Genomic DNA, 56601 nt, shown 5'->3' on the forward strand with positions numbered 1-56601 from the left:
CTGCTCGCCGTGATCGGAGACGTCGCCCACCCCGCCTGGCGCGCCCGCGCCGTCGGCGTCTACCGCCTGTGGCGCGACGGCGGCTTCGCCGTCGGCGCCCTCCTCGCCGGAATCCTCGCCGACGCATACGGCCTCACCACCGCGATCTGGGCCGTCGCCGCCCTCACGGCGGCCTCCGGGCTGATCGTCGCCGTCCGCATGTACGAAACCCGCCCGCGTCCCGCTCCGCCGGGCAACTGATCCCGGTGGTCCGGTTCCCGTTCATGCGCAGGGGAACATGCGGGCGGCGGCGTCCGCCTGTTGCCGGTATGCGCGGAACCTGGTCCGTACGAGGTCGACGGCGGCATCGAGGGGGAAGATGTCGCGGGTGACGAGTTGCTCGTCGTTGTCCGCGCCGACCGGATGCCAGTAGACGCCGTCAGCGGTGATGGTGACTTCCGGAACCAGGGTTTCCACGGTGAGTTCCAGGCCGTCGTCCGCGGCCCCCTCGTGGGCGAGGGGCCGGACGACCTGATGCCGGCGGGGGATGCCGAGCGAGTCCAGGAAGGACCGCAGCTCCCTCTCTTCTCGCCGGTCGTCGGTGGTCAGCGTGGCGGCCACCCGCACGGTGAAGCCCTCACCGATGGCGGTACGGATGCCGTCGACGGCCTTGGCCCAGGTCCCCTTGCCCCGATGGGAGTCGTGCAGGGCGGGGGTGGCGGAGTCGAGACTGATCTGCAGCGTGAGCCGGTCGTGGGGCATGGCCCGGAGCATCTGGAGCCGGTGTCCGCGGAAGAGCATGCCGTTGGTGAGGAGGGTGGTGGGCAGGGCTGCGGTGCACGACGCGACGATCCGGTCGAGGTCGGGAAGGATGAACGGTTCGCCGCCGGTGAGCAGTATCTCGGTGACTCCCGCCTCTGGAGCGGCTTCCGCGATCGCCTGGACCCGGTCCACCCCCAGGGCCCGTCGCGCCGTCCGCGGTGAGGACCGGGCGCAGCAGTAGTCGCAGGCGAGGTTGCAGTCGAAGTTGGTGTACAGCCACAGCCGTGCCCCGGGGCGGCGGTCCGGGGGCAGTGCCGCGATCGGGTCCGCAGGCCTGCCCCTTCGGACCGTGACGGTGCCGGTGTCGGAAGCGACCAGGGTGTTGCCCGTGCGTTCGCACCAGGAGGCGGCGAGCGCGGCCTCGTCCGGTGCGGAGAGAGGAAGCGTGACGGTGTCGCCCTCCGCCGTGGCGGAGAGCGTCTCGACGAGGTCGAGAATCACCATCGGTCTGCGACCCCCTGCTCCTCGACCGCCTGGAAGAGGTCGGCGTAGCCGTCGAGTCGGGGGCGTACCCAGCGGTGCAGACCTTCCAGTTCGAGGATCCGGCGGTGCTCGGGGTTGTTCCAGTCCATGGCCAGGAGGTGCGTGGTCCACGCGTCGGCACGTCCCGCGTCAAGGGTGTCGAGCGCGGTGAAGTTGCAGTGGCAGTACTCCGGGCTGGTCCAGAAGGACTCCAGGGCGTCGGGCATCAACTCGTCCCGCCCGAGGGATTCCCAGGTGGTGATGCCGATCGCGGCGGCGTCGGCATCACCGTCGAGCACGGCCCGGACGGCGTCCAGCTCACTGCGGCCGGTGTCGCCATGCTTGCCCAGGTCGCTGTCGATACGCAGGAGTTCCACGTCCCCGTCGGTGATGCCCTCGCGGCGCAGGTAGTGCAGCGGCAGGATGGCGGCTTGTGCGGAGTCGCGGCTGCCGAGCGCCAGCCGTCGTCCCCTGAGGTCGTCGGGGCCGCGCAGTCCCGCCCCGGCCCGGCAGACCAGGTGGCTGCGGAAGGTCAGGTCGGTGTCGCGCATGGCGAGCGCCCGGGCGCGCTCGCCGGACTGGAGAACGGTACGTACCCAGGCCAGGTTGGTGTTCCAGGCGATGTCGATGCTTCCGGCGAGCAGCGCGTCGACCTGGCGGCCGTAGTGGGAGAACAGGACGAAGTCCATCTCGACCGGAGCCGCGCGGAAGTAGTCGCGGATGCCTTCCCAGATGGGCACGACGTTGGGGGTGTAGGCCACCGCGCCCACCACGAGCGGTTCCATAGCGGTCTCCTCTCCTGCCGGATGCGGCCGCGTACAGCCGGAATCGGCCGGACTCGGCCTGGCTCAGCCGAACACCGGTTGGCCGGTGATGGCCTTGCCGTAGAAGTCGTACAGAGCGTCGGCGGTGGGGGCCATGACATGGCCGGCCCGGGCGTCGCGGAAGTACCGTTCGATGCCGAGGTGCCGGGAGAACGCCGCGCCGCCGCATACCCGCATGGCGTCGTCGGTGACGGTCAGGGCGGTGTCGTTGGCCAGCGCCTTGACCCCGAGGACGTACAGCGGGGTCTGCTCGTCGGGTGTGGTGATGCTCGCGGCGGCGGCACGCACATAGGCGCTCGCGGCCTCCAGCTGGAGCGACATGCGGGCCAGACGGCCGCGGATGGTGGGCAGTTCGGCCAGGGTCTGGCCGGTGTGCTGGAGCGTGGCGCCGGTGGTGTGCCGCACGGCGGCCTCAAGCGCCGCCCGCGCCAGGCCCAGGGAGACGGCAGCGTTGCCCAGGTTGAACCAGGGCAGGACCGTCTCCGTCATCAGGGCGAGCCCCCCGCCGGCCGGGCCGAGGCGGGTGTGGTCCGGGACCGCCACCTCGAACCGCATCGGCGCGGACGCGTTGCCACGCAGCCCGAGGCCGCGGAACTCACCGGTGACGGACACACCGGGCTGGTTCGCCACTACGGCGTACAGGTCGACGGTGCCCGGCTCGTCGGCCGACAGCACGGAGGTCACGTACAAGGTGGCGTGACCCGCGGAGGTGACCCAGCTCTTGTCCGCGGTGAACCGCGCCTCCTGGCCGCCGTCGCGGCCGGCCTGGGACATCGGTGCCCAGAAGTGCGAGCGGGAGCCGGGCTCACTGAACGCCAGGGTGGCCAGCGCCCTGCCGTCGGCCAGGGACGGCACCAGTGACTCCAGGCCGGGGGGAGGAGCGGCCAGTACGGTCATGGCGCCGCTGACGTGCATCAGATAGACCATGGCCGTCGATCCGCAGACGGCCGCCAGCTGGGCCGTGACCTGGGCGAACTCTTCCGGACCGGCTCCCAGGCCGCCTTCCGGTTCGGGGAGGGTCAGGCCCAGCAGGCCGGACGACCCCAGAGCCGATACCGCCTCGGCGGGGAACCGGCCGTCCGCGTCGACCGCCGGGGCCTGCTTCGTGGCGGTGGCCAGGACCGGCTGCAGCAGACTGTCCACGTTCATCCGGGATCAGGGCCTTCCCGTGAGCGGGTGGGGCGGGTGGGGGCGGGCGCTCCGGTGTCCGGCGCCCGGGCGGCACCGAGGGCGAGCAGGCCCACGGCGAAGCCGAGAAGCAGGGCCACGGTCGAACCGTCACCCCCGAGCAGATTCGCACCCGTCCACCCGATCTGCACCAGCTGGAGGACTGAGGCGGCGAGGAAACCCGCTCCGGCCAGGAGGATCAGCGCCCGGAGCGCCAGGAGCCCGGCCGCGACGGTCACCACGGCCAGGAGCAGCAGGATCAGCGTGCCGGTCCCGCCCAGCGTGACGATTCCCCACGGCAGCGCGTCGGCGATACCCAGGACACCGCTCGCCGCGGCACCCAGCCCCAGACCGGCGGCCGTTCGGGCGATCGCTTCTCGCTCGGTCCGCATGGATCCTCCTCGGCTTACGGCGGGCTACGACGCGGTCAGCAGTACCCGCGACAGGCGGCCGCGCCGCTGCCGCCAGACGGGGCGCAGCGCACCGTCCACGCCGTAGGCGCGACCCGCCGCGGTGGCCAGCAGCGCCAGGTGCACGGCGTACATCAGGACGTACGACCAGAACCACTCGTGGGGGGTGTTCAGCACGGAGAACGTGATCGCGGTGGTCTGGGCCAGCCCGACCAGCGCCCAGAACCGGGTGGCCAGGCCCACGAGCAGGAAGGCTCCGAGGCACGCCTCGACCGCGAAGGCGCCCCAGGCGAACACCGCGAAGTTCGGCAGGATCACGCGCTCGACCAGCCAGGCCCAGGGGGCGAACACCTCGTGTTCCACCCCGTTGAGCGTCCAGTCGTAGAGGTCCCGCGGGGGGTCACTCTTGTTCCCGAAGGCCGGTGGATGCTTCCAGGAAAGGTTCTGGATCCACAGCAGAGCGACCACGACACGGCAGACGGCCAGGAGTACGCGGGAGAACCGGGAAGAGCCCAGGGGCTCCACACCGGGGGTCGTCGGCTCGTTCGTCGCATCCATGAGGAGCGCTCTCTTATCGTGCTCCGCGGCACGGGACGGTCCGCTGCCGTGTACTTCGATCCACTCATGCGAGCCCGGGCGCCGCAAGCGATCCGGACCTTACGGAACAAGAACGCCTCGGCGCGCGCCGCTGGGGCCGCGCGACCGCTGCGTGGCGACCGCTGCGTAGCGACCGATTCGTACAAGACCGGCGGTGCGCGGCCCGCCTACGTTGGCGGGCATGACTCCACGACTCGATGTGGTCGGCCTGGTCGTCTCCGACATGGCCGCCTCCCTCGCCTTCTACCGCCGGCTCGGGCTCGACCTCCCGGCCGGTGCCGACGCGGAACCGCATGTCGAGGCGACGCTGCCCGGCGGGCTGCGGATCGCCTGGGACACCGAGGAGGTCATCCGCTCCTTCGACCCCGGATGGAGCAGGCCGCAGGGCGGCGACCGGATCGGGCTCGCCTTCGTGTGCGGCAGTCCCGCCGAGGTCGACGCCACGTACGACTCCCTCGTCGCAGCCGGCTACCGGGGCCACCTGAAGCCCTGGGACGCGTTCTGGGGGCAGCGCTACGCCGTGGTGATCGACCCGGACGGCTGCGGGGTCTCGCTGTTCGCCGCCAGGTAGGCACCCAGCGTGGTGCCGGCCAGCTCCCGCAGCTCACGGGCGAGGTGGGGCTGGTCGGCGCAGCCGGCGGCGAGGGCGACCTCGGCGTACGGCATACCGGTCCGGGCCAGCGCCAGGGCGCGCTGCAGCCGCAGGACGCGGGCCAGTGTCTTGGGTCCGTAGCCGAAGGCGGCGAGCGAGCGGCGGTGCAGCCGGCGCACCCCGAGGCCCGAGGCGCGCGCGGTGGCGGCGACGCTGTGCCCGGCGTCCAGTGCGGCGACGACGGCGCGCAGCACCGGGTCGGGCGGCTCCGCGGCCGCGGCCCGGCGCAGGGCGATGCCCTCCAGGACGGCGGCCGGGTCCGCGGCCTCGTCCGTCAGCTCGGTGAGCCGGCGCGCTTCGGCTCCGGGCCACAGATCGGCCAGGGCCACGCGCTGGTCGCGCAGTTCGTGTGCCGGTACGCCGAGCACGGCGGGGCCGGTGCCGGGCGCGAAGCGGACGCCGGCCCAGCGGGCTCCCGGGGCTTCGTCCGCGGGGTGGGCGTGGGTGTCGGGTCCGGCTACGAGCAGCCGCCCCTCGGTCCACAGCAGGTCCATACAGCCGTCGGGCAGTACCGGGTACGGCCCACCGCCCCGCGCGGTGCGCGTCCAGACGACCGCCCCGGGAACCCGCGACGCCCACTCGTCGTACACACGAGCCACGCTAGTCCCCGGGCGGCGCGTGGCGCTCCTTGCGCAGGCGGGAGGTGACGTCGTCGGGCGGCAGGAACTTCGACCAGCGCTCCGGGAACTCGGACGGCATGTCCCCGCCCGGGCCGTCCTCGTCGTCGTCCTCCCCGGCCGCCGCGCGGGCCGCCTCCGCGCGGGCCAGGAGTTCGGCGGCCTGGGCGGCCCGGACCCGCTCGTTCGCGGCGCGGGCGGCGGCCGTGGCCACCGAGGGCCAGACCCGGTCGATCGCGGCGTTGACCGCGGCGCCGACCAGGACGGCGAAGGCGGAGATGCCGATCCACAGGAGCACGGCGACGGGGGCGGCGAGCGAGCCGTAGATCGTCGGGCCCTCCACCGTGTTGGTCAGGTAGAGACGCAGCAGGAAGCTGCCCAGCACCCACATCGCGAGGGCGACCAGGGCGCCCGGCACGTCCTCGATCCACGGCGAACGCACCGGTACGGACACGTGGTACAGGGTGGTCAGGAAGGCGATGGACAGCAGGGTCACCGTCGGCCAGTACAGGACGCTGACCAGCTCGGTGCCCCAGGGCACGAGGCTCACCACCGCGTCCGGGCCGGCCACCATCAGCGGCAGCACCACCGCGCCGATCACCAGCGCGACGAGGTACAGCAGGAAGGCGAGCAGCCGGGTCTTGACGATGCCGCGGTGCCCGTCGAGCCCGTACATCACCGTGATGGTGTCGATGAAGACGTTCACCGCCCGGGAGCCGGACCAGAGCGCGAAGGCGAAGCCGAGGGAGATGAGGTCGGGGCGGCCGCGCTGGGTGACGTCGTCCAGCAGCGGCTTGGCGATGTCGTTGACGCCCCGGTCGGAGAGGATCGTGCCGACGGCGCCCAGGATGTTCTGCTCGATGCCCGCGACGGTGGAGGTGTTGGTCCAGCCGTCGACGTAGCCGAGCAGTCCGATCAGGCTGAGGAAGAGCGGCGGCAGGGACAGCAGGGTGAAGAACGCCGCCTCGGCCGCGAGGCCGAGAATGCGGTACTCGATGGCCGAATCGACGGTGTCCTTGAGCAGCAGCCAGGCCATCCGGCGCTTGGAGACGTTGCGGTACAGGGCACGGGCCCGGTGGAGCCGGCCCGATGGCCGCTCGGGTGTTTCATTTGCTGGCTGCACCTCCTTACCGTATCGGCATGGCACCCACCACCCACACCGTCACCAACCAGGCTCCGCCCCTGGTCGGACACGACGTCTACAACGCGGACCGGGCCCTCGTGGAGGGCGTGGAACGGCATCTTCCGCCCGACGCACCCGAACTCCTCGACACCGTACGAACCGAGCTCGGCGAACTCGGCGTCTCGGCCGGCTCCGCGCAGGCCCAGGAGTGGGGTGTGCTGGCCAACGAGAATCCGCCGCGCCTGCGCACCCACGACCGGTACGGGAACCGGATCGACGAGGTGGAGTTCCACCCCTCCTGGCACCGGCTGCTCGGGCACGCCGTCTCCGCGGGCCTCACCGACGCCTGGGGCCGCCCGGCCGGCCATCTGCGCCGCGCGGCGGGCTTCCTGGTCTGGACGCAGGCCGAGGCGGGCCACGGCTGCCCGCTGTCGATGACGCACGCCGCGGTGCCGGCGCTGCGCGCCGACCCGGAGCTGGCGGCGGAGTGGGAGCCGCGACTGACCGCCCATGTGTACGACCAGGAGCTGCGCCCGGCGGCCGACAAGCCCGGGGTGCTCTTCGGGATGGGCATGACGGAGAAGCAGGGCGGGAGCGATGTCCGGGCGAACACGACCCGCGCGGAGCCGTTGGGCGCCGGGGGCGAGTACCTGCTGACCGGTCACAAGTGGTTCTGTTCCGCCCCGATGTGCGACGGCTTCCTGGTGCTGGCGCAGGCCGCCGGGGGCCTGACCTGCTTCCTGGTGCCGCGGGTGCTGCCGGACGGCGGCCGGAACGTGTTCGCGATCCAGCGCCTGAAGGACAAGCTCGGCAACCGGTCCAACGCGTCGAGCGAGGTGGAGTTCGACGGCACCTGGGCGCGCCGGGTGGGCGAGGAGGGCCGGGGGGTGCGCACGATCATCGAGATGGTGGCGGCGACGCGGCTGGACTGCGTGGTCGGGTCGGCCGCGCTGATGCGGCAGTCCGTGACCCAGGCGATTCACCACGCCGCGCACCGCAGCGCGTTCGGCGGGAAGCTCATCGACAAGCCGCTGATGCGGAACGTACTGGCCGATCTGGCCCTGGAGTCGGAGGCGGCGACGACGCTGGCGCTGCGGCTCGCGGCCGCCTACGACAGTGACAGCGAGCAGGACCGGGCCTTCCTGCGGCTGGCGGTGCCAGCGGCCAAGTACTGGGTGACCAAGCGGTGTACGCCGGTCGCGGCGGAGGCGCTGGAGTGCCTCGGCGGCAACGGCTATGTCGAGGAGTCGGGGATGCCGCGGCTGCTGCGCGAGTCGCCGCTGAACTCGATCTGGGAGGGCTCGGGGAACGTACAGGCGCTGGACGTACTGCGGGCGCTGCAGCGGGAGCCGCAGGCGCTGAACGCCTTCCTGCAGGAGGTCGGGCAGGCGCGCGGCGCCGATCACCGGCTGGACGCCGCGATCAAGGATCTGCTGACCGAACTGGCCGATCTGGACGGCATCGAGGCGAGGGCCCGGCGGCTGGTCGAGCGGATGGCGGTGGTGCTCCAGGGCTCGCTGCTGGTGCGCTGGGCGCCGTCGGAGGTCGCGGACGCGTTCTGCGCCTCGCGGCTGGGCGGGGACTGGGGGACCGCGTTCGGGACGCTGCCGCACACACTGGATCTCGCCACGGTCGTCGACCGGGCGCGGGTGCCGGTCTAATCCTGCCCGGTCAGGGCCGGAGGACCGGGGTGGTGCTGCGCCGACGCGGCACCACCCCTGCCTCACCGCCCCGTTGCGGAGCCGTATCGCCGTTCGAACGGCGATACGCCACCTTCGGTCAGTTGCCCGCCCTTTGGCGAGAGTTGCAAACCGTTGCAACCGTTGTGCGAAGAAAGCCGTCGGAGCCCGTCTCGTAACGGCAGGATGAAGACCGGCTGATTCCAGGGGGATTCCGGGAGGATCCGGTGTCGAACACATCTCTCGACCTGAACAGGCTCGCCGCCGTGGACGCCCGCCGGGCGGCTCGGCTGCTCAAGAACGTACGGGCGGCCGCCCTCGCCGGGAAGCAGCCGCCCGCCGCACCGCGACCGGAGATCGGCGAGTCCTGGCGGCGCATGCTGAGCAGCGGTGTCGACCCGGACCGGGGCTCGCGCGCCCATCTGCTCTCCGCCGAGGAGACCGAGCGGCGGCGGCAGTCCTCGCCGCTGCGCGAGATCCTGCCGGTGCTGCGCGAGGGCCTGCTGCCCGCGATCGACGAGACGCTGCACATCATGGTGGTGTCCGACGCCGAGGGACGGCTGCTGTGGCGGGAGGGTCACGCCTCGGTCCTCAGGAAGGCGGACCTGGTCGGCTTCGAGGTGGGCGCCGACTGGGACGAGGACCTGGTGGGCACGAACGGGGTCGGCACGGTCCTGGTGGCCCGGCGTCCGTTGCAGGTCTTCTCGGCCGAGCACTTCGTCAGCACCCATCACGACTGGACCTGCGCCGGGGCGCCCGTCCACGACCCGCGCGACGGGCGGCTGCTGGGCGTGATCGATGTGAGCGGCCCGCTCGCCAGCATGCACCCGGCGACGCTGACCTGGGTCACCTCGGTGGCGCGGCTGGCGGAGAGCGAGCTGCGGAACCGGCATCTGATGTCCCTGGAGCGGCTGCGGACCGTCGCGGCGCCGGTGCTGTGCCGGCTGACCGGCCGGGCGCTCGCCGTCGACCCGCACGGCTGGCCGGCCGCGGTGACCGGCATGCTGCCGCCGGACCGGCTGCCGCTGCCCAAGTCGTTCGGGCCGGGACGCGTCTGGCTGCCCGCGCTCGGTGACTGCACGGTGGAGCCGCTGCCCGGCGGGTGGCTGGTGCGGGTCGAGGACGCCCGGCCGGCGGGTGCGGTCAGCAAGCTCGTACTGGACCTGAGCCGGCCGCGGCGGTGGTCGGCCACCGTCTCGGGTGCGGCGGGCAGCTGGAGCCAGGAGCTGAGCCCGCGCCATGCGGAGCTGCTGTTCCTGCTGGCCATGAACCGCGCGGGGCGGTCGGCGGCCGAGCTGGCGGACGACGTCTTCGGCGACCCGACGCGCACGGTGACGGTGCGCGCCGAGCTGTCCCGGATGCGGCGCACCCTCGCCGGGGTGCTCGCGCACCGTCCGTACCGCTTCACCGAGGACGTACGGGTCGAGGTGATCCAGCCGGACCATCCGGCCGGCCTGCTGCCGCACTCGACGGCTCCGGCGGTGATACGGGCCCGCGCGGCGGGGCCCGCCGCCCTCGCCGTGCCGTGACCGCGTCCGTACGACTGCCCCGGACGGCCGCCACGACCACCCCTGACGGCCGGGTGCGCACCGGGCGACTTTGGCGGGAGCGCCGCCGCATGATTCTCTGAAGTCCATGAGCAGCAGCATCACCGTGACCACCTGGTCCCTGGAGCAGACCTCGCCGGCGGATCTCCGGCCGGCCGCCGAGCCCGGCGGGGACATCACGATCGTCCGGGCCGAGGTCCCCTCCCCCGAGTTCAGCCGGTTCCTCTACACCGCCGTCGGTGGTGACATCCGCTGGACCGACCGCCTGGGCCTGCGCCACGAGCAGTGGCAGGAGGCGCTGGCCAAGCCCGGGACGGAGACCTGGGTGGCGTACGACCGGGGCACCCCGGCCGGGTACGTCGAGCTGGAGGCGCAGGACGAGGGCTCCGTCGAGATCGTGTACTTCGGGCTGATCCCGGCGTTCCGGGGCCGGCGTATCGGGGGTCATCTGCTGTCGTACGGTGTCGGGCGGGCCTGGGACCTGGCGGACCGCTGGCCGGGGCTGGCGCCGACGAAGCGGGTGTGGCTGCACACCTGCAGCAAGGACGGGCCGCACGCCATGGACAACTACCTGCGCCGCGGCTTCCGGCTCTTCGACACGAAGGTGGAGGACGAGCCGGACGTCCCGACCCCGGGCCCGTGGCCCGGCGCGTGAGTATGTGATCCATGTGATCCACGGCACATCGTCCCACATTCCGGGACGATCGTGTCCACATGATGGATAGCGGTGGACTGGCCCAAGACCCCCGTGACACGCTTCCGTCATGTCTACAGCTGGAATTGCCTTGGTGAGTCGGCGGCACGTCGACCTCGGCCGCATGTCCAGCGCCATCTGTCCGGCCTGCTGATCGAACCAGCACCGCCGCACACATCGCCGTCCCCGCCGTCGCGGACGAGCCGATCCCCCGGAGCACAAGACAGCTCTGCCCACGCGGGCGAGCGCTTCGCCATGCCCCACCTGCCAGCGTTTTCGCAGGTCAGGCTGGGCACTGGGGGTCGTCGTCTCGAACCCGCACTCCTTGAGCCGCCACAGAAGGACCTCACACCATGGCCGCCACTCCCGACCAGCCGACTGCTGCCACCTCCCGCCGCAAGGCCGGACGCCACCGTGGCGAAGGCCAGTGGGCCGTAGGCCACTTCACGCCCCTCAACGGCAACGAGCAGTTCAAGAAGGACGACGACGGTCTCAATGTGCGGACACGCATTGAGACGATCTACTCCAAGGCCGGTTTCGACTCGATCGACCCCAACGACCTGCGCGGACGCATGCGCTGGTGGGGTCTGTACACCCAGCGCAAGCCCGGGATCGACGGCGGCAAGACCGCGATCCTGGAGCCGGAGGAGCTGGACGACGAGTTCTTCATGCTGCGCGTCCGGATCGACGGCGGCCGGCTGACCACCGAGCAGCTCCGTGTCATCGGCGAGATCTCGCAGGAGTTCGCGCGCGGGACCGCCGACATCACCGACCGGCAGAACGTCCAGTACCACTGGATCCGGATCGAGGACGTCCCGGAGATCTGGAACCGGCTGGAAGCCGTGGGCCTCTCCACGACCGAGGCGTGCGGTGACACCCCCCGCGTCGTCCTCGGCTCGCCCGTCGCCGGCATCGCCGAGGACGAGATCATCGACGGCACCCCGGCCATCGACGAGATCTCCCGCCGGATCGTCGGCAACAAGGACTTCTCCAACCTGCCGCGCAAGTTCAAGTCGGCGATCTCCGGATCGCCGCTGCTGGACGTGGCACACGAGATCAACGACATCGCCTTCGTCGGGGTGAACCACCCCGAGCACGGCCCCGGCTTCGACCTGTGGGTCGGCGGCGGTCTCTCCACCAACCCCAAGATCGGTGTCCGGCTCGGCGCCTGGGTGCCGCTCGACGAGGTGCCCGACGTCTACACCGGGGTCATCTCGATCTTCCGCGACTACGGCTACCGCCGGCTGCGCACCCGCGCCCGGCTGAAGTTCCTGGTCGCCGACTGGGGCCCGGAGAAGTTCCGCCGGGTCCTGGAGGACGAGTACCTGAACCGCAAGCTGGTCGACGGCCCCGCGCCCGAGCAGCCCCTACAGCAGTGGCGCGACCACGTCGGTGTGCACCGGCAGCAGGACGGCCGCTTCTACGTCGGGTTCGCGCCGCGCGTCGGCCGGGTCGACGGCACGCTCCTCACGAAGATCGCCGAACTCGCCGAGGCGCACGGCTCGGGCCGGCTGCGCACCACCGTCGAGCAGAAGATGATCGTGCTCGACATCGAGGAGTCGCAGGTCGAGTCGCTGGTCGCCGGCCTGGAGTCGCTGGACCTGCGGGTCAACCCGTCCCCGTTCCGGCGCGGCACGATGGCCTGCACCGGTATCGAGTTCTGCAAGCTCGCGATCGTCGAGACCAAGGCGCGCGGTGCCTCGCTGATCGACGAACTGGAGCGCCGTATGCCCGAGTTCGACCAGCCGGTCACCATCAACATCAACGGCTGCCCGAACGCCTGCGCCCGTATCCAGGTCGCGGACATCGGTCTCAAGGGCCAGCTGGTCCTGGACGACGACGGCAACCAGGTCGAGGGCTACCAGGTCCACCTGGGCGGCGCGCTGGGCCTGGAGGCCGGCTTCGGCCGCAAGGTCCGCGGGCTGAAGGTCACCTCCGCCGAGCTGCCCGACTACGTCGAGCGGGTCCTCACGCGCTTCCAGAAGGAGCGCGAGGAGGGCGAGCGCTTCGCCACCTGGGCGGCGCGGGCGTCCGAGGAGGCACTGTCTTGAGCGAGCGTGCCGCCCCGTTCTACTGCCCGTACTGCGGCGACGAGGACCTGCGTCCGAACGAGCAGGGTCACGGCGCGTGGGAATGCGCAGCATGCAATCGAGCCTTCCAGCTGAAGTTCCTCGGGCTGCTGACCCGTGGACTTCAGCGCAACGACGGTGGAGGGGACGAGATATGACGACCGTGCAGGAAAGCCTCAAGGACATTGCCGAGCGGGCCGGGCGTGAGCTGGAGGACGCCTCGGCGCTCGACATCCTGAAGTGGGCGGCCGAGACCTTCGGGCCGCGCTTCTGCGTCACCTCCTCCATGGAGGACGCGGTGGTCGCCCACCTCGCCTCGCGTGCCTTCCCGGGCGTGGACGTCGTGTTCCTGGACACCGGCTACCACTTCCCCGAGACCATCGGCACGCGGGACGCGGTCGAGGCCGTGATGGACGTCAACGTCATCACGCTCACCCCGCGCCAGACCGTCGCCGAGCAGGACGCGGAGTACGGCCCGAAGCTGCACGACCGCGACCCCGACCTGTGCTGCGCGCTGCGCAAGGTCAAGCCCCTCGAAGAGGGTCTGACGGCGTACGAAGCGTGGGCGACCGGGCTGCGCCGCGACGAGTCCCCGACCCGGGCGAACACCCCGGTCGTCGGCTGGGACGAGAAGCGGCAGAAGGTCAAGGTGTCCCCGATCGCCCGCTGGACGCAGGACGACGTGGACGCCTACGTCGCCGAGCACGGCGTCCTCACCAACCCGCTGCTGATGGACGGGTACGCCTCGGTGGGCTGCGCGCCCTGCACCCGGCGCGTGGCGGAGGGCGAGGACGCCCGGTCCGGGCGCTGGGCGGGGCGGAACAAGACCGAATGCGGATTGCACGGATGACCGACGTTCAGGAAGTCACCGACGTTCAGGAAGTTCAGGAGAAGCAGTTGACTGGCGCCACGGTGTGGCTCACGGGTCTGCCCAGCGCGGGCAAGACCACCATCGCGTACGAGCTGGCGGGCCGGCTCCGCGCGGACGGCAACCGCGTCGAGGTGCTCGACGGCGACGAGATCCGCGAGTTCCTCTCGGCGGGCCTCGGTTTCACCCGTGAGGACCGGCACACCAACGTGCAGCGGATCGGCTTCGTCGCCGAACTGCTGGCCAGCAACGGCGTGACGGCGCTGGTCCCGGTCATCGCCCCGTACGCGGACAGCCGCGAGGCGGTCCGCAAGCGCCACCAGAGCGAGGGCACCGCGTACCTGGAGGTGCACGTGGCCACCCCGGTCGAGGTGTGCTCGGAGCGCGATGTGAAGGGGCTGTACGCCAAGCAGGCAGCCGGCGAGATCTCCGGGCTGACCGGGGTCGACGACCCGTACGAGGCTCCGGAGGCACCGGACCTGCGGATCGAGTCGCACACCCAGACCGTGCAGGAGTCCGCGGCGGCGCTGCACGCGCTGCTCACCGAGAGGGGCCTGGCATGACGACCACCGTCGCATCGATCCACGAGGACACCGACGCGCCGTACGCGCTCTCGCACCTGGACGCCCTGGAGTCCGAGGCGGTGCACATCTTCCGCGAGGTGGCGGGCGAGTTCGAGCGGCCGGTGATCCTCTTCTCCGGCGGCAAGGACTCCATCGTCATGCTGCACCTCGCGCTCAAGGCGTTCGCGCCCGCGCCGGTGCCGTTCACGCTGCTGCACGTCGACACCGGGCACAACTTCCCGGAGGTCCTGGAGTACCGCGACCGTACGGTGGCCGAGCACGGGCTGCGGCTGCACGTCGCGTCCGTGCAGGAGTACATCGACGCCGGCAAGCTGCGCGAGCGCCCCGACGGCACCCGCAACCCGCTGCAGACCGTCCCGCTGACCGAGGCGATCCAGCAGCACCGGTTCGACGCCGTGTTCGGCGGCGGCCGCCGCGACGAGGAGAAGGCGCGCGCGAAGGAGCGGGTGTTCTCGCTGCGCGACGAGTTCTCGCAGTGGGACCCGCGCCGGCAGCGCCCCGAGCTGTGGCAGCTCTACAACGGCCGCCACGCCCCCGGCGAGCACGTCCGCGTCTTCCCGCTGTCCAACTGGACCGAGCTGGACGTGTGGCAGTACATCGAGCGCGAGAAGATCGAGCTCCCCGAGATCTACTTCGCGCACGAGCGCGAGGTCTTCAAGCGCAGCGGCATGTGGCTGACCGCAGGTGAGTGGGGCGGCCCCAAGGACGACGAGACGGTCGAGTCCCGGCTCGTCCGCTACCGGACCGTCGGCGACATGTCCTGCACCGGCGCCGTCGACTCGGACGCCACCACGCTCGACGCCGTGATCGCCGAGATCGCCGCCTCCCGCCTGACCGAGCGGGGCGCGACCCGCGCCGACGACAAGATGTCCGAGGCCGCGATGGAAGACCGTAAGCGCGAGGGGTACTTCTAAATGACCAGCACCACTGAGCAGTTGTCGGCCACGACCCTGCTGCGGTTCGCCACCGCGGGGTCCGTCGACGACGGCAAGTCCACCCTCGTGGGACGGCTGCTGCACGACTCCAAGTCGGTGCTCACCGACCAGCTGGAGGCCGTCGAGCACGCCTCGCGGAACCGCGGCCAGGAGACGCCCGACCTGGCGCTGCTCACCGACGGCCTGCGGGCCGAGCGCGAGCAGGGCATCACCATCGATGTCGCGTACCGCTACTTCGCCACCGCGCGGCGCCGGTTCATCCTCGCCGACACCCCCGGGCACGTGCAGTACACCCGGAACATGGTCACCGGCGCCTCGACGGCCGAGCTGGCCGTCGTGCTGGTCGACGCGCGCAACGGCGTGGTCGAGCAGACCCGCCGGCACGCCGCGGTCGCGGCCCTGCTGCGGGTCCCCCATGTCGTCCTGGCCGTCAACAAGATGGACCTGGTCGACTACGCGGAGCCCGTCTTCGCCGCCATCGCCGAGGAGTTCACCGCGTACGCCGCTTCGCTCGGCGTCCCGGAGATCACCGCGATCCCGATCTCGGCGCTGGCCGGCGACAACGTCGTGGACCCGTCCGCGAACATGGACTGGTACGGCGGCCCGACCGTGCTGGAGCACCTGGAGACCGTCCCGGTCAGCCACGACCTGACCGGCTGCCCGGCCCGCTTCCCGGTGCAGTACGTGATCCGTCCGCAGACCGCCGAGCACCCCGACTACCGCGGCTACGCGGGCCAGATCGCCTCGGGCGTATTGCGGGTGGGCGAGGCCGTGACCGTACTGCCGTCGGGCCGTACGAGCACGATCGAGGGCATTGACGCGCTCGGCATGAGCGTGGACATCGCCTGGGCGCCGCAGTCGGTGACCGTGCGGCTCGCGGACGACATCGACATCTCGCGCGGCGATCTGATCGCTCCGAGCGCGAGCCTTCCGGCCGCCACCCAGGACGTCGAGGCGACCGTCTGCCATGTCGCGGACCAGCCCCTCACGGTCGGCCAGCGGGTGCTGCTCAAGCACACCACCCGTACGGTCAAGGCGATCGTGAAGGACATCCCGTCCCGGCTGACGCTGGACGACCTGTCCCAGCACCCGGCCCCGGGCCGGCTGGTGGCCAACGACATCGGCCGGGTCCGCGTCCGTACCGCCGAGCCGCTCGCGCTCGACGCGTACGCCGACTCCCGGCGTACCGGATCGTTCCTGCTCATCGACCCGGCGGACGGTACGACGCTGGCGGCCGGCATGGCGGGCCACTCGTTCGCCGCCGAGGCCGAGCCCGTACAGGACGACGAGGGGTGGGACTTCTAGCCATGGGCCACGATTTCTTCTCCACCTTCGCCAAGGAGGGCGGCCGCGTCGGCAGCGGCGTCCTCGGCAGCGGCCAGGGAGGGGTGGGGCGATGTGCGCGATGACGTTCGCGCACTGCCTGCGCGCCCCCGCCCCCCACGAGCCGTACCTGCACCGACGAAAACCTGCCGACTTCCCGGCCGCGTCCCGGAACACCCGTAGGACGTAAGAACCGGGCCTGACGAGAGGAACGACCTCCCGTGCCTGCCACTCGCACCACCTTGCGCCGCGGCCTTGCCGCTGCCGCCGCCCTGCCGCTGCTGATTGGTGCACTCGCCTCCTGCGGCTACGGCTCGAAGGCGGTGGAAGAAGACGTGAACTCCAAGGTGGCCGCCGGCGGCAAGAAGCTCTCCGCCGACACGGTGCGGGTCGGGTACTTCCCGAACCTGACGCACGCCACCGCGCTGGTCGGCGTCCAGGAGGGCCTGATCCAGAAGGAACTGGGCGGCACCAAGCTCGCCCCGCAGACCTTCAACGCCGGCCCGTCCGAGATCGAGGCCCTCAACGGGGGCAGCATCGACATCGGCTTCATCGGCCCCTCGCCGGCCGTCAACGGCTTCACCAAGTCCAGGGGCCAGAACCTGCGGATCATCTCCGGTTCCGCCTCGGGCGGGGTGAAGCTCGTCGTCAACCCGGACAAGATCAAGACCCTGGACGACGTCAAGGGCAAGAAGATCGCCACCCCGCAGCTGGGCAACACGCAGGACGTGGCCTTCCTCAACTGGATCTCCGAAAAGGGCTGGAAGGTCGACGCCGAGAGCGGCAAGGGCGATGTCTCCGTGGTCCGTTCGGACAACAAGGTGACCCCGGACGCCTACAAGGCGGGCTCGATCGACGGCGCGTGGGTGCCCGAGCCGACCGCGTCGAAGCTGGTCGCCGAGGGCGGCAAGGTGCTGCTCGACGAGTCCACCCTGTGGCCGGACAAGAGGTTCGTGATCACGAACATCATCGTGTCGCAGAAGTTCCTCAAGGAGCACCCGGACGTCGTCGAGGCGTTCCTGCGGGGCACGGTGAAGACCAACGAGTGGATCAACGCCAACCCGGACAAGGCCAAGGCCTCGGCCAACGCCGCGCTCCAGGCGCTCAGCGGCAAGGCACTGGCCGCCGAGGTCATCGACCCGGCGTGGCCGAGCATCCGGATCACCGATGACCCGCTTGCCGCCACGCTGGACGCCCAGGCGCAGCACGCGGTCAAGGCCGGTCTGCTGGAGAAGCCCGACCTGTCCGGCATCTACGACCTGACGCTCCTGAACAAGGTGCTGAAGGCCGCCGGCCGGCCCGAGGCCGATGACGCCGGGCTCGGCGTCAAGTAACCCGTCCGACCGACCGCTACCCCCACGTTCCCAGGAGGTGACGACCATGGCCACCACGCTCGCCAAGGCTGCCGAGGGCGGCACGGCGGTGTCGCACGCCGCGCGTATCGAGCACGTCTCGAAGTCCTTCGCCGGACCTGCCGGGCCGCAGCTCGTACTGGACGACATCACCCTCGATGTCGCACCGGGCGAGTTCGTCACCCTCCTGGGAGCCTCCGGGTGCGGGAAGTCCACGCTGCTCAACCTGGTCGCCGGGCTCGACAAGCCGACCGTCGGGTCCATCGAGACCCCCGGCGGCCGGCCGGCCCTGATGTTCCAGGAGCACGCCCTCTTCCCGTGGCTGACCGCGGGCAAGAACATCGAACTCGCGCTGCGCCTGCGTGGCGTCCCGAAGTCCGAGCGCCGTCCGGAGGCCGAGCGGCTGCTGGACCTGGTCCGGCTCGGCGGCGCGTACCGCAAGCGGGTGCACGAGCTGTCGGGCGGGATGCGCCAGCGGGTCGCACTGGCCCGTGCGCTCGCCCAGGACAGCGAACTGCTGCTGATGGACGAGCCGTTCGCCGCGCTCGACGCCATTACGCGCGACGTGCTGCACGACGAGCTGACCCGCATCTGGCGCGAGACGGACGTCTCGGTCCTCTTCGTCACCCACAACGTCCGCGAGGCCGTACGGCTCGCCGAGCGTGTGGTGCTGCTGTCCTCCCGGCCGGGCCGGGTGGCGCACGAGTGGACTGTGGACATCCCGCACCCGCGCCGCATCGAGGACGCCGCCGTCGCGGAGCTGTCCGTCGAGATCACTGAACAACTGCGTGGGGAGATCCGCCGACATGGCCAGCACTGATACCGGCCCCAAGGTCGCCAAGACCGACGACCTCGCCGGTCTCGAAGCCGGCCTGGACGCCCTGGACGCCGTACAGATCCGCCGCACCCCGGTGCGTCAGGTGCTGCTGCAGAAGGTGCTGCCGCCGCTGGTGGCCGTCGCCCTGGTGCTGATCGTCTGGCAGGCGCTCGTCTGGGCCCAGGTCACCGAGGACTACAAGCTGCCGGCGCCGTCCGCGGTGTGGGACAGCGTGTCCGACATGTGGCTGAAGGGCACGCTGCTGGAGGTCGTGTGGACCAGTGTGTCGCGTGGTCTGCTCGGCTTCCTGCTCGCGCTCGCCATCGGCACCCCGCTCGGCCTGCTGGTGGCCCGGGTGAAGTTCGTCCGCGCGGCGATCGGCCCGATCCTTTCCGGCCTCCAGTCGCTGCCCTCGGTCGCCTGGGTACCGCCGGCGGTGATCTGGCTCGGCCTCAACGACTCGATGATGTTCACGGTGATCCTGCTCGGCGCCGTCCCGTCGATCGCCAACGGCCTGGTCTCCGGTGTGGACCAGGTGCCGCCGCTGTTCCTGCGGGCCGGCCGCACCATGGGCGCCACCGGTCTGCGCGGCACCTGGCATGTGGTGATGCCGGCGGCGCTGCCCGGTTATCTGGCGGGCCTGAAGCAGGGCTGGGCGTTCTCCTGGCGTTCGCTGATGGCCGCCGAGATCATCGCCTCCTCGCCCGAGCTGGGCCTGGGGCTGGGGCAGTTGCTGGAGAACGGCCGCAACAACTTCGACATGCCGGGCGTGTTCCTGGCCATCCTGCTGATCCTCATCGTCGGCATCGCGATCGACCTGCTGATCTTCAGCCCGCTGGAGCGCGCGGTGCTGCGCGGCCGCGGCCTGCTGGGGAGGAGCTGACCCCGATGCACCGCCCGGTTCTCCTCGTCATCGCCCACGGCAGCCGCGACCCGCGGCACGCAGCGGCCGTCCATGCCCTCACCCGGCGTGTGCGGTCGCTGCGTCCGGGGCTGCGCGTGGAGACCGGTTTCCTGGACTTCAACGCGCCGAGCGTGCCTCAGGTCCTGGAGCGGCTCGCGGCCGACGGGGTACGCGACGTGGTCGCGCTCCCGCTCCTGCTGACCCGCGCCTTCCACGCCAAGGCGGATATCCCGGCCGTGCTGCGTGAGGCGTCGGCCCGGCTGCCGCGGCTGAACATCCGCCGGGCCGAGGTGCTCGGCCCGTCGCCGCTGCTGCTGACCGCCCTGCACCGCCGGCTGTACGAGGCCGGCGTGGCGCCCGGCGACAAGCGCTCGACGGGACTGGTCCTGGCCTCGGCGGGCTCCACAGACCCGGAGGCGATCGCAGTGATCGCTGAAATCGCGCGGGAGCTGCGGCACACCGGTTGGTGCGCCGTGCGGCCTGCGTTCGCCTCCGCTGCTCTTCCGCGTACGGAGGACGCCGTACGCGCCCTGCGCGCCGAGGGCGTGAGCCGGGTGGCCGTGGCCCCGTACGTCATCGCGCCCGGCTTCCTGCCGGACCGCATCGCCCGCGGGGCCCGGGAGGCGGGTGCGGACGTACTGGCGGACGTACTGGGCCCGGCGCCGGAGCTGGCCCGGCTGCTGGTCGAGCGCTACGACGAGGCGCGGGAACCGGCGCGGGTCGCGATCGCCGTTTAGGTTCTGTCCTCGCGCCGTGCCGCCGGCCGGGGGGCGATGACAGAACCGTGGCCCCGCTGTGACAGCGGGAGAGGGCGGTTGCTGCACCATGGGGGCAAGGAGGCGATATGTCGTTCTACTACCACAAGCGCATCACGCTCATCCCGAAGCTGCTGCACCTCAACCTCAGCAGTCACGGCTGGTCGGTGACGTTCGGATCGCGCCGGGCCCATGTCACCCGGGACAGTCACGGCCACCGCAGCGCGTCCGTGCGGCTGCCGGGCGGGTTCAGCTGGCGGCACCGGTCCCGCCGGCACTGAGCTCCACCAGCTTGACGACGGTGTTCCAGTTGCGGGTGGTGGCGTCGATGCCCTTCAGCAGCGCGGGCCGGGCGAGGGCCTCCGCCAGCTTGGAGCGGCCGAGGCCGCCGGGGGTGTGGAGGTAGATGACCCGGTCGCCGAGCCGGAACTCCTCCGGCAGAAACGCGGCGGGGTCCAGCGAGGCGAACCGCTCGGGACCGGCCTGCGCCGAAAGGAACGTGGCGTGCAGCTGCTTGCCCTCCAGCGTGTCCGCGGGAAAGGGACAGGCGTCGGCGACGGCCCGTATATACGCCCCCTCACGCACCAGGCAGGAGACGCCGAAGCCGAAGCGGGCCTCAATGGCCTTCTCCAGCCCGGCGGCCAGCGCGTCCGGGTCGTCGGACGGGCTGCTGAACACCGCATTGCCGCTCTGCAGGTACGTGCGGACGTCCCGGTGCCCCAGCTCCCCCAGGACCGTGCGCAGTTCGGCCATGGGCACCTTCTTGTACCCGCCCACGTTGATGCCGCGCAGCAGCGCCACGTACGTCGTCATGAACCAACCATAAGACGGCCGCCGCGCCCCGTGGGGGTGGGCGCGGCGGCCGCCGGACGGTTCCTGGAGGTGCTACTCGACGACCTTCAGCAGCTTGTTGGGCGTCCCCTCGCCCGGGTTGGCGATCTTGTCCGGTGTGGCGCCCTCGATCAGCGCGCCGGCCACCTGCTCCGGCGTCGCGTCCTGGTGGTTCCCGAGGTAGACGGCGGCGGCGCCCACCACGTGCGGGGTCGCCATCGACGTACCGGAGATGGTCTTCGTGCCCCCGTCGGCGTCGTTCCAGGTGGAGGTGATGTCGGAGCCGGGGGCGTAGATGTCCACGACCGAGCCGAAGTTGGAGAAGTCCGACTGCTGGTCGTCCTGTGTGCTGGAGGCGACGGTGATCGCCTCCTGGACCCGGGACGGCGAGCCCTGGCCCGCGTCGCTCGACTCGTTGCCCGCCGCCACGCCGAAGGTGACACCGGACGCGATGGCCTTGCGCACGGCCTCGTCGAGCGCCTCGTCGGCGCCTCCGCCCAGACTCATGTTCGCGACGGACGGCCCCTGGTGGTTCTTGGTCACCCAGTCGATGCCGGCGACGACCTGCTCGGTGGTTCCCGAGCCGTTGTCGTCGAGCACCCGGACGCCGACGATCTTCGCCTTCTTGGCGACTCCGTGCGACGCGCCGGCGATGGTCCCGGCGACGTGCGTGCCGTGGCCGTTGCCGTCGTCCGCGCTGTCGTCGTTGTCGATGGCGTCGAACCCGTGCGAGGCACGGCCCTCGAAGTCCTGGTGACTGATCCGGACACCGGTGTCGATGACGTACGCCGTGACGCCCTCACCGGCGGCGTCCGGGTAGGTGTACTTCTTGTCGCCCGCGGTGTCGGCCTGGTCGATGCGGTCGAGGCCCCAGGACGGGGGGTTGTCCTGGGTGGCGTTGATGGTGAACTTCTTGTTCTGGACGACCTTGCCGACGTGCGGGTCGGCGGCGAGCCGCTTCGCCTCGGTCTCCGAAAGACCGGAGGCGGAGAAGCCGTTGATGGCGGAGGAGTAGTTGCGCTTGAGCTCGCCGCCGTACTTCTTGGCGAGCTGCTTCTTGTCCGCCTTCTCGTCCAGGATGACGATGTAGCTTCCGCTGACCGCGCCCTTGGCGCCGACGCCGTAGACGGTGCCCTCGGCGGGGGCCGCTCCGGCGAGCGGGGAGGTCAGCAGGGTGACGCCGGCCGCGGCCGCGACGGCGGATATCGCCGCGGTGAGCCGGATCTTGCCTGCGCGCTTGTGAGTTGCCATGAAGAGAGATCTCCTCGTGTGCTGTGTGGGGGGTTCACGCACTTGCTGCAAGAGCCCCCGGAGACCGCAAGATCTCCCGGGGCTGGTTCGAAACCCTGACGGATTGACGCGCGCAGTTCAAGGCCGCCCGGTGGACCCCAACTTGTTCAACAAGGTTTCTTAATAGGAAGGTCTCGGGTCCTCCGCAGGATGGTCACACTTGTCGGCTCTCCGTTACATGTAAGGGGCTTCCGTCCTTCTTGGTGGGGATGTCGCGTCACCGTAAGGAGTAGTCGGCGGGCCGCCGGTTCACCGGGCAGCAGGACGAGACGCCGCGCCCCGGCGCCTAGCGTCGGGAGGGAGGAGGCGGCGCGGTGCCGCCACCGCTCACGAGGGGGCATGCCCGGCATGGGGAAGCAGGCAGGGGACACACCACGGGGGATCGCCGCCCGGGCGGGCGGGTGGAGCGCCCGGCACCGCTGGGCGGCGGTCGGCATCTGGGTGCTGTTCGTCGTACTCGCCATGGGACTTGGCTCGGCCGCGGGCCGGGTCGATGTGAAGCAGAGCGAGCAGCTGTCCGGCGAGGTCGGACAGGCCATGAAGATCATCGAGGATGCGGGGATCGAGGAACCGGCGGGCGAGACCGTCCTCGTTCAGGCGGCTGACTCGTCAACGAAGGCGACGGACCCGGAGTTCCGGGCCGCTGTCGCCGATGTGATGAAGGCGGTCCTGGCCACGGGTGAGGCGACCGCCGTGACGTCTCCGTACGACACCAAAACCATCTCCCGGGACGGCCGTTCGGCGCTCGTGCAGTTCAACGTGCGCGGCGATCCCGAGACGGCGACCGAGCGCATCGAGCCGGTGCTCGCGGCCGTGGCGGAGGTCCAGGGGGAGCACAAGGAGCTGGTGATCGAGGAGATCGGCGGCGCCAGCATGAACAAGACGTTCGAGGACGCGTTCGGTGACGACTTCAAGAAGGCCGAGTTCTCCGCGGTCCCGGTCGCGTTCGGCATCCTGCTGATCGCCTTCGGCGCGCTCGTCGCCGCGCTGCTGCCCGTCGCCCTGGCGCTCACCGCGATCATGGCGACCATGGGTCTGATGGCCGTCGTCAGCCACGTCATGCCGATGAGCGAGACCGCGAACTCGGTGATGCTGCTGGTGGGTCTCGCGGTCGGTGTCGACTACTGCCTGTTCTATCTGCGGCGCGAGCGCGAGGAGCGGGAGGCCGGGCACGACGGCCGGACCGCCATCGCCATCGCCGCGGCGACCAGCGGCCGCGCCATCCTGGTCTCCGGCATCACCGTGATCGTCGCGATGGGCGGCATGCTGTTCACCGGCCTCGCCGAGTTCGAGGCGATGGGGCTGGCCTCGCTGATGGTCGTCGCGGTGGCCATGGTGGGCTCGGTGACGGTGCTGCCCGCGCTGCTCTCGCTGCTGGGCGAGCGGGTGGAGAAGGGCCGGGTGCCGTTCCTGAACCGCGTCAGGCGCGGCCGCGGCAACGCGGGCGGGGAGAGCCGCTTCTGGCGCGCCGTCCTCGGCGGCGTCCTGCGGCGGCCGAAGCTGTCGCTGGTGGTGGCCGCGGGCGCGCTCACCGCGATCGCGCTGCCGGCGGTCGGGATGAACACCCAGAACCTCACCCTGGACCAGGAGTTCGGCGACTCACTGCCGATCGTGCGTACGTACGAACGGGTGAACGCGGCGTTCCCCGGCGGGGCCGATCCGGCTCAGGTCGTCGTCAGGGCCGAGGACATCAACGCGGCGCCGGTACAGCAGGCCATCGCGGACTTCCGCCGCCAGGCGGTCGCTTCGGGGGCGTCGCGGGGCCCGGTCGACGTCGTCACGCACGACAAGCAGAACATCGCGGTCATCGACGTCCCGCTGGTCGGCGGCTCCGACCAGGACAAGGCCGTCAAGAGCCTGGACCTGCTGCGCGACGAGATCCGGCCGGACACCCTGGGCAAGGTCGACGGCGTCGAGGCGCCGATCAGCGGCGCGGTCGCCGGATCGAAGGACTTCAACGACCAGATCGTCGGGGCCGTGACACCGGTGTTCGCCTTCGTGGTCGTCTTCGCCTTCCTGCTGATGCTGCTGTCCTTCAGGTCGCTGACCATCGCGGTCACCTCCATCATCCTCAACCTGCTGTCGGTGGGCGCGGCGTACGGCATCCTGACCGCCGTCTTCCAGCACGGCTGGGGAGCCTCGCTGGTCGGAGCCGAGGGGGTGGGGGCGATCGTCTCGTGGCTGCCGCTGTTCCTCTTCGTGATCCTCTTCGGGCTCTCGATGGACTACCACGTGTTCGTGGTGTCCCGGATCCGCGAGGCGAAGCTGCAGGGCAGGACCACCCGGGACGCGATCACCCACGGTGTGGTGACGACGGCGGGGGTGGTGACGAGCGCGGCCGTGATCATGGTGGCGGTCTTCGCGATCTTCGGCACCCTGTCGATGCAGTCCATGAAGCAGATGGGTGTGGGTCTCGCGGCCGCGGTGCTCATCGACGCGACGATCATCCGCGGTGTGCTGCTGCCGGCCGCGATGGCACTGCTCGGCGAGCGCAACTGGTACCTGCCGAAGTGGCTCCGGTGGCTGCCCGACCTGACCCACGACGAGGTCGCCCCACCGCCGCCGGTCCCCTCGCGGGGTGTGCAGGACGGCGATGACGAGCGCGAACGGGTCCGCGTCTGACGGCGCGCAGGACGAGCGGAGGGGTCCGGGAGCGACGCGCTCCCGGGCCTCTCCCCGTCCGGGATGGCGCAGACACGGATGCGAGACTTGGCGGATTCACCACGATCGGCACGCTGGTCAGCACGACGACGGGTACTACGGCCGGCACGACGGCCGGCGGGAGCGACGATGGACGAGGTACGGGCGCGGGAGGTACTGACCGCGGCAGGCCTGACCCCCGGCGCCGAACTGCTGGCGCTGGGTGAGAACGCGGTGTTCGCGGCCGGCGGCCTGGTGGTCAAGATCGGCCGCGACGCGTCGCTGCTGGAGCGGGCGGAACGCGAACTGGCCGTCGCCGGCTGGCTCGCCGACGCGAACGTGCCGGCCGTACGGGCGGCCGAGCCCGCGCCCCGGCTGGTGGACGGCCATCCGCTGACTCTCTGGCACCGCCTCCCGGACGCCGTACGTCCCGCCGGCCCACGCGACCTGGCCCGGCTGCTGCGCGCGGTGCACGCCCTGCCCTCACCGCCGTTCGCACTCCCCCGCCGGGATCTGCTCGGCGGGGTCGAGCGCTGGCTGCGGCTCGCGAGCGACGCGATCGATCCCGCTGACGCGGCGTATCTGCGCGAGCGGCGCGACGGCTTCGCCGCGGCCGCGGCCGCGCTCACACCCCGGCTCCCGATGGGTCCGATCCACGGCGACGCCCTCCCCCGCAATGTGCACATCGGACCGCACGGCCCGGTCCTGGTGGACCTGGAGACGTTCTCCGCCGATCTGCGCGAACACGATCTGGTGGTGATGGCCCTCTCCCGCGACCGCTACGGCCTGACGGCCGAGGCGTACCGGGAGTTCACCGATGAGTACGGCTGGGACGTACGCGCCTGGGACGGCTGCGCGGTGCTCCGGGGCGCCCGGGAGACGGCGAGCTGTGCCTGGGTGGCCCAGCACGCGCCCGCCAACCCCAAGGCGCTCGCGGAGTTCAGGCGCCGGGTGGCCTCCCTGCGCGACGACGACCCCGAAGTCCGCTGGTGCCCGTTCTGAGTACCGGGTGAGCCCCTTCCCCGTCCACGTGGCAGGAGGCCGGCCCGTACACATGCGCGGCGCCCACCGCTGCGCCCCCCCGCCTCCGGTCTCTCGCGCTCCGAGTGCCCGTTCGCTCGCGCCCCTTGGCCGCGCCCCGAATGCCCCTTCACCGCGCCCCGGGCGCCCGCTCGGCCGGGCTCAGCCCGTCGCGCGTATCAGCTCGCGCAGCGGCCACGCCCCGTCCACCACCGCGTCCGGCGTCCCCTTCCGGCGCAGGAAGCTCTGGAAGTCCGCCGCCCACTGCGCGTACCACTCGATCTGCTGCGCGTGCAGCTCCGCGAGTCCCAGCGCGCCGACCTTCGGGTGCCGCTCGGCTATCGCGTACGCCACCCGGACCGCCGCCAGGGCGTCGGCCCCCGCCTCGTGCGCCGCGTCGAGGACGATCCCGTACTCCGTGCAGACCGCCTCCAGCGTGCGCTTGCCCCGGCGGTAGCGGTCGACGGCCCGGTCGATCGTGTACGGGTCGATGACGGGGCCGGCCGGTGCGCCGTCCAGCCGGTCGGAGAGCGACGGCAGCCCGTACCGCTGGAGTTCGGCCGTGAGGAGCGTCAGGTCGAAGGCCGCGTTGTACGCCACGACCGGCACTCCGGTGCGCCAGTGGTCGGCCAGGACCGAGGCGACCGAGTCCGCGACCTCGTCTGCGGGTCTGCCCTGCGCCGAGACACGGGCGTTGGTGATGCCGTGCACCGCGACGGCCTCCTCGGGGATCGGCACCCCCGGGTCGGCCAGCCACTCCCGATAGGCCGTGGGCCTGCCGTCCCTCACCTCGACGACCGCGGCCGTCACGATCCGCGCCTCCCCCGGATCGGTGCCCGTCGTCTCCAGATCGAAGCCGATCAGCGTCTCGCGGTGCCAGCCCATCGCGGCCCTCCCTCATGCATGGTGCGTCCCCCTGTGGAGAACTACCCTCGCACCCGCCACTGACAATCGGGACTCGGGACCCTCAGACCCCGTCCCTCAGGACACCGGACGGGAGTCCATCCACACGGATTCGAACTCCTCCCGGTATGTCGCGAACAGCCCGTGTTCCGCGTCCTGGTCCTGTCCGGACCTGACCACGCTGCGGCGCCCTCCGCCCCGCAGCACGAGCACGGGCGCCTCCATCCCGCGGGCCCGCCGCAGATACGACTGGACGACGGCTATGCCGCCCGACCCGTCGCCGTCCACCAGGTAGGCGGTGAACCGCGGGGTCTCGTCGAAGACATGGATCTCGAAGGCGTCCGGGTCCCGCAGCCGGCTCCTCACCCGCCGCACATGGAGGATGTTCATCTCCACCGTTCGGCTCAACTCGCCCTTCTTCAGACCGAGTTCCCGCTCCCGCCGCTTGACCGCGCTGCTGGCCGGATTGAGGAACAGCAGCCGGACCCGGCAGCCGGACTCGGCGAGCCGGACCAGCCGGCGGCCGGAGAAGTTCTGCACGAGGAGGTTCAGGCCTATGCCGATCGCGTCCAGCCGGCGCGCGCCGCCGAACAGGTCCTCGGCCGGGATCTGACGCTGCAGCCGCACCCGGTCGGGGTGGACGGAGATGACATCGGCGTAGCGGTCGCCGACCAGGTCCTCCACGGCGTCGATGGGCAGCCGGTCGGCGACCGGCACCCCGGCGTTGCTGCCCAGGATCTCCAGCAGCCGCGCCGAGGCCCGCTCGGCCTGGGCGAGCACCGTCTCGGACAGCGCGCGGTTGCGCGAGACGACGTTACGGGTGACCTCCAGTTCGTCCAGCGCCAGTTCGACGTCCCGCCGGTCGTCGAAGTACGGCTCGAAGCACGGCCAGTGCTGGACCATGAGCTCGCGCAGCTGCGGGAGCGTCAGGAAACTCAGCACATTGTCGTCCGCGGGATCCAGCAGGTACCCCTTGCGGCGGCTGACCTCACGCACCGCCACCGCCCGCTGCACCCACTCCTGGCCCGCCGGTCCCGCCGCCGCGACGACCCAGTCGTCCTCGCCGTGCACCGGTTCGTAGATGGGCCGGAGCACCGCCGCGACCACGGCACGCAGCCGCTGTTCGACGAGATTCAGCCAGATGTAGGCCCGCCCGGCCCGCTGGGCGCGCGTGCGCACCTCGCCCCAGGCGTCGGCTCCCCATTCCAGCTCGGGTCCGATCTGAGATCCCGTCTCCATCGGCCGTGCCAGGGACACCGCTCCGGGCGGGACGTCTGTGGGGCCGCCCTCGTGACCTGTGTCACCAGGGGGCAGCTCCAGCCCTCCCGAGCTCACCCGCGCACCGCCTTCCGCTCCCCCTGCCAACGATCAAGGAAGGGTACTCCGCGAGCGGGAGGCGGTGCAGCCGGATGGACAGGCCGGTTTGCCAACTCCCCTATTCGTAGTTGCCGTTCTGGCCGGCGAGGGCGGGCGGAGTGAGCGGATTCATAGCGGTCATGTCACGCGGGCTGAGCTGGAAGCCCTGCCAGTGGACCGGCATCGGCTGCTGGTCCTCGTCGCGCGCGATGTGGTGGAAGCCGATGTTGACCCACGTGATGGGGTGTTTCAGCGTCTGTCCGTTGACCCACTTGTCGACGCTCTTGCCCGCGCCCGCCCCGCAGTTGCGCAGATTGTTGCTCGCGAACTGCTCACACTTGTTGAACTCGGTGAAGTAGACGTCGTGCCGGGTGAAGCCGCGCCCCGGGTACTTGGTGGTCGCGCCGGGCACGATCTCGTACGACCGCGGGTGCCCGTCCTTGTTCCGGCCGGCCGCGCTGACCATCCGCCACCACCGCATCGCCTTGGCGTCGCCGGCGAGTTCTTTGGTGACCGGCATCCTGGTGGTCTTCGTCTTCGGGGTACCTCCGCCGGCCACGGGGGTGACGACCGAGTCGTACTGCTCGACCTTGTTGCCGGACGAGCCGTCGAGGCCGAAGTTCAGCCGCCAGAAGACGTTGTGGCTGTGGCTGGTGGCGGAGTCCTTGGCGCCCTTGCCGATCGGCCAGCCGCGCCCGTCGCCCGCGTCGTAGTCGTCGTACGAGAGGCTGCCGGTGGCGCCGACGTTGGCGGATATGGTGCCGTCGTCGGCGAACCGCCACTCGGTGATGTACTCGTACCAGCCGACCTGGTTGACCGTGTAGACGAGCAGGTCCTTGCCCTGCGCCGCCCACGCCTTGTTCGCCTGCTCGCCCGCCATCCGGTAGGCGTGCCCCCGGGACCGGGTGGTGGTGCACAGGCCCTTGACGTTGGCCTGGGAGGGCTCGAACGCGTCCGGTACCTTCACCGTCTTGATGGTGCCGCCCGGGCACTCGCCGGGGGTCAGCTCCTGGAGTCCCTGTCCGAAGCCCTGGCCGGTGAGGTCGTCCCACTCCCACTGGCCGTCGTCGTAGGGGACGTGGATCTGGGCGAGCTTCGCGGTGGTCAGGACCCGGATCGGCTTGGCCTCGCCCTTGGGCTGGTAGGAGACCTTGTCCAGGACCAGCCCGGCCTCGCTCTCGTAGTGCCAGCACATCCGCCAGGTCGTCCCGCCGGAGAGTTTCTGCTCGATCCTGTACGCGGCACTGCAGTCGGCGGGCGGTGCGGGGGCCTTGGCAGCGGACCCGGCAGCGGACCCGGGAGCGGACCCGGGAGCGGCTGCCTGCGGAGCGGCCGGCCGGGGCGCGGCTGCCGCCGGCCCCGTCGCCGCCGTGGCTCCGCCGGCCAGCGCGGCGACGGCCAGCGCGACCGCGACTCTGTTCTTGTGCATGAGGTCATGACTCCTTGTGCGACGCGAGGAGAAGAGGAGAACCGGAATCAGCGGAGCCGGGCGACGGTCCGGGCGCTGAGGTCGACGATCAGGGTCCGGGTGTCGATCCAGGGACCGTTGCGCACCTTGGTGAAGAGCCGGACGCAGCGGTGCTGCCCGCAGTCGGCGAGTGCGGGCGGACCGGGGTTCTCCGCGTTCACGCGGTAGACGCCGCCGCTGAGGGTGAGCTGATCGGGTGAGGTGAGCGCCTTGCCCGTGGCGTCCTTGTAGTCCGCCTTCAGCCCCGCCCCGAGCGGACTGGCCAGCAGCAGCCGGGCGGCCTCGACGGCCTCTTCCCGGCTGGGCGGCGGCTGGACCCCGCGCTGGGTGTCGGTCTGCTCGACCTTGCCGGTGGAGAGATTGACGGTCCGGGTGACCAGGGTGTCGTCCGTGTAGTCGTAGTACGAGATCTCCGCGCGGCGCGGCGCGCCGGCGTCGTCCACCTCGTCCGGCCGCAGCTCCGCCAGATTGGTGGTGATCCGCTGCGGCCCCCGGTCTCCCCCGACGTCCGTGCTGCTCATGCGCAGGCCCCGGTCCAGCGCGATCCGCTCGGCGCGCGCCAGCTCGGCGTCGGTGAGCGGGTCCCGGCCGGTGCCGGTCTCCCCCTCGGCGGGCGCCGCCTCGGCGACACCGGGGGCGACGGCCTGCCCCCGCCCCGACTGCCCGTCCCGCGCCCCGTCCGGCTGCCCGGCCGCGGAGCGGGCGGCGGCGCTCCCGTCGGACGGGCCGTCCGCGGCCCCTGCCGCACCCGGCAGAGTGACTCCCACCATGACGGCCGTGCCGGTCACCGCGATGGCCGCACCCGCCACTACTTTGCCCAGGTGGCGGCGTACTGTTCTGCGCACATCTTCCCCCTCACGTGCATACCGGGTATGCGTGGTCACCCGGTAGGACGGGACCAAGTCACGCCTGGTTGCCCCTCTTTGGGGGAAGATCTGGGGGAAGATCTGAGCGAAGAGACCCCCCGCACCCGGATCAGGAATGGAAGAGTCCTATCTATGCAGGTCTGGCCGGGACAGGCGTATCCCCTCGGCGCCACGTACGACGGCGCCGGCACCAACTTCGCGGTCTTCTCCGAGGCCGCCCGACGGATCGAGTTGTGCCTGCTGCACGACGACGGATCGGAAACGGCGGTGGAGCTGCGCGAGACGGACGCGTTCGTCCGGCATGCCTATCTGCCGGGCATCATGCCCGGCCAGCGGTACGGCTTCCGGGTGCACGGCCCGTACGAGCCGGGCAACGGGCATCGCTGCAACTCGGCGAAGCTGCTGCTCGATCCGTACGCACGTGCGATCAGTGGGCGGGTGGACTGGAACGAGTCCGTCTACGGCTACCACTTCGGCAAACCCGACTCCCGCAACGACATGGACTCGGCTCCGCACATGATGAGCTCGGTCGTGGTCAATCCGTACTTCGACTGGGGCAACGACCGGCCGCCGCGGACCGAGTACCACCACACCGTGCTCTACGAGGCCCATGTCAAGGGCCTGACCATGCTGCATCCGGCGCTCCCCGAGGAGCTGCGCGGCACGTACGCGGCGCTCGCGCACCCGGCGGTGATCGAGCACCTGACCGAACTGGGGGTCACGGCGCTGGAACTGATGCCGGTGCACCAGTTCATCAACGACCACCGGCTGGCCGACGACGGGCTCAGTAACTACTGGGGCTACAACACCATCGGCTTCTTCGCCCCGCACAACTCCTACGCGTCCTGGGGTGACCGCGGCCAGCAGGTGCTGGAGTTCAAGTCGGCCGTCCGGGCCCTGCACGAGGCGGGCATCGAGGTCATCCTCGACGTGGTCTACAACCACACCGCGGAGGGCAACCACCTCGGCCCCACGCTGTCCTTCCGCGGCCTGGACAACGCCTCGTACTACCGGCTCGGCAACGATCCCCGGTACTACACGGACACCACGGGCACCGGGAACTCGCTGCTGATGCGCAGCCCGCACGTCCTCCAGCTGATCATGGACTCGCTGCGCTACTGGGTCACCGAGATGCATGTGGACGGCTTCCGCTTCGACCTGGCCGCCACCCTGGCCCGGCAGTTCCACGAGGTGGACCGGCTGTCCTCGTTCTTCGACCTGGTGCAGCAGGACCCCGTGGTCAGCCAGGTGAAACTGATCGCCGAGCCGTGGGACGTCGGTGAGGGCGGCTACCAGGTCGGCAACTTCCCGCCGCTGTGGACCGAGTGGAACGGCAAGTACCGGGACACCGTACGGGACCTCTGGCGGGGCGAGCCGCGCACGCTCGCGGAGTTCGCGGGGCGGCTGACCGGGTCCTCCGACCTCTACCAGGACGACGGACGGCGGCCCCTGGCGTCCATCAACTTCACCACCTGCCACGACGGCTTCACCCTCCACGACCTGGTCTCGTACAACGAGAAGCACAACGAGGCCAACCGGGAGGGCAACCGGGACGGTGAGAGCCACAACCGGTCCTGGAACTGCGGGGCCGAGGGGCCGACCGACGACCCGGAGGTGCTGGAACTCCGGGCCCGCCAGATGCGGAACTTCATTGCGACGCTGATGCTGTCGCAGGGCGTGCCGATGCTCAGCCACGGCGACGAGTTCGCCCGCACCCAGGGCGGCAACAACAACGCGTACTGCCAGGACAACGAGATGGCCTGGGTGCAGTGGCCCGAGGAGGGCGAGGAGCCCGGCGCGCTGCTGGCCTTCACCCGGGCGATGGTGGGGCTGCGGCGGGACCATCCGGTCTTCCGGCGCCGCCGGTTCTTCCACGGCCGCCCGGTGGAGGGCACGCACGACGAGCTGTCCGACATCGCCTGGTTCACCCCGGAGGGGGAGGAGATGAAGCAGCGCGACTGGCAGGCCCAGCACGCCAAGGCGCTGTCCGTCTTCCTCAACGGCCAGGCGATCTCCGAGCCGGGCGCCCGGGGTGAGCGGATCACGGACGACTCGTTCCTGCTGATGTTCAACGCCGGCGCCGACCCCATCGACTTCGCGGTGCCGGTCAATCACGGCAGGGAGTGGGAGGTGGTGGTCGACACCGCCCGGCCGGACGGGGTGCCGCCCGGTACGGGGCCCAAGGTCGCGGCCGGCGAGCGGGTCACCCTGGTGGGACGGAGTCTGACCGTGTTGCAGCGGCCGGGCTAACAGCGCGTCCCGGGGTCTCGGCCGGCCCGTACGTCGCACGGGCCGGCCGTACCGGGGTGAACAGGGCCAGGCACAGGCACAGCGCCGCCGCCCCGACGGCGACCAGGAACGCTCCGGCCGGCCCGTGCTGCTCGGCCAGCCGGCCGGAGAACGCCACGGCCAGCGCCATGCCGCCGACGATGGCGCTCGACGCGAAGGCCATCGCCTCGGAGAGCCGGGCCGGGTCCACCGCGCGCTCGATCAGCGCGAACGCCGTGATCAGGTGCGGGGCGTACGCGGCACCGAGCACGACGACCACCGCGTACAGCGCCCAGAGGCTGTCGGCGGCGAGCAGCGGGAGCGAGAACAGCAGCGCGGCCGCCGTCGCGGTGCGCCAGCGCAGCCGCAGGCCGATCCTGGCCGGCAGCGCGCCCATCGCCAGGCCCACGACGGCGCTCATCACACCCATGGCGGCATAGACGAGTCCCGCCTGTTCCGGCCGGCCCAGCCGTTCGGTGAGTGCGGCGATGCCGGCCTGGCTCGCACCGAACATCGCGCCCTGGAGGGCCAGGGCGGCGCACAGCGCGTACACCACGCCCGAGGGGCCCGAGGGCCGGGTCCGGCGCCGCGCGCCGTCCGGGACGGTCTGCGGGTGCACGGCCCGGGCGGCGGCCGGACGTACCGCGGCCCCAGCGGCGGGGGGCAGCGCCCGCGCGGTCGGGTGCAGCGCGAACCAGGTACCGAACACCGCGATCAGTGCCGCCGCCCCGCCCAGCGCCACGGCGGGATGGGCCGCCACGGCCGCGATGCCGACGAGGGCCGGGCCGAGGACGAAGGAGACCTCGTCCAGGGTGCCCTCGAGCGAGAGGGCGTTGTTCACCACGCGGTCGTCGTGCCCGCCCCGGCGGGCAAGCGCCACCAGCCGGGCCCGCGCCAGCGGCCCGATCAGCGGTACGGTCGCGCCGGCCAGCGCGCCGAGACACGCGAGGGCGACCGTGCCCAGCCCGGCCAGCGCCCCGGCGACCAGCGCGGCGACGGCCACGGCGTTGAGCCAGGAGGCGACCAGGACGACGGGCCGCTGCCCGCGGCGGTCCGCGAGCCGCCCGAGCAGCGGCCCGCACACCACCTGGCCGGCGGCGAGCGAGCCGCCGACCGCCCCGGCCGTGGCGAGCGAGCCACTGGTCTCGGCGACCAGCAGCACGCTGCCGAACTGACACATCGCGGTGGGGAGCCTGCCCAGGAAGGAGACCACGGGGAGGAGTGGTCCGGTCAGGGCAATCACCTTGCGGTAGGTGTCAATCGCTGCGGCCATCAGCCGAAGTTAACGCGCCGCGCCCAAATGGATGCATGAGGTGATGACACAGAAGCCGCCCAGCCGGGTACGTACGTTCGCATGACACCCACCGCCACGTACCGGCTGCAGCTCCAGCCCGAGTTCCCGTTCTCCGCCGCCGCGAAGGCGGTGCCGTACCTGGCCTCGCTCGGCGTCTCGCACCTGCATCTGTCCCCGGTGCTGGAGGCCGTACCCGGCTCTTCGCACGGCTACGACGTCGTCGATCACACCCGCGTCCGCCAGGAGCTGGGCGGCGAGGAGGGGCTGCGCGCGCTCGCGCGCACGGCCCGCTCCCACGGACTCGGCCTGGTCCTGGACATCGTGCCCAACCACATGGCCGTCCCCGTGCCCGAGCGGCTGAACCGGCCGCTGTGGGAGGTGCTGCGGGAGGGCCCGCACTCCCCGTATGCCGACTGGTTCGACATCGACTGGGACGCCGGCGGCGGCCAGGTCCTGCTGCCCGTGCTGGCCGCACGCGTCGGCGACGAGCTGGACAAGCTGCGCGTCGACGGCGACGTGCTGCGGTACGCGGACCACGAGTTCCCGCTGCGTGAGGGCACCGCGCAGCTGCCCCTTCCGGAGCTGCTCGACGCCCAGTGGTACCGGCTCGCCTGGTGGCGGCTGGCCAGAACCGAACTCAACTACCGGCGGTTCTTCACCATTTCGGACCTCATCGGGGTGCGGGTGGAGGATCCGGCGGTGTTCCGGTCGACCCACGCCAAGATCCTCGAACTGCTGGCGGACGGCGTGGCCGAGGGCCTGCGCATCGACCACCCGGACGGGCTGGCCGACCCGCCGGCGTATCTGCGCAGGCTGAGCGAGGAGACCGGCGGCCGCTGGACGGTCGTCGAGAAGATCCTCAGCGGGCCCGAACGGCTGCCGGTCGGCTGGCCGGTCGCCGGAACCACCGGCTACGACGCGCTGCGCCGTGTCGACGGGCTGTTCACCGACCCCGAGGGTCTCGCCGGACTCCTCGGCCGCTTCCGCGAGTTCGCGGCCCCGGACGACGACCGCGGCGGGCACTGGGAGGCGACCGCCCGTCGGGCCGCGTACCACGTGGTGACGCATGAACTGGCCGCCGAGGTCGGCTTCCTCACCCGGACCGCCGCCCGGATCTGCGCGGCCGGTCCGGAGCTGCGCGACCACGCGCCCTGGGCCTTGCGCACCGCCGTCCGCGAGCTGCTCGTCCGGGTGCCGGTCTACCGCCCGTACGCGACTGCCTCCGGCCGCTCCCCCGCCTCCGGCCAGGCCGAGGCCGCGGTGAGCGAGGAGGCCGCCCGCCGGGCGCGCGAGGCGTTCCCGGTGCCCGAGGAGGCCGACGCGGTCGATGTCGTACGGGACCTGGCGCTCGGCAGGCTGGGCACCGGCCCCGACCACACCGCCTTCTGTGCGCGGTTCGCCCAGACCTCCTCGGCGCTGCGCGCCAAATCCCTGGAGGACACGGCGTTCTACCGCTACACCCCGCTGGTCTCGGCCACCGAGGTGGGCGGCGAGCCCGGGCATCCGGCGGTGACGCCCGGGGAGTTCCACGCCTTCTGCGCCCACCTCGCCCGCGACTGGCCGGCCACCGGGACCGTCCTGTCCACGCACGACACCAAGCGCAGCGCCGATGTCCGGGCGCGGATCGCCGTCCTGTCCGAATGCCCGGACCGCTGGGGCGAGTTCCTGGCCGGGGTCACCGAGGAGGCGGCGCGCCTGGACGGCGGCCGCGCGCCCGATCCGCAGCTGGCCTGGGTGGCCTGGCAGACCGCGGTCGGATTCGGCTCGCCGGACCGGGACCGGCTGGTGGGGGCGCTACTGAAAGCCGCCCGGGAGGCGGCGCTGCACACCAGCTGGACCGAGGCGGACCCGGACTACGAGCGGGCGGTCGCGGCGTTCGTCGAGGCGGGCCCGGCCGGTCCGCCGGGCGCATCGGTCGCCCGGTTCGCGGCTGAGCTGGATCCGTACGTACGGGCCAACGTGCTCGGCGCGACGCTGCTGCACCTGACCATGCCGGGGGTGCCCGACCTGTACCAGGGCAGCGAGCGGGAGTTCCTCGCGCTGGTCGACCCGGACAACCGCCGCCCGGTGGACTTCCCCGATCCCCTTCCGGAGCAGCTGGACCTCTCCGACGAGAAGCCGGCGCTCACGGCCACCGCGCTGCGGCTGCGCCGCCGCCACCCGGAGCTGTTCGGCGACTCGTCGACGTACACGCCGCTGACCGCGCACGGGCCGGCGGCGGACCACTGCGTGGCCTTCTGCCGCTCGGGCGAGGTGGTCACGGCCGTCACCCGGCTCTCGCTGCGGCTGGCGGAGGCGGGCGGCTGGCGCGACACCGTACTGGAGCTTCCGGCCGGCCGGTGGGCCGATCTGCTCGCCCCGGGACGGGAGTGGGAGGGCGGGGCGACCGCGTCGGCCGGACTGTTCGCGGAGCGGCCGGTGGCGCTGCTCAGGCGGCTGTAGGCCGTGTCCTGGGGACGGCGGTCAGCGCGACGCGAGGCGGAACGCCATCCGCCCGAAGCTCACCAGATCGCCGTCCCGGACCACCGCCGCGCCCGTCACCCGGCGGCCGTTGACGGTGGTGCCGTTCGTCGAGCCCAGGTCCCGCAGCACCCACAGCCCGCCCTGCAGGCTCAGTTCGGCGTGCACCCGCGAGACGGTGTCGTGGCTGAGCCGCAGCCCGCTGGCCGGGTCGCGGCCGATCCGCAGCGGGTACGCGGTGGGCTGCGGGAAGAGCAGCTTGGGCAGCCGCTCGGCGAGCCAGGCCCTGCGCAGCCGTTCGGAGAACGCCGAGGCCGAGCCGACCCAGCCGTACAGCCGCCGCGCCCACGGGCCTTCGGTCTGCAGATCGGCGGTGAGCGCGGCCAGTTCATCGGGCCGGCGGGCGACGAGGGCGAGTTCCATGCGCCGGATGAACGTGTCGTGCGACAGCTTCCCCTGCGCCGCGCCCTCCCTGAGCACGCCCAGTACCCGGTCCCGCTCGTGGTCCGAGAGCCGTGCCGGGTACGTGTGGAACTCGTAGGAGGACGTCACAGAGGTGATTGTCGGGCCGCGGGGCCGGAGTGTCCAGAAGGACCGCTCCCCCCGGCGGAGCTGACCTGCGCCGACGTTGGCACGGCGACCTGCCGGCCGAATCCATGCATGCCGTCTTCGCCAGGGCGGGATATCCGGTGATTCAGGAGCGAATCCACTGCATCTGACGCACCATGGTGGTCACGTGTCGGCGACGAGGGGATCCGTACGTGCAGTTCGAGGTGTGGGCACCAGAGGCAGACCGGGTCACGCTCCAGGTGGAGGGCGCCGCTCATCCGATGGAGCGCGATCCGGAACGCGCCGGGTGGTGGACGGCCGAGGCGCGGGCGGCCGACGGTGACCGCTACGGCTTCCTGCTCGACGACGGCCCGCTGCTGCCGGACCCGCGCTCCAGGCGCCAGCCGGACGGGCCGGACGGCGCGAGCGCGGTCGTCGAGCACGACCGGTTCGCCTGGGCGGGCGCGCAGCCCGGCCGCCGGCTCGCGGCCGCGGTGCTGTACGAGCTGCACATCGGCACGTACACCCCGGAGGGCACCTTCGACGCCGCCGCCGCGCGCCTGGGCCACCTGGTGGAGCTGGGGGTCACCCATGTGGAGCTGATGCCGGTCTGCCCCTTCCCCGGTACGCACGGATGGGGGTACGAGGGGGTGTCGCCGTGGGCGGTGCACGAGCCGTACGGCGGTCCCGAGGGACTCAAGCGCTTTGTCGACAAGGCACACGCCCACGGGCTCGGGGTCGTCCTCGACGTCGTCCACAACCATCTCGGCCCGTCCGGCAACCATCTCCCCGCCTTCGGGCCGTACTTCACCGACACGCACCACACCCCGTGGGGCTCGGCGGTGAACCTGGACGCCCCGGGCTCCGACGAGGTGCGGGCGTATCTGACCGGCAGCGCGCTGGCCTGGCTGCGCGACTACCGCGTCGACGGGCTGCGGCTGGACGCGGTGCACGCGCTCGCCGACACCCGCGCGCTGACGTTCCTGGAGGAGCTGTCCGCGGCCGTGGACGCGCTGGCGGCCGAGCAGGGACGGCCGCTGTTCCTGATCGCCGAGTCCGACCTGTGCGATCCCCGTACGACGACGCCCCGGGAAACCGGGGGCCTCGGCCTGCACGCCCAGTGGAACGACGACTTCCACCACGCCCTGCACACCGCACTCACCGGCGAGGCGCAGGGCTACTACGCGGACTTCGCCCGCGCACCGCTGGCCGGCCTCGCCAAGACCCTCACGCACGTCTTCTTCCACGACGGTACGCACTCCGCGTTCCGGGGCCGGACGCACGGCCGGCCCGTCAACCGGGTCCGTACGCCCGCCCACCGCTTCCTCGGCTACGCGCAGACGCACGACCAGGTAGGCAACCGCGCGCTCGGCGACCGCCTCTCCGCGACCGTGTCCCCCGGGCTGCTGGCGTGCGCGGCCGCCGTGGTGCTGACCGGCCCGTTCGTGCCCATGCTCTTCATGGGCGAGGAGTGGGGGGCCCGTACGCCCTGGCAGTTCTTCACCGACCACACCGATCCGGAACTCGCCGACGCGGTACGGCGCGGCAGGCGGCGGGAGTTCGCCGCGCACGGCTGGGCGGCGGAGGAGATCCCGGATCCGCAGGATCCGGCCACCCGCGACCGGTCGTGCCTGGACTGGGCGGAGCCCGCGCACCCCGAGCACGCCCGGCTGCTCGCCTGGCACCGGGCGCTGATCGCGCTGCGCCGCGGTCAGCCGGATCTCGGCGACCCGGATCTGGCGGCGGTGCGCGTCGCGTACGACGAACAGGCCCGGTGGCTGACCTTCCGGCGCGGTGACCTGCGTATCGCCGTCAACCTCGGCAAGGAGCCGGCCGAGATCCCGCTCGGCGGCAACGGCACCCAGGTCCTGGCGGCGTGGGAGCCGGTGCGGCCGCCCGGCCCGGACGGGCTGCTGCACCTGCCGGGCGAGTCGTGCGTGGTCCTCGGCCCGGCGTGACCAGGGGGTGTCCGGCCGATGAGACCGGGCACCCCCCAGGGCCTGTCCGGCGGATCAGGGCCGGATAGGACGCGGCGTCTGGTGCGGTGCATCGCAAGGCGCCGGAGTGCCCTAATAGCGGAGCTATTCGGGCATTTCGGCAACGCGGCGAGGTGCCGTGCCAGACGTCGTGGCCCCGGCCAAGATCCGCCGGACAGGCCCTAGTTGTATTGATCACGAGCGTTGTTGACACTCGGTAGGTCTTGAACATGGCGAAGACCTCCGGTGTGGTGGGAGCTGTCTAGGAACTCACCGCACGGAGGTCTTCGTGTCCCACCGTAACGCCCGGCTGACCGTTCACGGCAGACGGATCCTGGTCGAACGTGTCGGTTCCGGCAGGCCGGTCGCCCACGTGGCCGCCGAGATGGGCGTCTCCCGGGCCAGCGGCCCACAAATGGATCCGCCGGTGGCGGTCCGAAGGCGAGCCGGGACTGCTCGACCGCCCCAGCAAGCCCCGCACGACGCCGCACCGAACCCCGCCCGCCATCGAGGCCCAGGTCTGCGAGCTAAGGACGGCACGGAAGCTGGGCCCGGCCCGGATCGGCCCCATCCTGGGCCTTCCCGCCTCGACCACGCACCGGATACTCACCCGGCATGGCCTGCACCGGCTTGCCTGGCTCGACAGGCCCACCGGCACCGTGATCCGCCGCTACGAACGCGACCGCCCCGGCGAACTGGTCCACATCGACGTCAAGAAGCTCGGGCGGATTCCCGATGGCGGCGGCCACAAGGTCCTGGGCCGTCAGGCCGGCCGGGCCACCCGCTCCGCCATGGGCTTCGACTACGTCCACTCCGCCGTCGACGACTACTCCCGCCTCGCCTACAGCGAGATCCACCCCGACGAGAAGGCCGCGACCTGCGCGGGCTTCCTCACCCGCGCAGCCGCGTTCTTCCACAGCCAGGGCATCACCCGCATTGAGCGGGTCCTCACCGACAACGCATGGGCCTACCGCAAGGGCCTGGCCTGGAAGGCCGTCCTGGCCGACCTCGGCGCGGCCGGCAAACTCACCCGTGCTTACCGGCCGCAGACCAACGGCAAGGTCGAACGCTTCAACCGCACCCTGCTCGACGAATGGGCCTACCTGCGGCCTTACACCTCAAACGACGAGCGGACCGCGGCCCTGGCAGACTTCCTCCACACCTACAACCACCACCGCTGTCACACCGCACTGGGCGGACACCCACCCATCAGCCGTGTCAACAACACTGCGGGTCAATACACCTAGTCCACCAGCGCCAGCTCGCGTGCGGCGGTGTTGAAGCGGCGGCCGCCTTGTTCGGTGACCGTCACGATGTCCTCGATCCGCACCCCGAAGCGGCCCGGCAGATAGACGCCGGGCTCGATCGAGAAGCACATCCCGGGCACCAGCGGCTGCTCCTCGCCCTCGATCATGTACGGGGGCTCGTGGGTGGTCACCCCGATCCCGTGCCCGGTGCGGTGGATGAACCGCTCTCCGTACCCCGCCGCCGTGATGACCGCCCGCGCCACCCGGTCCACCTCCTGGCAGGCGATCCCCGGCCGGACCGCCTCGAACGCCGCCTGCTGCGCCGCCCGTACGACGTTGTGGACGCGCTGTTCCTCCGCGCCCGGGGCGCCGACATGCACCGTACGGGAGATGTCGGAGCCGTAGCCGTGCATGAGGCCACCGAAGTCGAGGACGACCATGTCACCGTCGCCGATGACACGCTCGCCGGCCTCGTGGTGCGGGTTGGCGCCGTTCGGGCCGGAGCCGACGACCGTGAAGTCCACCTGGGAATGCCCGGACTCCCTCAGCAGCGCGGCGAGATCGGCCGCCACCTCGGTCTCCCGCCGCCCGGAGAAGCGGACCTTCAAGATCCGCTCGTACACGGCGTCGGCCGCCGCGCCGGCCGCCTCCAGCCGGGCGAGTTCGTGCGCGTCCTTCACCGCGCGCAGCATGGGCAGGGCCTCGGTCAGCGAGACGTACGACAGGCCCGGCAGCTCCTTCTGCAGGCCGAGCAGATGCAGGGCCCAGGCGTTGTCGCTGATCCCGAACCGGCCCCCGGCGTCCAGCAGCGGCGCCGTCACGCCGTACGGGTCCTTGCCGTCGGTCCAGTCACGCAGCGTGAGCGCGGCGGCTCCGGCGGCGCGCTCCGCGTCCGGGGCCTCCAGCGCCGGCACCACCAGGACGGGTTCCCGGCCGGCCGCCAGCACCAGAAGGGTCAGGCGTTCGGTGGCGGCGGGCGGCCGGTAGCCGGTGAGATGAACGAGATCCGGCCCCGGCGCGATGAGCAGCCCGGCGAGCCCGGCGTCGGCGGCGGCCCGCGCCGCCCGGTCCATCCGGACCCGGTAGTCGGCGGCGGTGAAGGGTACGGGCGTGCCGGTCATGGAAGCCTCCTTCTCGACGCCCCCATCCTGCCGGAGCCCGGACGCGGCCGCTACCGGGTCGTCCACGAGCCCCTCACCTCATCCGCTATGCTGTACGTGCACATGAACGGGCGCCTCGGCGCCCGTCTTGGTGGGTGTAGCTCAGCTGGTAGAGCACCTGGTTGTGGTCCAGGTGGCCGCGGGTTCAAGTCCCGTCACTCACCCTGTGAAGAGCCCTCGGGGGCACGAGATCCGTCTCGTGCCCCCGAGGGCTTTCGCGTTGTCGGCGCGACGGCCCCCTGACGTCCGTGGACCGGCGTGAGATCCTGACCCGGAGGTTCGGACAGAACGGTTCAGTTGTGTGCCGACAGGGGGAACTCGATGTTCGGGGCAGAGCTCTTCACCCAGACCGCCGCCACCGCGGCAGGCACCATGGTGGCCCTGATGACCACGGACGCCTGGTCCGCCGCCCGCCACCGGATCGCGCGGATCTTCGGCCGCAGGGGCGGCGCGATCGTGGAGGAGCTGGAACGCACCCGCGGAGTCATCGACGCGGCGCCCGCCGACCGGCAGGCCCTCGTCATACGCGAACAGCAGGACCAGTGGCGCTCCCAGCTGGCCGCGCTGCTGGCCGAGAATCCGGCCCTCGCCTCCCAACTCGGCGCGTTCGTGGAGGAGTTCCACGGAATGCTGCCGGTGGCGCAGCTGACCGTGGTGCACCAGACCATCCACGCCGACGGCCCCGGCGCGCGTTTCGAGCTCGGCGGCGCCGCCGGTCAGCCGCCCTCCGCCGGCACTCCGTCCGGCGCGCTGACCGTCTCCCCGCCGCTGGGCCGCCTCGACCGGCGGGTACGCGGCCGTGAGCCGCTTCTCGACACCCTCAAGCAGCTGGTCGGCAAGCCCACCTCCGGGGTCCATGTGCTGCACGGCATGGGCGGCAGCGGGAAGACCACGGTGGCCCTGGAGATCGCCGCGTACGCCGCCGCGACCGGCGTCGACGTGTGGTGGGTGTCGGCCGCGGACGAGGCCGTGCTGAGCGTCGGCATGCGCGAGGTGGTCGCCGCCCTCGGGACACCCGTGGACCTCATCGACCGTGCCTGGTCCGGCCGTTCGAGCGCCACCGACCTGCTGTGGCGGCGGCTGTGCGACGCCGCCCGCCCCTGGCTGCTGGTCGTCGACAACGCCGACGAGCCCGAACACCTCGCCCCGCACGGCCGGCTGGCCGAGGGCACCGGCTGGATCCGGCCGGCTGCCGAGCTCCCCGGCCTGGTCCTGCTCACCAGCCGCGACGGCAGCCCGGTCACCTGGGGCCCCTGGGCGACACTGCACCCGGTGGACGCTCTGGAGGAGGCCGACGCCACCGACGTCCTGCGGGACATCGCCGGTGAACGGGCCGGTCCGCGCGCGGACGCGCTGCTCCTCGCGCGCAGGCTCGGCTGCCTGCCGCTGGCGCTGCGCATCGCGGGCGCCCACCTCTCGGCCGCCTCCGCGTTCCCCGACTGGCCGGGGACCAGCGCCATCCGTACCTACGCCGACTACCGGGCGGCCCTGGACGACCGTTTCACCGAGCTCCTCGACGAGGACCCGCCCGGCGGCCACGCCCCGCCCGCCGGGGCCGTACCGGTGAGCCGTACCTGGGAGCTCTCGCTGGACCTGCTGGAGCGCCGCGGCATCACCCAGGCCCGTCCGCTGATGCGGCTGCTGTGCTGCCTGGGCGAGGCGCCCGTGCCGCTCGTCGGCCTGCTGCGCCCCGACCGCCTGGCGGACTCCTTCCTGCTGCCCGGTCTCACGCCCCACCAGCTGTTCACCGCGCTGACCTCCCTCGCCGACTTCGGCCTGATCGAACTGGACACGCCGCACACCGTCGCCGGCGGCCAGTCCGTACGCACCCTGCTGCTGCATCCGCTGGTACGCGACGCGGGCCGGCGTCAGCGGGACCTCGCCGAGCACCGGGAGGAGTACGCGTCGGCGGTCGCCGACCTGGTCGCCGCGGCCGTCGCGGACCTGAGCGTGGACGACCCGCGGGACTGGCCGCGCTGGCGGCTGCTGCTGCCGCACTGCGACGCCCCGCTGGCCATGATCGACGACCCGTACGAGGCGGATCCCGAGCTGGTCTCCAAGGCACTGCGCGCAGCCGCGGCCGGGGCCCGTCACCTGTTCCGGGTGGGCTGGCTGGACCGCGCCGAGGCGGTGCTCGACGCGTGCGAGCCCGTTGCCGCCGCCTGCGGCCCGCTGGACCCCGAAGCGCTGGACGTCCGCTCCGCCGCCGCCCACCTGCTCCAGTTACGCGGCCGCCTCGCCGCCGCGGAGACCCTGCTCCGTACGATCCTGGACGACACCCGCGCGCTCTACGGCGACGGCGCCGGCGAGACCGCCGACGCGCGGCACGCCCTGGCGGTACTCCTGGACGACCGCGGCCGCACCGCGGAGGCGGAGGCGGAGTTCCGCACGGTGTACGCCACCCGACGCACCCTGCTCGGCGAACGCTCCCCGCAGACCCTCGCGGCCCGCAAGGGCGTCGCCCGCATGTCCCAGCAGCGCGGGCTGCTGGCGGAGGCGGAGCAGGAGTACCGGCTGGTGCTCGACGCCTACCGCCAGGCGCTCGGCGACGGCCACCCCGACACCCTGACCACCCGGCACGACGTGGCCCAGGTGCTGCACGAGCGCGGCATGTTCCGGCAGGCCGAGCAGGAGCTGCGGGAAACTCACGAGATGTGCGCGCAACTGCTGGGCACGGCCCATCCGGACACCCTGGCGGTCCGCCACGACCTCGCGGACGTCCTGCGCGACCGGGGCCTGCTGGCGGAGGCGGAAGCCGAGTTCCGGACGGTGCTGCGGCTGTGCCGCGACATTCACGGCGAGGACCATCCGGCCACGGTGGCGGCCCGGCACGGACTGGCGACGGTGTTACGCGACCGGGGCTGGCCCGGCGACGCGGAGCTGGAGTTCCGCGAGGTGTTCGAGGTCCGCCGCAGACTGCTCGGCGACATGCACCCGCACACCCTGATGGTCCGTCACAACCTTGCCGACCTCCTCAAGGAACGCGGCCGGCTGGAGGACGCCGAGGCGGAGTTCCGGGCGGTGTACCAGGCCCGCCGTACCGTCCTCGGCGAACAGCACCTGCTCACCCTCTCCGTACGGCACGGCGTGGCCCGCGTCCTGCATCTGCGCGGCCGCACCGGCCAGGCGGAAACCGAGTACCGCACCGTCCTCACCGACTGCACCGGCACTCTCGGTCCCCGCCACCCCGGTACCCTCGCGGTCCGCCACAACCTCGCCGACCTCCTCATGGACCAGGGCCAACTGCTCCAGGCCGAGGGGGAGTTCCGCGAAGTGTACGAGGCCCGCTGCACAGTCCTCGGCGAACAGCACCTGCTCACCCTCTCCGCTCGCCACGGCGCGGCCCGCGTCCTGCACCTCCGCGGCCGCACCGGCCAGGCGGAAACCGAGTACCGCACCGTCATCGCGGACTGCACCGACACCGTCGGCGCCCGCCACCCCGGTACGCTCGCCACCCGCCACAACCTCGCCGGCCTCCTCATGGACCAGGGCCGGCTGGCCGAAGCGGAGGAGGAGTTCACCGAGGTGCACACGGCTTGCGAGGAGGTACTCGGCGAGCACCACCCCCGCACGCACGCGGCGGCGCAGGCGCTGCGCGAGGTGGCCCGGTCGCGGGCGGCCGGCTCAGGCGCCTGAACCGACCACTTCCGCGGGCTCGTAGGCGAAGCGGGCCGGGATCTGGCGCAGGTCCCACAGCGCCAGCACCTTGTCGTCGTAGAAGTCGTCGGACTCCTCGTCGTTCAGCACCCGCAGCGGCTCGGGCAGCCCGAACGGGGCCAGCCGCAGGTTGATCGGCCGCCACCATCCCGTGACGATGTCGGTGTTGGTCTGGGTCTGTGCGAAGGACGTGGTGAGCAGATACCGCGAACCGCTCTGCCTGAACCGGGTCAGCGCGTCCACCACATGCTGGTAGGAGAAGTGCACCAGCGCGTCCCGGCACAGGATGAGATCGACCCGGGGCACCTGCTCGGCGGTGAAGTCGAGCAGCTGGAAGGACCGGCCGGGGGCCTGGTGGCGCACCCGGTTGCTCTCGATCAGTTCCTCGACGATGTCACCCCCCGTGTAGCTGACGCCGTCGAGGTCGACGTACCGCATCCAGTTGAAGTCCCCGCACGGCGCGTCGAGGACCGACCGGACCCCCAACTCGCGGATCAGCGCGTTCAGTCGGGAGATGACGCGCTGCATCCGCAGCAGCTCGGACCCCGGCCCGGACCGCGTTTCGGCCGAACCCCAGCGGTTGGTGCGGTAGATGGCGGTGAACAGATCGGGAAGATCGGTCGCGCCACGTACCGCTCGGGTCTCGTCGGCATCGACATGTATGCGTTCGACCACGTCGTAGACGGGCTCCCCTGGATTACTGAGGTACCGCGAGGTCAATGACGTCCTCTTTCGCTGCCCGGCGGCGGGATGTATGGAGCCCACCGGCACAAGTCGGCAGCATAGGGGAATCAGTCTTCGGCCGGGGTCAGCCGCAGCGAGATCGAGTTGATGCAGTACCGCTGGTCGGTCGGGGTGGGGTAGCCCTCGCCCTCGAAGACATGGCCCAGATGCGAGCCGCAGGTCGCGCACCGCACCTCCGTGCGGCGCATGCCGTGCGAGCGGTCCTCGATCAGCTCGACCGCGTCCGTGTCCTTCGGGTCGTAGAACGACGGCCAGCCGCAGTGCGACGCGAACTTCGTGTCGGAGCGGAACAGCTCGGCCCCGCAGGCCCGGCAGGAGTACACACCGGCCGTCTTGGTGTCCGTGTACTCACCGACGAAGGCGGGCTCGGTGCCGGCCTGGCGCAGGACCGCGTACTCCGCCGCGGACAGCTCCTCGCGCCACTGCTCGTCCGGCTTCTCCACTTCGTACGCCATGGCGTCTCCTCAGTTCGACGGGTGGGCGAGGCCGATTGCCTTGAGGATCTCGGGACCGAGGTCGGTGACATCGCCCGCCCCCATGGTGAGAACGAGATCGCCCGGCTTCGCCATTCCCGCGATGATCCCGGGGGCCGCCGCCTTGTCGTGCGCGGCCGTCACCTCGGCGCCCGCCCCCTTCGCCGCGTCGATGATGAGCGCGCTGGTGATGCCGGGGATCGGGTCCTCGCGGGCCGGGTAGATGTCGAGGACCACCGAGGAGTCGGCTGCCGCCAGTGCCTGGCCCATCTCGGTGCCCAGCTCCTGCGTCCGGGAGAAGAGGTGGGGCTGGAAGACGACCAGGATGCGCGCGCCCTCGGCGGCGCCGCGGATCGCCTCCAGGTCGGCCGCCATCTCGGTGGGGTGGTGGGCGTACGAGTCGATGACCTGGACGCCGTTCGCCTCGCCCTTGAGCTGGAGGCGGCGCTTGACCCCGGTGTACTTGCCGAGCGCGGAGGCGAGGTTGTGGGCCGGGATGCCGAGGGCGACACCGGCGGCGAGCGCGGCCACCGCGTTGTGCGCGTAGTGGCGGCCGGGGACGGAGACGGTGAAGGTGAGGAACTTGCCGTCGAGCAGGACCGTCACCTCGCTGGTGAGGCCGCGCGGGGTGACCTTGTGGACGCGTACGTCCGCCGACTCCGACTCCCCGTACGTCACCACCTTGATCGTCGACAGGTCACGGACCCGGGAGGTGAGCTCGGCGGCGCCGGCCTGGTCCGCGGCGACGACGAGCGTGCCGCCGGGGACGATCCGGCCGACGAAGGTCTCGAAGGAGTCGTAGATCTCGTCCATCGAGGCGTAGTTGGCGTGGTGGTCCAGCTCGGCGTTGAGGACGATGGCGACCTCGGGCGCGTACTTGTGGAAGCTGCGGTCGCTCTCGTCGGCCTCGGCGACGAAGATCTCACCGTGACCGTGGTGGGCGTTGGAGCCCGGCGCGTCGAGGTCGCCACCGATGGCGTACGACGGGTCGAGGCCCAGCGCGGCGAGCGACACGGCCAGCATCGAGGTGGTGGTCGTCTTGCCGTGCGTACCGGCCACGGCGATGGGGCGCAGCCCGCCCATCAGGGAGGCCAGCGCGTCGGACCGGTGGACGACCGGGATGCCCAGCTCGGCGGCGCGGGCCAGCTCGGGATTGTCCGCCCGGATGGCGCTGGAGACGACCACGCAGGAGGCGTCGTCCGCGAGGTGCCCGGCGGCGTGCCCGATGTGGACCGTGGCCCCCTGGGCGCGCAGCGCCTCGGCGGTGGCGGACTCCCGGGCATCACTGCCGGCGACCTTGGCGCCGCGCTGGGCGAGGATCTTCGCGATGCCCGACATTCCGGCGCCGCCGATGCCGATGAAGTGCGGTCGGTCCATGGCGGAAGGAAGGCCGGATGCCATGCGTGTGTCTCCCCGGGGGTGTCTGCTGTCGTACGGACGTGGCTGCTGCGCGGAGGCCAGCTTATTCGTTGTGCGCGAAGAGCTTGAGCACCGGTACGCCGACCTTGTGGCGGGCGCGGGAGGCCCAGTCGCGGTGGAAGAACTCCTCGACGAAGTGGGGTGCGGTCAGGACGATCACCTCGTCCGCCCCCGTCTCCTCGACGACGGACTTCAGCTTGTCCAGCGGATGCTTCTCGATCACCTCGCCGACCGCCTCGTTGCCCGACGCGCGCAGGGCCTCCACCGAGTGGGCGAGGGCCCTCTCGGCCGCGGGTCTCGCGTCCTGGCCCTCCGGCTCGTCGCCCTCGCGGATGGCGTCGGGCAGCTCGCCGAGGGCCACGTCGTCGATGGCCCGGAGCAGCCGGTCCTGGTCGCCGCGCGGCTGCATGAGGACGACGAAGGAGACCCGGTCCTCGCCGTGCAGTGTGGTGACGAACTCCACGTCGACAGGCGTCAGGGGCTTCTCGATCATCAATACGCTGGTGAACACGACGGGCGCCCTCTCCTCGATGGGTCGTGGCCGACCCCTGCGGAAACCATCCTGCCCCGTGCGCGACGGGACCTGCGCATTTAAGTGTGCCCAGCGGAAACTAAGCGGAACGGTGAATTCCGGAGTGTCGGACAGGAGTGCCGGACGGGGGTGTCGGACCAGGGTGCCGGGCGGGGGTGTTCAGATCCGACGGTATCGGGTGAAAAGGAACCCACCCTCCTCCAGTATGGACGCCAGTGCGAACCGTTCCGGGGCGGCGAGAGCGGGTCCGCCCGCGATGCGCTGGGCGTCGCCGGCGGTGAGCATCGGCGCGACCGTCAGGCAGAGCTCGTCCAGCACGTCGGCCGCCACCAACTGACCGAGCAGCCGGGGCCCGCCCTCGGTCAGCTGCCGGGTCAGGCCCCGGTCCGCCAGCGCGCGCAGCGCGCGCGCCGGGTCGACGGCGGCCCCCTCTCCCGCGATCAGCACCTGCGCGCCCGCCTTCTCGGCGGCGTGCACCCGGTCGGCGGGTGCTCCCGCGCCGGTCAGGATCAGGGTCGGGACCAGGGGTGAGGCGAACAGCGGCAGGTCGAAGTCCAGCCGGAGGCTCGCGCTGACCACGGCGATGGCGGGGGCGGGTCCCTGTCCGGCCGCCTCCCGGCGGGCGGCGAAGGCCTCGCGGGCGCGGGCCGGCCGGTAGCCCTCCAGACGAACCGTTTCCGCCCCGACCACCACCACATCGGCCAGGCCCCGCAGGGTGCCGAAGATCCGCATGTCCGTCTCGCAGGAGATGGGCTGGGAGCGGCCGTCGTGCTGGGCCGCGCCGTCCAGGGTGGAGACCATGTTGGCCCGCAGCCAGGAGGCCTCCCCGGCCGGGTACGCGTAGGCCTCGGCCAGCTCGTCGAGATTCCAGTCCCACGCGCCGGCGGGTGCCGCGGCTCCGGCGGCTCCGGCCGCCTCCGGTGTCTGGTCGGTCACAGGGAACAGGCGTCGCATGCCGTGCAGTGTGGCACGGGACGTAGAGTGAGGAGTTGTGTCGTCCTCAACCACCGCGTCCGAGCAGAACCCGATAGCCGAGGCGGGGCCGCTGTCGCTGTGCGCCCGCTCGCCGCACGTTCCCGCCGACCGGCTGGTCGCCGAGATGGTGCCGCCACCCCGGTTCGACTCGGTGCGCTTCGCCACGTACGTGCCGGACCTGAACCAGCCCAGCCAGGCCGAGGCGGTCACCGTCCTGAGCGGCTTCGCGGCCGGCCTCGGCGGGGCGCACGCGACGGGCTCCGGCAAGCGCCGGTGGTTCTCGAAGAAGCCGGCCGCGCCGGCCGGTCCGCGCGGCGTGTATCTGGACGGCGGCTACGGCGTCGGCAAGACGCATCTGCTGGCCTCCCTCTGGCACGCCACGCCGGCCGCCCCGGAGTACAAGGCGTTCGGCACGTTCGTCGAGCTGACGAACCTGGTCGGCGCCCTCGGCTTCCAGCAGACCGTACGGACCCTGAGCGGGCACCGGCTGCTCTGCATCGACGAATTCGAGCTCGACGACCCGGGCGACACGGTCCTGGTCTCCACCCTGCTCGGCAAGCTCGTGGACGCGGGCGTGGCGCTGGCGGCGACCTCCAACACCCTCCCCGGCAAGCTCGGCAAGGGGCGCTTCGCCGCCGCCGACTTCCTCCGCGAGATCCAGGGGCTGTCCGCCCACTTCCGGCCGCTGCGGATCGACGGCGAGGACTACCGGCACCGCGGGCTGCCCGAGGCTCCGCCGCCGTACTCCGACGAGCAGGTCGCCAAGGCGGCGTACGCCACCGACCAGGCCTCGCTGGACGATTTCCCGGGCCTGCTGGACCACCTGTCGAAGGTCCACCCGAGCCGGTACGGGGCGCTGACGGACGGCGTCCGCGCCGTCTGCCTCACCGATGTGCGGCCCGTCCCGGACCAGTCGACGGCCCTGCGCCTGGTGGTGCTCGCGGACCGGCTGTACGACCGGGAGGTGCCGGTGCTCGCGTCCGGACTGCCGTTCGACCAGCTGTTCAGCGACGAGATGCTGAACGGCGGGTACCGGAAGAAGTACTTCCGGGCGATCTCAAGGCTCACCGCGCTGGCGCGGGACGCAAAGGGCTTGGTGGCCCAGTAGGTTGGGGCGGTTGGGACCAATCCATCTGAAGGGATCCATCATGGCCACCAAGCGTCAGGCGCACACGGTGTGGGAGGGCAACCTGCTCGAGGGCGCGGGCACCGTGACTCTCGACTCCTCCGGCATCGGCGCGTACCCGGTCTCCTGGCCGTCGCGCGCCGAGCAGGCCAACGGCAAGACCAGCCCGGAGGAGCTCATCGCGGCCGCTCACTCCAGCTGCTTCTCCATGGCGCTGTCGCACGCCCTCGCGGGGGCCGGCAACCCGCCCACCCGGCTGAACACCCAGGCCGAGGTCACCTTCCAGCCGGGCACCGGTATCACGGGCATCCACCTCACCGTGCAGGGCGAGGTGCCGGGTCTGGACGAGGCGGGCTTCGTCAAGGCGGCGGAGGACGCGAAGGCCAACTGCCCGGTGAGCCAGGCGCTGACGGGCACGACGATCACGCTGTCCGCCTCGCTCGCCTGACCGCGCTTTCCCGAGGCGCCGTGGCCCGCATGGTTCCGTGTCACCTACACACGTGATACACACATGCGGGTCACATTCCTGGCCGCCAGCAGGGAGTTGCCTCATGACCGCAACACGACGTCAAGTCCTGGCCGGTACCGGCGCAACGGTCGCCGGGATCGCCTTCACCGGCTCCGTCTCGGAACTGTTCGCCGGCACGGCCGCCGCGCAGGGCCGGGGCAGGAGCGGTTACGGGCCGCTCGTGCCCGACCCGGACGGCCTGCTCGATCTGCCCAGAGGCTTTCGCTACAAGGTCCTGTCCCGGGAGGGCGATCCGCTTCGCTCCCACCCGGACGAGGGCCGGGTGCCCAGCAACCACGACGGCATGGCCGCCTTCGCGGGCCGCCGCGGCCGCGTCCATCTGGTCCGCAATCACGAGAACCGCCCCACCGCCAGAATCCGGGTGCCGGCCGTCAAAGGCCTGACGTACGACCCGAACGGCATGGGCGGCTGTACGGCCATCGCGCTGGACTCCCGCAACAACGTGCTGGGCGAACGGGTCGCCATCGCCGGTACGGCCGTGAACTGCGCGGGCGGTCCCAGCCCCTGGGGCACCTGGCTGACCTGCGAGGAGACCGAGGACAAGGCCGGCACCAACGGCTACACGAAGGACCACGGCTTCATCTTCGAGGTCGATCCGGTCGATCCACACCGCACCGGGGCCGTGCCGCTCACGGCGATGGGCCGCTTCCAGCACGAGGCGATCGCCGTCGACCCGAAGAGCGGCATCGTGTACGAGACCGAGGACGCCTTCCAGAAACCTTTCGGCTTGTTCTACCGCTTCCTGCCCGAGAAGCCGCTGGGCGGTAGGGGCTCGTTGCGCGCCGGGGGTGCGCTGGAGGCCATGCGCGTACCCGGCGTGCCGGACCTCTCGGCGATCCAGGAGACCGGCGCGAGCTTCGGCGGGGTGGAGTGGGTCCCGGTCCCGGACCCGCTGGCGAAGCAGACCCCGATCCGGTTGCAGGACTTCGGCCCGAAGGGCGTCACGCACGCCCAGAAGCTGGAGGGCTGCTACTGGGGCGGCCGGTCGGTGTACTTCGTCTCCAGCTTCGCGCGCAGCCGGGAGGGCTCGGCGGCCGACCACTTCGGCCAGGTGTGGAAGTACGAGCCGCACCGGCGCCGGCTCACCCTCGTCATCGCTTTCGGCCCGAGTACGGACATCCAGCTGCCCGGCGAGTCCCCGGACAACATCTGCCTCGCGCCGAGCGGCGGTCTGATGGTGTGCGAGGACGGCGACGGGGCGCAGCACGTCTACGGGCTGACCCGGCGGGGCGAGGTGTACGCGATGGCCAGAGGGGCCCAGAACCTTGGTACGCCCGAGGCGCCGGAGTGGGGCGAGTTCGCCGGCGTCGCCTTCTCGCCGGACGGCGGAACGATGTACGTGAACTGCTACACCCCCGGCACCACCTTCGCCGTCACCGGGCCCTGGTGACAGCGGTGCCCGCGCTCGGGCGGCTGCCGGCCGCGCCCTGACCTCAGCGTGCGAGGGTCAGCATGCCGTCGGGGGTACGGGCGACGTGGGTGCCGAAGCTTCGGCTGACCCGGTTGAGGGTCGCTTCCAGCCACGCCCGGTCCGCGGACTGGGCGTGCTGGAGGCGCAGCCGCCTGGACCTCAGGGGCGCGAGCCGGACCCCGGCCAGTGTGCCGGTGTCCGGCTCCAGCGCGGCGAAGTACAGCAGCCGCAGGTCGTCCCGGTACTCCTCGTAGCCCGTGATGCCCTCGTAGTCGTCGATGAAGTCGCCGCAGCCGTAGAGGATGAGCTTGTCGCGGTAGACCTCCACCGGGCGGGGGTGGTGCGAGGAGTGGCCGTGGACCACGTCGACCCCGCCGTCGATCAGCGCGTGGGCGAAGCGGATCTGGTCGTGCGGGATGCCGTAGCCCCAGTTCGAACCCCAGTGGACGGACACGACCGCCACGTCCGCCGGCCGCTTCGCCTGCTGGACGTGATGGACGATCGCGGCCGCCGCGGCATCCGACGCCTGGGGTACGAAGGCGACGCCGGCCCGGTCGTCGGTCGCGGCCCAGCTCAGCGGGATGCCGCTGGACGGCATCCCGCACGAGAAGACCAGGACCCGGCCGCCGCCGTCGACGGTGACGTCCGCGGGCCGCCACGCCTCGGCCGCGTCCCTGCCCGCGCCCGCGGTGCGCAGGCCGCCGCCGCTCAGGGTGTCGAGGGTGTCCGTCAGGCCCCGGGGGCCGAGGTCCAGCACGTGGTTGTTGGCCAGGACACAGGCGTCGGGCCGGCCCGCGGTCAGGCAGGGGAGGTTGGCCGGGTCCATCCGGTAGTGCACTTCCTTGCCCGGCGCGAAGTCGTCGCTTCGCGTGATGCTCGTTTCCAGGTTCACCACGAAGGCGTCGGGCGCGGCCTCCTCCAGTGCCTGGAGGGCGTCGCCCCACGGCCAGAAGTAGTCCACCGGGTGCGGGACCGGACCGTTGGCCGCCTCCGCCAGCTCGACGTACGCCCGGGCGTCGACCAGGTACCTCTCCCGCAGCTCCGGGTCACCGGGGTGGGGGAGGATCTGGTCGACGCCGCGGCCGAGCATCACGTCGCCGCAGAGGGCCAGCGTCACCAGGTCGCCGCGCACACTTCCACGCTAGGCCCTGTCCGGGCGGTGGTCTCGCGGAGCTTTCCGAAGGCCCCAGACCCCCCTCGTCGGTGCCGACGTCGGAGTCAGCCGTTCTGGCCGTTGCCGCCCGCGCCGATCTCCGCGCCCACCGCGGCCAGTGCGGTCGTCACCGGCTGGAAGAACGTCTCACCGCCGGCGGTGCAGTCTCCGCTGCCGCCGGAGGTGAGGCCGATCGCGCTCCCGTCGGGCGTGAAGAGCGCGCCGCCGCTGTCGCCCGGTTCCGCGCAGACACTGGTCTGGATCAGCCCGGTGACGGTGCCCTCCGGGTAGTTCACGGTCGCGTCGAGTCCGGTGACCGCGCCGTCCCGCAGCCCGGTGGTGCTGCCCATCCGGAACACCTGCTGGCCGACCGCCGCGTCGGCGGCCTGCGTGATCTGCACGGTCTGGCCGCCGCCGACATCCACCGCGCTGGGGGCCTCGACGCCGGGGTCGTCGTAGCTGACGAGTGCGAAGTCGCCCTCGCCGGGGAAGGTCGCCGCCTGGACCGTACCGATGGGCGCGCCGTTCGGGTCCTCCGACCACTGCTCGGTCGCGACACCGCAGTGCCCGGCGGTGAGGAAACCGGGCTGCCCGTCCTGAGTGGTCACATTGAAACCCAGGGAGCAGCGCGCGCCGCCGCCGAAAATCGCGTCGCCGCCCTCCAGGAACGGCTTGAACTCGCCCTGGGACTTCTGGATACGGGCCGTCCCCGTGCCCAGCGATTCCACGGCGCTCTCCAGTTGGTCCCACCGCTCACCGGTGACCGTGCGGTCCGCCGTCACCAGGATCTGGTTGGTCCTCGGGTCGACGGCCCACGCCGTGCCCGGGATGCTGGCCTGCCGGGTGAGCGTCCGCGTGGCGGACTTCAGTTCACCGGCGCTGTTCTCCACATCTCTGGGCACCGCGCCGGCCTTCTTGACCTGGACGTTCACGTTGTTGTTGTCGCCCACGACGTTGACGACGACCTGCTGCTTCTCCGCGTCGTAGTACGCCCCTCCGTAGGACTCGCCGAGCTGCGAGGCCAGCTGCGCGACGAGATCCGCCGCCGATGCGGCGCTCACCGTCTTGGGGGCGGCTCCTGACGAGGACTCGGACCCGGACTGCGAGGCATTGGCCTGGGGCAGCAGCACCGCGGCTGCGGCGATGCCCACGGCCCCGGCTCCTGCGAGAACGGCCTTTCGCTTCGGTATGCGCCTGTGACTCAACTCGTCGCCTCCTGCGGGGGTACGGAGCCCGGTTGCCGGCGGAAACCGGGGGGACGCGTCCGACCACAGATACGCGTGGGGCGGGAGTTGTGTTCATCGGCGGTGCGGAAAAAGGTTTCTGAGGGATCATCGTATATTTTCCGCGAGTGACCATTTTCGTACGAAGACTGGCGGCGGTTGCCGTTCTCGGTGTCGTTCTCGTCGGTTGCGGAAGCTCCTCCCGACCCGCCTCACCGCCCGCGCCGCAGCGCGCGCAGGCCCCCACCGCGGCAACGGCCCCCGGCGCGTCGCCGTCGAAGCCGCCCACCATGGCCCCGGGGCCCGCCGGTCTGACTCCCGTCTTCGAGCGCGCCCGCGCATCCGCCGGCGAGAAGACCGTCGCGCTCACCTTCGACGCCGACATGACGGCGGATCAGGGCCCCCGCGCGGCGGGCGGCGAGCGCTTCGACAATCCGGCGCTCATCTCCGCGCTGCGCCGGCTCAGGGTGCCGTCGACCGTCTTCATGACCGGCCGCTGGGCCGAGGAGTACCCGGACCAGGCCAGGTCCATCGGGACCGATCCGCTCTTCGAGATCGCGAACCACTCGTACAGCCACCACGCCTTCACGACGCCCTGCTACGGCCTGCCCGCCCTCGACGACCAGGCGGCGCGCGCCGATGTGGAGCGGGCGTTCGCCGCCTTCCGCAAGGCGGGGGCGCGCAACACCGTGCCGTACTTCCGCTTCCCCGGCGGCTGCTACGACGACCGGGCACTGCGCGCGCTCGCGCCCGCCGAGGTCACGGCGGTGCAGTGGGACGTGGTCAGCGGCGACGCGTTCGCGAACGACGCGGACGCGGTGGCGGAGCAGGTGCTCGCGGGGGTGCGGCCCGGTTCTGTGGTGGTCATGCACTGCACGCACAGCGCCGCGCCGGTCACGGACGAGGCGGTCGAGCGGATCGTGCCGGAACTGCGCAGGCGCGGCTACCGCTTCGTCAAGGTCTCCGAGCTCATCGAGAAGTGATCACGCAGCGAGGTGATCATGTAGCGCAGGCGATGCTGCGCTCCGCCTCCTGCCACTCGCAGACCGGACAGAGCACGACGCCCGGCGTCGCCACGTTGTACTCGGTCGGCTTGCCGCACCGCACGCAGTCGGCGTACGGCGGACCGTCGGGCACGGCCGCAGGCACGGGCGCGCGGCCGGCCGGCGTCTCGCAGTACGACTGGTTCTGGTCCCTGAGGTCGTCCATACGTACGAGCGTACTCAGGATCCCGGCGGCCCGGGTCCCCGGACGCCCGGCCGGTGTCAGCTCGAGGTGTCAGCTCGCGGCGGCCTTCTCGGGCCGGGCCTCGCTCGGCCGTACGACCACGAAGCCCTCACCCTGAAGCATCAGCTGGACGGCCTCGCCGGAGCCGCCACGCAGCATCGAGCCGACGCTCTGCGAGCGGTGCAGGGAGGTGTGCAGCTGGGCGCTCCAGCCGACGACCGCGTCGGTGTCGACGTACACCGGGGCCTGCTGGGAGACGGGGATGACCAGCGGGTTGCCCTCGCAGATCACGCCCAGCTTTCCGTAGCCGGTGAAGACGCTGTTGAAGAGCCCGCCGCCGGTCATGCCGGCGCCCTTCACGGTCTTGATCTCGTACGAGAGGGTCGAGTCGAAGCACAGCACGTTGCGGCCGTTGATGGTCAGCGCGTCGCCCTGGTCGAGGTCGACGATGAAGCAGTTGGCGGCCTCGTGCGCGAACCACGCCTCGCCCTGGCCGCGGACCGCCATCAGGGCCAGGCCCTCGCCGGTGACGGCGCGCTTGAGCATGCCGCCGATGCCCTGTCCCTTGCGTTCGAACTCGAGGTTGCCGCGGAAGGCGATCATCGATCCCTGTCGCGCGAGCAT

General features: G+C 71.8%; 52 protein-coding genes, 1 tRNA gene and 1 pseudogene (2 of these 54 only partly in view). 29 read left to right on the top strand and 25 right to left on the bottom strand.

Annotation, left to right across the window (positions count from 1 at the left end; genetic code table 11):
* A protein-coding gene (locus ACWV17_RS02615; RefSeq protein ID WP_455358299.1) for an MFS transporter crosses the window boundary here: on the top strand, positions 1-240 show its end. It extends 1062 nt beyond the left edge of the window; only the last 240 of its 1302 coding nucleotides appear in the window; the start codon falls outside the window, past its left edge; it ends in the stop codon at positions 238-240.
* Between the two features lie 21 nt (positions 241-261).
* On the opposite strand, the gene ACWV17_RS02620 is transcribed toward ACWV17_RS02615, so the two are convergent.
* The 5 genes from ACWV17_RS02620 to ACWV17_RS02640 form a co-directional block, all read right to left on the bottom strand.
* Positions 262-1245: an Rv1681 family radical SAM protein gene (locus ACWV17_RS02620; protein WP_455358300.1), complete on the bottom strand. Its 984-nt coding sequence runs from the start codon at positions 1243-1245 to the stop codon at positions 262-264.
* A complete protein-coding gene (locus ACWV17_RS02625) occupies positions 1239-2048 on the bottom strand; it encodes an Rv1680 family SBP-like protein (protein WP_455358301.1) in 810 nt (269 codons plus the stop codon). The genes ACWV17_RS02620 and ACWV17_RS02625 overlap by 7 nt, the downstream gene beginning before the upstream one ends.
* 63 nt (positions 2049-2111) lie before the next feature.
* Positions 2112-3236 carry an Rv1679 family acyl-CoA dehydrogenase gene (gene fadE16 / locus ACWV17_RS02630; protein ID WP_455358302.1) on the bottom strand — a complete coding sequence of 375 codons (1125 nt, stop codon included), beginning with the start codon at positions 3234-3236 and terminating at the stop codon, positions 2112-2114.
* On the bottom strand, positions 3233-3646 hold the full coding sequence (locus ACWV17_RS02635) for an Rv1678 family membrane protein (RefSeq protein ID WP_455352079.1): 414 nt from the start codon (positions 3644-3646) through the stop codon (positions 3233-3235). The genes fadE16 and ACWV17_RS02635 overlap by 4 nt, the downstream gene beginning before the upstream one ends.
* A gap of 24 nt (positions 3647-3670) precedes the next feature.
* Complete coding sequence (locus tag ACWV17_RS02640) at positions 3671-4222, bottom strand: DoxX family protein (protein WP_455352078.1); 552 nt, start codon at positions 4220-4222, stop codon at positions 3671-3673.
* A gap of 220 nt (positions 4223-4442) precedes the next feature.
* Between ACWV17_RS02640 and ACWV17_RS02645 the strand changes: the two genes are divergently transcribed.
* Positions 4443-4832, top strand: a complete 390-nt coding sequence (locus ACWV17_RS02645) for a VOC family protein (protein ID WP_455358303.1) — start codon at positions 4443-4445, stop codon at positions 4830-4832.
* Here ACWV17_RS02645 and ACWV17_RS02650 read toward each other — a convergent pair.
* Positions 4775-5512 (bottom strand): helix-turn-helix domain-containing protein, encoded by a 738-nt coding sequence (locus ACWV17_RS02650; RefSeq protein ID WP_455358304.1) that lies wholly within the window; start codon positions 5510-5512, stop codon positions 4775-4777. The genes ACWV17_RS02645 and ACWV17_RS02650 overlap by 58 nt on opposite strands.
* Before the next feature lies 1 nt (position 5513).
* Positions 5514-6653 (bottom strand): YihY/virulence factor BrkB family protein, encoded by a 1140-nt coding sequence (locus ACWV17_RS02655; protein WP_455358305.1) that lies wholly within the window; start codon positions 6651-6653, stop codon positions 5514-5516.
* Positions 6654-6670: 17 nt separating this feature from the next.
* Here ACWV17_RS02655 and ACWV17_RS02660 point away from each other — a divergent pair, with 17 nt between their 5' ends.
* The 15 genes from ACWV17_RS02660 to ACWV17_RS02730 all read left to right on the top strand — a co-directional run bounded on the left by ACWV17_RS02660 (position 6671) and on the right by ACWV17_RS02730 (position 20461).
* On the top strand, positions 6671-8314 hold the full coding sequence (locus ACWV17_RS02660) for an acyl-CoA dehydrogenase family protein (RefSeq protein ID WP_455358306.1): 1644 nt from the start codon (positions 6671-6673) through the stop codon (positions 8312-8314).
* Between the two features lie 245 nt (positions 8315-8559).
* Entirely contained in the window at positions 8560-9861 is a 1302-nt protein-coding gene (locus tag ACWV17_RS02665) for a GAF domain-containing protein (RefSeq protein WP_455358307.1), read from the top strand.
* 106 nt (positions 9862-9967) lie between these two features.
* Entirely contained in the window at positions 9968-10534 is a 567-nt protein-coding gene (locus ACWV17_RS02670; RefSeq protein WP_455352072.1) for a GNAT family N-acetyltransferase, read from the top strand.
* Positions 10535-10643: 109 nt separating this feature from the next.
* Positions 10644-10727 (top strand): putative leader peptide, encoded by an 84-nt coding sequence (locus ACWV17_RS02675; protein WP_366077175.1) that lies wholly within the window; start codon positions 10644-10646, stop codon positions 10725-10727.
* Between the two features lie 199 nt (positions 10728-10926).
* Positions 10927-12624 carry a nitrite/sulfite reductase gene (locus ACWV17_RS02680; protein ID WP_455358308.1) on the top strand — a complete coding sequence of 566 codons (1698 nt, stop codon included), beginning with the start codon at positions 10927-10929 and terminating at the stop codon, positions 12622-12624.
* A complete protein-coding gene (locus ACWV17_RS02685) occupies positions 12621-12800 on the top strand; it encodes a hypothetical protein (protein WP_313943447.1) in 180 nt (59 codons plus the stop codon). The genes ACWV17_RS02680 and ACWV17_RS02685 overlap by 4 nt, the downstream gene beginning before the upstream one ends.
* A complete protein-coding gene (locus ACWV17_RS02690; RefSeq protein WP_455352070.1) occupies positions 12797-13492 on the top strand; it encodes a phosphoadenylyl-sulfate reductase in 696 nt (231 codons plus the stop codon). Before ACWV17_RS02685 ends, ACWV17_RS02690 begins: the two co-directional genes overlap by 4 nt.
* The gene (gene cysC / locus ACWV17_RS02695) at positions 13489-14073 is read left to right on the top strand and encodes an adenylyl-sulfate kinase (protein WP_455352069.1); all 585 of its coding nucleotides are present in this window, start codon (positions 13489-13491) and stop codon (positions 14071-14073) included. The genes ACWV17_RS02690 and cysC overlap by 4 nt, the downstream gene beginning before the upstream one ends.
* Positions 14070-15008, top strand: coding sequence for a sulfate adenylyltransferase subunit CysD (gene cysD, locus ACWV17_RS02700; RefSeq protein ID WP_455352068.1), 939 nt, complete (start codon positions 14070-14072; stop codon positions 15006-15008). The genes cysC and cysD overlap by 4 nt, the downstream gene beginning before the upstream one ends.
* A complete protein-coding gene (locus ACWV17_RS02705; protein WP_455352067.1) occupies positions 15009-16334 on the top strand; it encodes a sulfate adenylyltransferase subunit 1 in 1326 nt (441 codons plus the stop codon).
* A 239-nt stretch (positions 16335-16573) separates the two neighbouring features.
* Positions 16574-17686, top strand: coding sequence for an ABC transporter substrate-binding protein (locus tag ACWV17_RS02710; RefSeq protein ID WP_455358309.1), 1113 nt, complete (start codon positions 16574-16576; stop codon positions 17684-17686).
* A 46-nt stretch (positions 17687-17732) separates the two neighbouring features.
* Positions 17733-18524: an ABC transporter ATP-binding protein gene (locus ACWV17_RS02715; protein WP_455352065.1), complete on the top strand. Its 792-nt coding sequence runs from the start codon at positions 17733-17735 to the stop codon at positions 18522-18524.
* Positions 18511-19404: an ABC transporter permease gene (locus ACWV17_RS02720; RefSeq protein WP_455352064.1), complete on the top strand. Its 894-nt coding sequence runs from the start codon at positions 18511-18513 to the stop codon at positions 19402-19404. Before ACWV17_RS02715 ends, ACWV17_RS02720 begins: the two co-directional genes overlap by 14 nt.
* 5 nt (positions 19405-19409) lie before the next feature.
* Entirely contained in the window at positions 19410-20162 is a 753-nt protein-coding gene (locus ACWV17_RS02725; protein WP_455352063.1) for a sirohydrochlorin chelatase, read from the top strand.
* A 107-nt stretch (positions 20163-20269) separates the two neighbouring features.
* Entirely contained in the window at positions 20270-20461 is a 192-nt protein-coding gene (locus ACWV17_RS02730) for a DUF4236 domain-containing protein (RefSeq protein WP_455358310.1), read from the top strand.
* Here the strand turns inward: ACWV17_RS02730 and ACWV17_RS02735 are convergent.
* Both ACWV17_RS02735 and ACWV17_RS02740 read right to left on the bottom strand, forming a co-directional pair.
* On the bottom strand, positions 20430-20993 hold the full coding sequence (locus ACWV17_RS02735; RefSeq protein ID WP_455358311.1) for a DUF1697 domain-containing protein: 564 nt from the start codon (positions 20991-20993) through the stop codon (positions 20430-20432). The two genes, ACWV17_RS02730 and ACWV17_RS02735, sit on opposite strands and share 32 nt — an antisense overlap.
* Before the next feature lie 72 nt (positions 20994-21065).
* Entirely contained in the window at positions 21066-22262 is a 1197-nt protein-coding gene (locus ACWV17_RS02740; protein WP_455358312.1) for a S8 family peptidase, read from the bottom strand.
* Positions 22263-22649: 387 nt separating this feature from the next.
* Between ACWV17_RS02740 and ACWV17_RS02745 the strand changes: the two genes are divergently transcribed.
* Together ACWV17_RS02745 and ACWV17_RS02750 are read left to right on the top strand one after the other, a co-directional pair.
* Entirely contained in the window at positions 22650-24923 is a 2274-nt protein-coding gene (locus ACWV17_RS02745) for an MMPL family transporter (protein WP_455358313.1), read from the top strand.
* Positions 24924-25091: 168 nt separating this feature from the next.
* Positions 25092-25943 (top strand): phosphotransferase, encoded by an 852-nt coding sequence (locus ACWV17_RS02750; protein WP_455358314.1) that lies wholly within the window; start codon positions 25092-25094, stop codon positions 25941-25943.
* A 180-nt stretch (positions 25944-26123) separates the two neighbouring features.
* Here the strand turns inward: ACWV17_RS02750 and ACWV17_RS02755 are convergent, their stop codons facing one another.
* The 4 genes from ACWV17_RS02755 to ACWV17_RS02770 form a co-directional block, all read right to left on the bottom strand.
* Positions 26124-26846 (bottom strand): exonuclease domain-containing protein, encoded by a 723-nt coding sequence (locus ACWV17_RS02755; RefSeq protein WP_455358315.1) that lies wholly within the window; start codon positions 26844-26846, stop codon positions 26124-26126.
* 96 nt (positions 26847-26942) lie between these two features.
* The gene (locus tag ACWV17_RS02760) at positions 26943-28199 is read right to left on the bottom strand and encodes an SAV2148 family HEPN domain-containing protein (RefSeq protein ID WP_455358316.1); all 1257 of its coding nucleotides are present in this window, start codon (positions 28197-28199) and stop codon (positions 26943-26945) included.
* Between the two features lie 100 nt (positions 28200-28299).
* Entirely contained in the window at positions 28300-29649 is a 1350-nt protein-coding gene (locus tag ACWV17_RS02765) for a copper amine oxidase (protein ID WP_455358317.1), read from the bottom strand.
* A 47-nt stretch (positions 29650-29696) separates the two neighbouring features.
* The gene (locus tag ACWV17_RS02770; protein ID WP_455358318.1) at positions 29697-30533 is read right to left on the bottom strand and encodes a Tat pathway signal sequence domain protein; all 837 of its coding nucleotides are present in this window, start codon (positions 30531-30533) and stop codon (positions 29697-29699) included.
* A gap of 153 nt (positions 30534-30686) precedes the next feature.
* Between ACWV17_RS02770 and glgX the strand changes: the two genes are divergently transcribed.
* Positions 30687-32804 carry a glycogen debranching protein GlgX gene (gene glgX, locus ACWV17_RS02775; RefSeq protein WP_455358319.1) on the top strand — a complete coding sequence of 706 codons (2118 nt, stop codon included), beginning with the start codon at positions 30687-30689 and terminating at the stop codon, positions 32802-32804.
* On the opposite strand, the gene ACWV17_RS02780 is transcribed toward glgX, so the two are convergent.
* Entirely contained in the window at positions 32758-34095 is a 1338-nt protein-coding gene (locus tag ACWV17_RS02780; RefSeq protein ID WP_455358320.1) for an MFS transporter, read from the bottom strand. The two genes, glgX and ACWV17_RS02780, sit on opposite strands and share 47 nt — an antisense overlap.
* Positions 34096-34176: 81 nt before the next feature.
* Between ACWV17_RS02780 and treY the strand changes: the two genes are divergently transcribed.
* Positions 34177-36558, top strand: coding sequence for a malto-oligosyltrehalose synthase (treY, locus tag ACWV17_RS02785; protein WP_455358321.1), 2382 nt, complete (start codon positions 34177-34179; stop codon positions 36556-36558).
* A gap of 21 nt (positions 36559-36579) precedes the next feature.
* Here the strand turns inward: treY and ACWV17_RS02790 are convergent, their stop codons facing one another.
* A complete protein-coding gene (locus ACWV17_RS02790; RefSeq protein ID WP_455358322.1) occupies positions 36580-37128 on the bottom strand; it encodes an FHA domain-containing protein in 549 nt (182 codons plus the stop codon).
* A 209-nt stretch (positions 37129-37337) separates the two neighbouring features.
* On the opposite strand from ACWV17_RS02790, the gene treZ reads away from it, so the two are divergent.
* On the top strand, positions 37338-39083 hold the full coding sequence (treZ, locus tag ACWV17_RS02795) for a malto-oligosyltrehalose trehalohydrolase (protein WP_455358323.1): 1746 nt from the start codon (positions 37338-37340) through the stop codon (positions 39081-39083).
* Positions 39084-39390: 307 nt separating this feature from the next.
* Positions 39391-40348 (top strand): annotated as a pseudogene (locus ACWV17_RS02800) (IS481 family transposase).
* On the opposite strand, the gene ACWV17_RS02805 reads toward ACWV17_RS02800, so the two are convergent.
* Positions 40345-41469 (bottom strand): M24 family metallopeptidase, encoded by a 1125-nt coding sequence (locus tag ACWV17_RS02805; protein WP_455358324.1) that lies wholly within the window; start codon positions 41467-41469, stop codon positions 40345-40347. The pseudogene ACWV17_RS02800 and the gene ACWV17_RS02805 overlap by 4 nt on opposite strands.
* Before the next feature lie 130 nt (positions 41470-41599).
* Between ACWV17_RS02805 and ACWV17_RS02810 the strand changes: the two genes are divergently transcribed.
* Together ACWV17_RS02810 and ACWV17_RS02815 are read left to right on the top strand one after the other, a co-directional pair.
* A tRNA-His gene (locus ACWV17_RS02810) sits at positions 41600-41672 on the top strand.
* A gap of 157 nt (positions 41673-41829) precedes the next feature.
* Complete coding sequence (locus ACWV17_RS02815) at positions 41830-45144, top strand: tetratricopeptide repeat protein (protein ID WP_455358325.1); 3315 nt, start codon at positions 41830-41832, stop codon at positions 45142-45144.
* On the opposite strand, the gene ACWV17_RS02820 is transcribed toward ACWV17_RS02815, so the two are convergent.
* The 5 genes from ACWV17_RS02820 to ACWV17_RS02840 form a co-directional block, all read right to left on the bottom strand.
* Positions 45133-45840 (bottom strand): class I SAM-dependent methyltransferase, encoded by a 708-nt coding sequence (locus tag ACWV17_RS02820; protein ID WP_455358326.1) that lies wholly within the window; start codon positions 45838-45840, stop codon positions 45133-45135. The two genes, ACWV17_RS02815 and ACWV17_RS02820, sit on opposite strands and share 12 nt — an antisense overlap.
* A 116-nt stretch (positions 45841-45956) precedes the next feature.
* The gene (gene msrB, locus ACWV17_RS02825; protein WP_455358327.1) at positions 45957-46364 is read right to left on the bottom strand and encodes a peptide-methionine (R)-S-oxide reductase MsrB; all 408 of its coding nucleotides are present in this window, start codon (positions 46362-46364) and stop codon (positions 45957-45959) included.
* A gap of 9 nt (positions 46365-46373) precedes the next feature.
* Positions 46374-47783, bottom strand: a complete 1410-nt coding sequence (gene murC, locus ACWV17_RS02830; protein ID WP_455358328.1) for a UDP-N-acetylmuramate--L-alanine ligase — start codon at positions 47781-47783, stop codon at positions 46374-46376.
* Positions 47784-47844: 61 nt separating this feature from the next.
* Positions 47845-48312: an indole-3-glycerol phosphate synthase gene (locus tag ACWV17_RS02835; RefSeq protein WP_455352043.1), complete on the bottom strand. Its 468-nt coding sequence runs from the start codon at positions 48310-48312 to the stop codon at positions 47845-47847.
* A gap of 180 nt (positions 48313-48492) precedes the next feature.
* Positions 48493-49287, bottom strand: coding sequence for a pyrimidine reductase family protein (locus tag ACWV17_RS02840; RefSeq protein ID WP_455358329.1), 795 nt, complete (start codon positions 49285-49287; stop codon positions 48493-48495).
* 37 nt (positions 49288-49324) lie between these two features.
* Here ACWV17_RS02840 and zapE point away from each other — a divergent pair, with 37 nt between their 5' ends.
* From zapE to ACWV17_RS02855, 3 genes are all read left to right on the top strand, one after another.
* A complete protein-coding gene (zapE, locus tag ACWV17_RS02845; protein ID WP_455358330.1) occupies positions 49325-50416 on the top strand; it encodes a cell division protein ZapE in 1092 nt (363 codons plus the stop codon).
* 40 nt (positions 50417-50456) lie between these two features.
* Complete coding sequence (locus ACWV17_RS02850) at positions 50457-50882, top strand: OsmC family protein (RefSeq protein WP_455352040.1); 426 nt, start codon at positions 50457-50459, stop codon at positions 50880-50882.
* Between the two features lie 103 nt (positions 50883-50985).
* Positions 50986-52353, top strand: coding sequence for an alkaline phosphatase PhoX (locus ACWV17_RS02855; protein ID WP_455358331.1), 1368 nt, complete (start codon positions 50986-50988; stop codon positions 52351-52353).
* Between the two features lie 43 nt (positions 52354-52396).
* Here the strand turns inward: ACWV17_RS02855 and ACWV17_RS02860 are convergent, their stop codons facing one another.
* Positions 52397-53506, bottom strand: a complete 1110-nt coding sequence (locus ACWV17_RS02860; protein WP_455358332.1) for a CapA family protein — start codon at positions 53504-53506, stop codon at positions 52397-52399.
* An 86-nt stretch (positions 53507-53592) separates the two neighbouring features.
* Complete coding sequence (locus ACWV17_RS02865) at positions 53593-54678, bottom strand: S1 family peptidase (RefSeq protein ID WP_455358333.1); 1086 nt, start codon at positions 54676-54678, stop codon at positions 53593-53595.
* A 200-nt stretch (positions 54679-54878) separates the two neighbouring features.
* Here ACWV17_RS02865 and ACWV17_RS02870 point away from each other — a divergent pair, with 200 nt between their 5' ends.
* Positions 54879-55733: a polysaccharide deacetylase family protein gene (locus ACWV17_RS02870; protein WP_455358334.1), complete on the top strand. Its 855-nt coding sequence runs from the start codon at positions 54879-54881 to the stop codon at positions 55731-55733.
* A gap of 16 nt (positions 55734-55749) precedes the next feature.
* On the opposite strand, the gene ACWV17_RS02875 is transcribed toward ACWV17_RS02870, so the two are convergent.
* Positions 55750-55959, bottom strand: coding sequence for a hypothetical protein (locus ACWV17_RS02875; RefSeq protein WP_455358335.1), 210 nt, complete (start codon positions 55957-55959; stop codon positions 55750-55752).
* Positions 55960-56028: 69 nt separating this feature from the next.
* Positions 56029-56601: the 3' portion of an AIM24 family protein gene (locus ACWV17_RS02880; protein ID WP_455358336.1), read on the bottom strand. The gene runs 105 nt beyond the window's last position; 573 of the gene's 678 nt are visible here — the last part of the coding sequence; its start codon lies off the right edge, out of view — the gene reads right to left on this strand; the stop codon is at positions 56029-56031.

It is taken from the genome of Streptomyces mabaensis, assembly GCF_053763515.1.

Coding starts and splice junctions, on each gene's coding strand:
- ACWV17_RS02620 (WP_455358300.1), bottom strand. CDS start 1,245: ATGGTGATTCTCGACCTCGTCGAGACGCTCTCCGCCACGGCGGAGGGC.
- ACWV17_RS02625 (WP_455358301.1), bottom strand. CDS start 2,048: ATGGAACCGCTCGTGGTGGGCGCGGTGGCCTACACCCCCAACGTCGTG.
- fadE16 (WP_455358302.1), bottom strand. CDS start 3,236: ATGAACGTGGACAGTCTGCTGCAGCCGGTCCTGGCCACCGCCACGAAG.
- ACWV17_RS02635 (WP_455352079.1), bottom strand. CDS start 3,646: ATGCGGACCGAGCGAGAAGCGATCGCCCGAACGGCCGCCGGTCTGGGG.
- ACWV17_RS02640 (WP_455352078.1), bottom strand. CDS start 4,222: ATGGATGCGACGAACGAGCCGACGACCCCCGGTGTGGAGCCCCTGGGC.
- ACWV17_RS02645 (WP_455358303.1), top strand. CDS start 4,443: ATGACTCCACGACTCGATGTGGTCGGCCTGGTCGTCTCCGACATGGCC.
- ACWV17_RS02660 (WP_455358306.1), top strand. CDS start 6,671: ATGGCACCCACCACCCACACCGTCACCAACCAGGCTCCGCCCCTGGTC.
- ACWV17_RS02670 (WP_455352072.1), top strand. CDS start 9,968: ATGAGCAGCAGCATCACCGTGACCACCTGGTCCCTGGAGCAGACCTCG.
- ACWV17_RS02675 (WP_366077175.1), top strand. CDS start 10,644: ATGTCTACAGCTGGAATTGCCTTGGTGAGTCGGCGGCACGTCGACCTC.
- ACWV17_RS02680 (WP_455358308.1), top strand. CDS start 10,927: ATGGCCGCCACTCCCGACCAGCCGACTGCTGCCACCTCCCGCCGCAAG.
- ACWV17_RS02690 (WP_455352070.1), top strand. CDS start 12,797: ATGACGACCGTGCAGGAAAGCCTCAAGGACATTGCCGAGCGGGCCGGG.
- cysC (WP_455352069.1), top strand. CDS start 13,489: ATGACCGACGTTCAGGAAGTCACCGACGTTCAGGAAGTTCAGGAGAAG.
- cysD (WP_455352068.1), top strand. CDS start 14,070: ATGACGACCACCGTCGCATCGATCCACGAGGACACCGACGCGCCGTAC.
- ACWV17_RS02705 (WP_455352067.1), top strand. CDS start 15,009: ATGACCAGCACCACTGAGCAGTTGTCGGCCACGACCCTGCTGCGGTTC.
- ACWV17_RS02715 (WP_455352065.1), top strand. CDS start 17,733: ATGGCCACCACGCTCGCCAAGGCTGCCGAGGGCGGCACGGCGGTGTCG.
- ACWV17_RS02720 (WP_455352064.1), top strand. CDS start 18,511: ATGGCCAGCACTGATACCGGCCCCAAGGTCGCCAAGACCGACGACCTC.
- ACWV17_RS02725 (WP_455352063.1), top strand. CDS start 19,410: ATGCACCGCCCGGTTCTCCTCGTCATCGCCCACGGCAGCCGCGACCCG.
- ACWV17_RS02730 (WP_455358310.1), top strand. CDS start 20,270: ATGTCGTTCTACTACCACAAGCGCATCACGCTCATCCCGAAGCTGCTG.
- ACWV17_RS02735 (WP_455358311.1), bottom strand. CDS start 20,993: ATGACGACGTACGTGGCGCTGCTGCGCGGCATCAACGTGGGCGGGTAC.
- ACWV17_RS02740 (WP_455358312.1), bottom strand. CDS start 22,262: ATGGCAACTCACAAGCGCGCAGGCAAGATCCGGCTCACCGCGGCGATA.
- ACWV17_RS02745 (WP_455358313.1), top strand. CDS start 22,650: ATGGGGAAGCAGGCAGGGGACACACCACGGGGGATCGCCGCCCGGGCG.
- ACWV17_RS02750 (WP_455358314.1), top strand. CDS start 25,092: ATGGACGAGGTACGGGCGCGGGAGGTACTGACCGCGGCAGGCCTGACC.
- ACWV17_RS02755 (WP_455358315.1), bottom strand. CDS start 26,846: ATGGGCTGGCACCGCGAGACGCTGATCGGCTTCGATCTGGAGACGACG.
- ACWV17_RS02765 (WP_455358317.1), bottom strand. CDS start 29,649: ATGCACAAGAACAGAGTCGCGGTCGCGCTGGCCGTCGCCGCGCTGGCC.
- glgX (WP_455358319.1), top strand. CDS start 30,687: ATGCAGGTCTGGCCGGGACAGGCGTATCCCCTCGGCGCCACGTACGAC.
- ACWV17_RS02780 (WP_455358320.1), bottom strand. CDS start 34,095: ATGGCCGCAGCGATTGACACCTACCGCAAGGTGATTGCCCTGACCGGA.
- treY (WP_455358321.1), top strand. CDS start 34,177: ATGACACCCACCGCCACGTACCGGCTGCAGCTCCAGCCCGAGTTCCCG.
- ACWV17_RS02805 (WP_455358324.1), bottom strand. CDS start 41,469: ATGACCGGCACGCCCGTACCCTTCACCGCCGCCGACTACCGGGTCCGG.
- ACWV17_RS02815 (WP_455358325.1), top strand. CDS start 41,830: ATGTTCGGGGCAGAGCTCTTCACCCAGACCGCCGCCACCGCGGCAGGC.
- msrB (WP_455358327.1), bottom strand. CDS start 46,364: ATGGCGTACGAAGTGGAGAAGCCGGACGAGCAGTGGCGCGAGGAGCTG.
- murC (WP_455358328.1), bottom strand. CDS start 47,783: ATGGCATCCGGCCTTCCTTCCGCCATGGACCGACCGCACTTCATCGGC.
- ACWV17_RS02840 (WP_455358329.1), bottom strand. CDS start 49,287: ATGCGACGCCTGTTCCCTGTGACCGACCAGACACCGGAGGCGGCCGGA.
- ACWV17_RS02850 (WP_455352040.1), top strand. CDS start 50,457: ATGGCCACCAAGCGTCAGGCGCACACGGTGTGGGAGGGCAACCTGCTC.
- ACWV17_RS02855 (WP_455358331.1), top strand. CDS start 50,986: ATGACCGCAACACGACGTCAAGTCCTGGCCGGTACCGGCGCAACGGTC.
- ACWV17_RS02875 (WP_455358335.1), bottom strand. CDS start 55,959: ATGGACGACCTCAGGGACCAGAACCAGTCGTACTGCGAGACGCCGGCC.